Origin of the sequence: Clostridium sp. FS41 (genome assembly GCF_000954015.1) — a bacterium.
Taxonomy (GTDB): domain Bacteria; phylum Bacillota; class Clostridia; order Lachnospirales; family Lachnospiraceae; genus Enterocloster; species Enterocloster citroniae.
The window spans coordinates 56,265-113,935 of the sequence record NZ_JYHN01000039.1 but is presented as its reverse complement, the minus strand read 5'-3'; the positions used below and the strand labels follow the sequence as shown (position 1 = coordinate 113,935).

53 protein-coding genes and 1 other RNA gene (2 of these 54 cut by a window edge) are annotated in these 57,671 nt (G+C 50.5%); 7 read left to right on the top strand and 47 right to left on the bottom strand.

What is annotated here, in order from left to right; translation table 11 throughout:
• The 4 genes from CLFS41_RS05635 to tadA form a co-directional block, all read right to left on the bottom strand.
• Window positions 1-13: the 5' portion of an ATP-dependent 6-phosphofructokinase gene (locus CLFS41_RS05635; RefSeq protein ID WP_007870398.1), read on the bottom strand. Its footprint begins 1,067 nt before the window's first position; the window shows 13 of its 1,080 coding nt (coding positions 1-13); it begins with the start codon at window positions 11-13; the stop codon falls past the left edge of the window.
• 218 nt (window positions 14-231) lie between these two features.
• Window positions 232-493, bottom strand: an RNA gene (ffs, locus tag CLFS41_RS29330) — signal recognition particle sRNA large type.
• Between the two features lie 252 nt (window positions 494-745).
• Entirely contained in the window at window positions 746-889 is a 144-nt protein-coding gene (locus CLFS41_RS30040) for a hypothetical protein (RefSeq protein WP_161797479.1), read from the bottom strand.
• Window positions 890-894: 5 nt separating this feature from the next.
• Window positions 895-1,377: a tRNA adenosine(34) deaminase TadA gene (gene tadA, locus CLFS41_RS05625; protein WP_045091718.1), complete on the bottom strand. Its 483-nt coding sequence runs from the start codon at window positions 1,375-1,377 to the stop codon at window positions 895-897.
• Window positions 1,378-1,732: 355 nt separating this feature from the next.
• Between tadA and CLFS41_RS05620 the strand changes: the two genes are divergently transcribed.
• Entirely contained in the window at window positions 1,733-2,431 is a 699-nt protein-coding gene (locus tag CLFS41_RS05620; RefSeq protein WP_045091702.1) for an anaerobic ribonucleoside-triphosphate reductase activating protein, read from the top strand.
• A 195-nt stretch (window positions 2,432-2,626) separates the two neighbouring features.
• Here the strand turns inward: CLFS41_RS05620 and CLFS41_RS29755 are convergent, their stop codons facing one another.
• A complete protein-coding gene (locus CLFS41_RS29755; RefSeq protein ID WP_045091701.1) occupies window positions 2,627-5,182 on the bottom strand; it encodes a DUF6128 domain-containing protein in 2,556 nt (851 codons plus the stop codon).
• Between the two features lie 209 nt (window positions 5,183-5,391).
• On the opposite strand from CLFS41_RS29755, the gene nagB reads away from it, so the two are divergent.
• Window positions 5,392-6,117, top strand: a complete 726-nt coding sequence (nagB, locus tag CLFS41_RS05610) for a glucosamine-6-phosphate deaminase (protein ID WP_007870455.1) — start codon at window positions 5,392-5,394, stop codon at window positions 6,115-6,117.
• A gap of 341 nt (window positions 6,118-6,458) precedes the next feature.
• On the opposite strand, the gene CLFS41_RS05605 is transcribed toward nagB, so the two are convergent.
• The 10 genes from CLFS41_RS05605 to CLFS41_RS05560 all read right to left on the bottom strand — a co-directional run bounded on the left by CLFS41_RS05605 (window position 6,459) and on the right by CLFS41_RS05560 (window position 15,864).
• Window positions 6,459-7,028: a GerMN domain-containing protein gene (locus CLFS41_RS05605; protein ID WP_007870458.1), complete on the bottom strand. Its 570-nt coding sequence runs from the start codon at window positions 7,026-7,028 to the stop codon at window positions 6,459-6,461.
• Window positions 7,029-7,045: 17 nt separating this feature from the next.
• The gene (locus CLFS41_RS05600) at window positions 7,046-7,504 is read right to left on the bottom strand and encodes a MarR family transcriptional regulator (protein ID WP_045091717.1); all 459 of its coding nucleotides are present in this window, start codon (window positions 7,502-7,504) and stop codon (window positions 7,046-7,048) included.
• Between the two features lie 127 nt (window positions 7,505-7,631).
• Complete coding sequence (gene murD / locus CLFS41_RS05595; RefSeq protein ID WP_007870462.1) at window positions 7,632-8,981, bottom strand: UDP-N-acetylmuramoyl-L-alanine--D-glutamate ligase; 1,350 nt, start codon at window positions 8,979-8,981, stop codon at window positions 7,632-7,634.
• An 11-nt stretch (window positions 8,982-8,992) separates the two neighbouring features.
• Window positions 8,993-10,426 (bottom strand): hypothetical protein, encoded by a 1,434-nt coding sequence (locus CLFS41_RS05590; protein ID WP_007870464.1) that lies wholly within the window; start codon window positions 10,424-10,426, stop codon window positions 8,993-8,995.
• A 143-nt stretch (window positions 10,427-10,569) separates the two neighbouring features.
• Window positions 10,570-11,100, bottom strand: coding sequence for a nucleoside recognition domain-containing protein (locus tag CLFS41_RS05585; protein ID WP_007870466.1), 531 nt, complete (start codon window positions 11,098-11,100; stop codon window positions 10,570-10,572).
• 81 nt (window positions 11,101-11,181) lie between these two features.
• The gene (locus tag CLFS41_RS05580) at window positions 11,182-11,847 is read right to left on the bottom strand and encodes a 4'-phosphopantetheinyl transferase superfamily protein (RefSeq protein ID WP_045091700.1); all 666 of its coding nucleotides are present in this window, start codon (window positions 11,845-11,847) and stop codon (window positions 11,182-11,184) included.
• Between the two features lie 7 nt (window positions 11,848-11,854).
• Window positions 11,855-12,787: a cysteine synthase A gene (gene cysK, locus CLFS41_RS05575; protein ID WP_045091699.1), complete on the bottom strand. Its 933-nt coding sequence runs from the start codon at window positions 12,785-12,787 to the stop codon at window positions 11,855-11,857.
• Between the two features lie 176 nt (window positions 12,788-12,963).
• Window positions 12,964-13,908, bottom strand: coding sequence for a glycoside hydrolase family 25 protein (locus tag CLFS41_RS05570; RefSeq protein ID WP_045091698.1), 945 nt, complete (start codon window positions 13,906-13,908; stop codon window positions 12,964-12,966).
• A gap of 13 nt (window positions 13,909-13,921) precedes the next feature.
• Window positions 13,922-15,142: a gephyrin-like molybdotransferase Glp gene (gene glp / locus CLFS41_RS05565; protein ID WP_045091697.1), complete on the bottom strand. Its 1,221-nt coding sequence runs from the start codon at window positions 15,140-15,142 to the stop codon at window positions 13,922-13,924.
• A gap of 125 nt (window positions 15,143-15,267) precedes the next feature.
• Complete coding sequence (locus tag CLFS41_RS05560) at window positions 15,268-15,864, bottom strand: hypothetical protein (RefSeq protein WP_007870477.1); 597 nt, start codon at window positions 15,862-15,864, stop codon at window positions 15,268-15,270.
• A 320-nt stretch (window positions 15,865-16,184) separates the two neighbouring features.
• On the opposite strand from CLFS41_RS05560, the gene CLFS41_RS05555 reads away from it, so the two are divergent.
• Together CLFS41_RS05555 and CLFS41_RS05550 are read left to right on the top strand one after the other, a co-directional pair.
• The gene (locus CLFS41_RS05555) at window positions 16,185-17,612 is read left to right on the top strand and encodes a cell wall-binding protein (RefSeq protein ID WP_040417605.1); all 1,428 of its coding nucleotides are present in this window, start codon (window positions 16,185-16,187) and stop codon (window positions 17,610-17,612) included.
• Window positions 17,613-17,804: 192 nt separating this feature from the next.
• The gene (locus CLFS41_RS05550) at window positions 17,805-18,485 is read left to right on the top strand and encodes a YitT family protein (protein ID WP_007870483.1); all 681 of its coding nucleotides are present in this window, start codon (window positions 17,805-17,807) and stop codon (window positions 18,483-18,485) included.
• Between the two features lie 111 nt (window positions 18,486-18,596).
• On the opposite strand, the gene CLFS41_RS05545 is transcribed toward CLFS41_RS05550, so the two are convergent.
• From CLFS41_RS05545 to CLFS41_RS05490, 12 genes are all read right to left on the bottom strand, one after another.
• The gene (locus tag CLFS41_RS05545) at window positions 18,597-19,448 is read right to left on the bottom strand and encodes a MerR family transcriptional regulator (RefSeq protein WP_007870486.1); all 852 of its coding nucleotides are present in this window, start codon (window positions 19,446-19,448) and stop codon (window positions 18,597-18,599) included.
• Window positions 19,449-19,661: 213 nt separating this feature from the next.
• On the bottom strand, window positions 19,662-20,816 hold the full coding sequence (locus CLFS41_RS05540; protein ID WP_045091696.1) for a nitronate monooxygenase family protein: 1,155 nt from the start codon (window positions 20,814-20,816) through the stop codon (window positions 19,662-19,664).
• Window positions 20,816-22,534: an acetyl-CoA carboxylase carboxyl transferase subunit gene (locus CLFS41_RS05535; protein WP_007870491.1), complete on the bottom strand. Its 1,719-nt coding sequence runs from the start codon at window positions 22,532-22,534 to the stop codon at window positions 20,816-20,818. Before CLFS41_RS05535 ends, CLFS41_RS05540 begins: the two co-directional genes overlap by 1 nt.
• A gap of 44 nt (window positions 22,535-22,578) precedes the next feature.
• Complete coding sequence (locus CLFS41_RS05530; protein ID WP_007870493.1) at window positions 22,579-23,931, bottom strand: acetyl-CoA carboxylase biotin carboxylase subunit; 1,353 nt, start codon at window positions 23,929-23,931, stop codon at window positions 22,579-22,581.
• 35 nt (window positions 23,932-23,966) lie between these two features.
• On the bottom strand, window positions 23,967-24,395 hold the full coding sequence (gene fabZ / locus CLFS41_RS05525) for a 3-hydroxyacyl-ACP dehydratase FabZ (protein WP_007870495.1): 429 nt from the start codon (window positions 24,393-24,395) through the stop codon (window positions 23,967-23,969).
• A gap of 16 nt (window positions 24,396-24,411) precedes the next feature.
• Window positions 24,412-24,903 (bottom strand): acetyl-CoA carboxylase biotin carboxyl carrier protein, encoded by a 492-nt coding sequence (gene accB, locus CLFS41_RS05520; RefSeq protein WP_045091695.1) that lies wholly within the window; start codon window positions 24,901-24,903, stop codon window positions 24,412-24,414.
• Window positions 24,904-24,919: 16 nt separating this feature from the next.
• A complete protein-coding gene (gene fabF / locus CLFS41_RS05515) occupies window positions 24,920-26,158 on the bottom strand; it encodes a beta-ketoacyl-ACP synthase II (protein ID WP_045091694.1) in 1,239 nt (412 codons plus the stop codon).
• Window positions 26,159-26,180: 22 nt separating this feature from the next.
• Window positions 26,181-26,921 carry a 3-oxoacyl-[acyl-carrier-protein] reductase gene (fabG, locus tag CLFS41_RS05510; RefSeq protein WP_045091693.1) on the bottom strand — a complete coding sequence of 247 codons (741 nt, stop codon included), beginning with the start codon at window positions 26,919-26,921 and terminating at the stop codon, window positions 26,181-26,183.
• 49 nt (window positions 26,922-26,970) lie between these two features.
• A complete protein-coding gene (fabD, locus tag CLFS41_RS05505) occupies window positions 26,971-27,891 on the bottom strand; it encodes an ACP S-malonyltransferase (RefSeq protein WP_045091692.1) in 921 nt (306 codons plus the stop codon).
• A gap of 37 nt (window positions 27,892-27,928) precedes the next feature.
• The gene (gene fabK / locus CLFS41_RS05500) at window positions 27,929-28,891 is read right to left on the bottom strand and encodes an enoyl-[acyl-carrier-protein] reductase FabK (RefSeq protein WP_082082504.1); all 963 of its coding nucleotides are present in this window, start codon (window positions 28,889-28,891) and stop codon (window positions 27,929-27,931) included.
• Window positions 28,892-28,957: 66 nt separating this feature from the next.
• Window positions 28,958-29,191, bottom strand: coding sequence for an acyl carrier protein (acpP, locus tag CLFS41_RS05495; RefSeq protein WP_007870511.1), 234 nt, complete (start codon window positions 29,189-29,191; stop codon window positions 28,958-28,960).
• An 80-nt stretch (window positions 29,192-29,271) separates the two neighbouring features.
• Entirely contained in the window at window positions 29,272-30,234 is a 963-nt protein-coding gene (locus CLFS41_RS05490; RefSeq protein ID WP_007870513.1) for a beta-ketoacyl-ACP synthase III, read from the bottom strand.
• A 270-nt stretch (window positions 30,235-30,504) separates the two neighbouring features.
• Here CLFS41_RS05490 and CLFS41_RS05485 point away from each other — a divergent pair, with 270 nt between their 5' ends.
• Complete coding sequence (locus CLFS41_RS05485; RefSeq protein WP_007870516.1) at window positions 30,505-30,768, top strand: AbrB/MazE/SpoVT family DNA-binding domain-containing protein; 264 nt, start codon at window positions 30,505-30,507, stop codon at window positions 30,766-30,768.
• Between the two features lie 97 nt (window positions 30,769-30,865).
• On the opposite strand, the gene rsmI is transcribed toward CLFS41_RS05485, so the two are convergent.
• The 14 genes from rsmI to CLFS41_RS05415 all read right to left on the bottom strand — a co-directional run bounded on the left by rsmI (window position 30,866) and on the right by CLFS41_RS05415 (window position 48,975).
• Window positions 30,866-31,723, bottom strand: coding sequence for a 16S rRNA (cytidine(1402)-2'-O)-methyltransferase (gene rsmI / locus CLFS41_RS05480; RefSeq protein ID WP_045091690.1), 858 nt, complete (start codon window positions 31,721-31,723; stop codon window positions 30,866-30,868).
• Between the two features lie 42 nt (window positions 31,724-31,765).
• The gene (locus CLFS41_RS05475; protein WP_045091716.1) at window positions 31,766-32,494 is read right to left on the bottom strand and encodes a tRNA1(Val) (adenine(37)-N6)-methyltransferase; all 729 of its coding nucleotides are present in this window, start codon (window positions 32,492-32,494) and stop codon (window positions 31,766-31,768) included.
• A gap of 54 nt (window positions 32,495-32,548) precedes the next feature.
• The gene (locus CLFS41_RS05470) at window positions 32,549-33,478 is read right to left on the bottom strand and encodes a stage 0 sporulation family protein (RefSeq protein ID WP_007870544.1); all 930 of its coding nucleotides are present in this window, start codon (window positions 33,476-33,478) and stop codon (window positions 32,549-32,551) included.
• 154 nt (window positions 33,479-33,632) lie between these two features.
• Window positions 33,633-34,622, bottom strand: a complete 990-nt coding sequence (gene holB, locus CLFS41_RS05465) for a DNA polymerase III subunit delta' (RefSeq protein WP_007870546.1) — start codon at window positions 34,620-34,622, stop codon at window positions 33,633-33,635.
• Between the two features lie 80 nt (window positions 34,623-34,702).
• Window positions 34,703-36,622 (bottom strand): sigma-54-dependent Fis family transcriptional regulator, encoded by a 1,920-nt coding sequence (locus CLFS41_RS05460; protein WP_007870548.1) that lies wholly within the window; start codon window positions 36,620-36,622, stop codon window positions 34,703-34,705.
• A 26-nt stretch (window positions 36,623-36,648) separates the two neighbouring features.
• On the bottom strand, window positions 36,649-39,660 hold the full coding sequence (locus CLFS41_RS28920) for a glycosyl hydrolase (RefSeq protein ID WP_048931056.1): 3,012 nt from the start codon (window positions 39,658-39,660) through the stop codon (window positions 36,649-36,651).
• Between the two features lie 51 nt (window positions 39,661-39,711).
• Window positions 39,712-40,848 (bottom strand): mandelate racemase/muconate lactonizing enzyme family protein, encoded by a 1,137-nt coding sequence (locus tag CLFS41_RS05450; RefSeq protein ID WP_048931057.1) that lies wholly within the window; start codon window positions 40,846-40,848, stop codon window positions 39,712-39,714.
• Window positions 40,849-40,852: 4 nt separating this feature from the next.
• Window positions 40,853-41,989, bottom strand: a complete 1,137-nt coding sequence (locus tag CLFS41_RS05445; protein WP_007870555.1) for a mandelate racemase/muconate lactonizing enzyme family protein — start codon at window positions 41,987-41,989, stop codon at window positions 40,853-40,855.
• Window positions 41,990-42,073: 84 nt separating this feature from the next.
• The gene (locus CLFS41_RS05440) at window positions 42,074-43,441 is read right to left on the bottom strand and encodes a sugar ABC transporter substrate-binding protein (RefSeq protein WP_007870558.1); all 1,368 of its coding nucleotides are present in this window, start codon (window positions 43,439-43,441) and stop codon (window positions 42,074-42,076) included.
• Between the two features lie 136 nt (window positions 43,442-43,577).
• The gene (locus CLFS41_RS05435) at window positions 43,578-44,432 is read right to left on the bottom strand and encodes a carbohydrate ABC transporter permease (protein WP_045091689.1); all 855 of its coding nucleotides are present in this window, start codon (window positions 44,430-44,432) and stop codon (window positions 43,578-43,580) included.
• Complete coding sequence (locus tag CLFS41_RS05430) at window positions 44,432-45,310, bottom strand: sugar ABC transporter permease (protein WP_048931058.1); 879 nt, start codon at window positions 45,308-45,310, stop codon at window positions 44,432-44,434. The genes CLFS41_RS05435 and CLFS41_RS05430 overlap by 1 nt, the downstream gene beginning before the upstream one ends.
• 72 nt (window positions 45,311-45,382) lie before the next feature.
• Complete coding sequence (locus CLFS41_RS05425) at window positions 45,383-46,516, bottom strand: enolase C-terminal domain-like protein (protein ID WP_045091687.1); 1,134 nt, start codon at window positions 46,514-46,516, stop codon at window positions 45,383-45,385.
• 323 nt (window positions 46,517-46,839) lie between these two features.
• A complete protein-coding gene (locus CLFS41_RS05420) occupies window positions 46,840-48,120 on the bottom strand; it encodes an SLC13 family permease (protein ID WP_045091686.1) in 1,281 nt (426 codons plus the stop codon).
• 18 nt (window positions 48,121-48,138) lie between these two features.
• The gene (locus tag CLFS41_RS05415) at window positions 48,139-48,975 is read right to left on the bottom strand and encodes an MBL fold metallo-hydrolase (RefSeq protein WP_045091685.1); all 837 of its coding nucleotides are present in this window, start codon (window positions 48,973-48,975) and stop codon (window positions 48,139-48,141) included.
• A gap of 198 nt (window positions 48,976-49,173) precedes the next feature.
• On the opposite strand from CLFS41_RS05415, the gene CLFS41_RS05410 reads away from it, so the two are divergent.
• Window positions 49,174-50,094 carry a LysR family transcriptional regulator gene (locus CLFS41_RS05410; RefSeq protein WP_045091684.1) on the top strand — a complete coding sequence of 307 codons (921 nt, stop codon included), beginning with the start codon at window positions 49,174-49,176 and terminating at the stop codon, window positions 50,092-50,094.
• Between the two features lie 126 nt (window positions 50,095-50,220).
• Here the strand turns inward: CLFS41_RS05410 and CLFS41_RS05405 are convergent, their stop codons facing one another.
• The 5 genes from CLFS41_RS05405 to CLFS41_RS05385 are packed head-to-tail and all read right to left on the bottom strand — an operon-like array spanning window position 50,221 to window position 56,412.
• Window positions 50,221-51,990, bottom strand: a complete 1,770-nt coding sequence (locus tag CLFS41_RS05405; protein ID WP_007870576.1) for a glycoside hydrolase family 2 — start codon at window positions 51,988-51,990, stop codon at window positions 50,221-50,223.
• 54 nt (window positions 51,991-52,044) lie between these two features.
• Complete coding sequence (locus CLFS41_RS05400) at window positions 52,045-52,896, bottom strand: carbohydrate ABC transporter permease (RefSeq protein ID WP_007870579.1); 852 nt, start codon at window positions 52,894-52,896, stop codon at window positions 52,045-52,047.
• A complete protein-coding gene (locus tag CLFS41_RS05395; RefSeq protein WP_045091683.1) occupies window positions 52,883-53,800 on the bottom strand; it encodes a sugar ABC transporter permease in 918 nt (305 codons plus the stop codon). Before CLFS41_RS05395 ends, CLFS41_RS05400 begins: the two co-directional genes overlap by 14 nt.
• Before the next feature lie 9 nt (window positions 53,801-53,809).
• A complete protein-coding gene (locus CLFS41_RS05390) occupies window positions 53,810-55,213 on the bottom strand; it encodes an extracellular solute-binding protein (RefSeq protein WP_045091682.1) in 1,404 nt (467 codons plus the stop codon).
• A gap of 14 nt (window positions 55,214-55,227) precedes the next feature.
• Entirely contained in the window at window positions 55,228-56,412 is a 1,185-nt protein-coding gene (locus CLFS41_RS05385; RefSeq protein WP_045091681.1) for a hypothetical protein, read from the bottom strand.
• A gap of 277 nt (window positions 56,413-56,689) precedes the next feature.
• On the opposite strand from CLFS41_RS05385, the gene CLFS41_RS05380 reads away from it, so the two are divergent.
• Window positions 56,690-57,496, top strand: a complete 807-nt coding sequence (locus CLFS41_RS05380) for a helix-turn-helix domain-containing protein (RefSeq protein ID WP_007870589.1) — start codon at window positions 56,690-56,692, stop codon at window positions 57,494-57,496.
• Window positions 57,497-57,662: 166 nt separating this feature from the next.
• Here the strand turns inward: CLFS41_RS05380 and CLFS41_RS05375 are convergent, their stop codons facing one another.
• Window positions 57,663-57,671 carry the final stretch of a guanylate kinase gene (locus CLFS41_RS05375; RefSeq protein WP_045091680.1) on the bottom strand. The gene runs 588 nt beyond the window's last position, so 9 of the gene's 597 nt are visible here — the last part of the coding sequence; its start codon lies off the right edge, out of view — the gene reads right to left on this strand; its stop codon occupies window positions 57,663-57,665.

Here is a 57,671-nt window from a genome sequence, read left to right as displayed (position 1 = left end):
CTATTCTTCTCATACTGCACTTCCTCCATATCAGACTTTTTCCTACTTGTCAATGGTTCTATTATACCCATTTTGTAATTATAACGCAAAGGGTATCTATGGGCAAGTATAAATATTCCTACGATTTTCTTGAGTTTATTTCATAAATGATCTTATTTTTTTTAAAATAAATGGGATATAAATCTGCCGGCAACAATTGTCATCTCCAGATTTATATCCCATTTTTAAATTCCACGCACCTTGCTTTGTGCAATCGCCACGGACGTTACTCATGCAGTTAACTCGGTCCAGGCTGCCTCACGGCACACGGGAGGTTCCGCTTAGTGCTGCTGCATTCCTGCCCTGACACGGTTCACAGATTCCCGTTGCGTAAGACCCAAACGTCAACGCCACTTACACAAGGCAGCTCCGCAACGGGTTGCCCGAGGCAAGGTATCACCCCTGCTGGAGCGGATTGCAGGTACAGGGCACCGCTATCTCCCCGGCTGCGTGGAAACTTTATGACTTGGTTGGGTGTTACACGCTGATTCTACACACTGCGTGTAACCGCTTGTTAAGTATAACTTGCGGGCGTGGTTTTGTCAAGGGGCGCTTGTTTGCCCGCCCTTGCATGCTTTTACTGTTCGCAGGAATGGCGGGAATATGATGTTGCAATGTAAACCAGATCATCTCTCCGGTCTGAAACCACTTCTTTACAGGAACCGCAGGCTGTATTCCGTATCTCCTCGCAAACTCCCGTACCCTGTCATGAAACACCATCTGCAAATATGACAATATCCTCCACATTGTAAACTGTCCACACCATTTCTACTGCAGCATTTCCCAGCCCTATGATTTCTATTTTTAGCTTATTACTCCTCAAATATAAATATGCATTTTTAATTTTCAATAATTCTATTTCCTAAGTTTCCTAAAAAAATCCTTCAAGAGCCTGGAACATTCTTCTTCCAAAATCCCAATCTCCGTGTCTACCTGGTGGTTAAACCCAGTCTCGTGGAGCATGTCAAGGACAGAACCCGCGCACCCGGCCTTGGGATTCATACAGCCTATTACTACCCTTGGGATACGGGCCTGCACAATTGCGCCGGCACACATGGGGCAGGGCTCAAGGGTAACATACATGGTACAGTCCTCAAGGCGCCAGTCACCCATCTGTTTACATGCCTTTCTAATGGAGGTTATCTCGGCATGGGACAAGACACTTTTGTCCGCATTACGCCGGTTATATCCTCTGGCTATAATCTTTCCCTCGCGGACTATGACGCATCCGATCGGCACATCCCCCAAATTTCCTGCCCTGTGCGCCTGCCTTATGGCCTCTTTCATAAACTTTTCATCCGCCTCACGCCTCTGTCTGTTCCCTTCCTCCTCAGCCATGGATGCAAGACGTTTTTGCTCCATCCTCTTTTCCCATTTTCTTCGCCTGGTCTCCTCCCCCTTCTGCTTCTGGGTCAGGGCATCCGATCCGGGATCCATGGGGCAGTCCGGCATTGTATTCCGGCATTCTTCCGTCTGCGTATTTTTCTGTATGGCCATTTGCATGTCCTTCTGTGTATCTCTTTGTATATCCTGTGCGGTTTCCCGGATAATAACTGCGGCTCCCTCAGGCCTACTTCCTGGAGTTCTGGTCTTCATATAATTGCTTCCTCTTTTTTTTACACTCTGGTTGTGCTATACTTTTCTCATTATATATAATAAATCAAAAATTGAAAAGGCACAGGTTGAATGAATCATGAAAATAAGCGGACTGCAAAAAACCACATTGCTGGATTTTCCCGGACATGTGGCTTGTACCATATTTACAGGGGGATGTAATTTCCGCTGCCCCTTCTGCCATAACAGCGACTTGCTGGATAACGGGGCGGATGACGATTATACAGAGGAAGAGGTTTTTGAATTTTTACATAAACGCAAGAGGGTATTGGAAGGGGTCTGTATCACCGGCGGGGAGCCTACCCTGCAGCCGGACCTGGAAGATTTTATCAGAAAAGTCCGCGAATTGGGTCTGGCCGTGAAGCTGGACACCAACGGATATAAACCGGAACTGCTGAAAGATTTATGCCAAAAGGGGCTTTTAGATTATGTTGCCATGGATATCAAGGCTTCCCGGGACCATTACGGGGAGGTCGCAGGTGCGCCCGGACTTAATATGGAATTAGTTGACGAGAGTATCGCTTTTCTTCTGTCCGGCAATACTCCATACGAGTTCAGGACAACCGTGGTCCGCGGCCTTCACACAGCGGAAGATTTCCGCAAGATCGGGCCGTGGATCAAAGGGTGTCCCGGGTACTACCTGCAGTGCTTTACTGAATCCGGCCAGGTTCTTGTTCCTGGCATATATTCTGACTTTACAAAAGAAGAAATGCTGGGCTTTGCGGATTTGGTCCGTCCCTATGTGGGCCAGGTATCCCTGCGCGGGATTGACTATTAGCGCGTGTTTGAACATTGCTTTCTGACATCTGTGCGTCACTCTTTGCGTGAGACTCAGCTCCATTGAGGAAGGCGCAGCGGACTATGCCGGCTGAAGCGGGACCAAATCCGTGCAACATGGAGCGCTGCTTTATCCTAATGATACCTCTGTCGGATTCCTTAGGGCAGATGGCGGGAATGAATTTTCAAACACACATTAGTCCTGATTCTGCATTCTCACATCCGTATACCAGTAGCCAAAGCGGCCGTCCTGTGACGGCTGTTTTTTTGACAGCACGAAGTGGGGGAACCCAAACATGGATGCCATATATTTTTCATTGCTGTAATAATGGCCGGGCACGCCCAGGATATACCGTGTACGGCCCTGGGATTCATCTCCAATGCGGGCCAGTATCAGGTAACGGTAATTGTAATAACCGTGGAGCAGGAAGCTGTTATTGCCATAATTCCAGTTTTCCCTGGGCAAAAGCCCGATATCCTGGGGCTTGATGGTGAGGATTTCGCATCCATTCATACTGTCAAATGCCTGTATTTTAGGATACCGCTTGCGGAAATCTTCCCATAGCTGGCGCGGTCCAAGGTTCTCCTGCTCTTCCTGTTCCAGACGCTCCAGTTCCTGTGGATTTCCTAACAGCATTTCCTCCCTGGCGGAGTCGATCACAAGTGGCTTTTCCTCCGTCACATCCCCCTCTGATGAGACGGGATCTGTCTTTGGAGCTGGTCTGGGACGGGTAAACGCTCTGTTGTGGGCAGCCGGACGGGATCTCATGTCCGTCTGGGCCTGGGCAGATGGCTGAGTCTGGGCAGGCTGCCGGGTCTGATCAGCTGGCTGAGCCTGCGAAGACGGACGGGTCTGGGCAGGCTGCCGGGTCTGATCAGTTGGCTGAGCCTGTAAAGACGGACGGGTCTGGTCAGACTGCTGGGTCTGATCGGCCGGCTGCGGCTGGATAAGCCGCTGGGTCTGATCAGTCGGCTGCGCGGTCGGCTGTGCCTGGACAGATGTGTCTGTACGCATACCCATTCCAGGGAATCCGCCTCTCTGATACCTTGGATTATTCCTGTAGGGCATAGGCCTTCTGGGCTGCGGGTTTGCTGCCGCCGGGATATCTGTCCCGGGTACAGTATCCAGACCGGAGGGCATATTGATATGATCCGGCATATTTGTGCCGGCTGGTGTATTTGCGCCGGCCGGTATGTCGGTTCCATTGGGCATATTGGCACGGGGATAACGGTTCAATCCATTCCGCATCTCTCTTTGCTGCCGCATGATGGCATCTGGTAAGACAACAGGATGGGGACGGTTTCCCATAAAAGGCGAATTTGAATCAGGGCCAAACTGGCGGACCGGCTGTCTCCCCATATCCGGCATCGTCTTCCCATCAGGATACTCCTCTGATTCTGCGCATTCCCCATTGTCTGTATCTGCACGCAATGCCTCTGTGGAATGCAGCATGGCCTGGGAATTATTTGTACGGTTCATCTGGTTTTCATACTCTGACCGCGGATGATCTTCCTGTTGGGAACCACACCGGCATGGGGCGGATTCTTCCGGCTGCATCTCGTATTCAGATGTCTGTTCTGACCCGGGCTGCATTTCATATTCCGGCTGCATTTCCGGCTCCGGCCCCATCCCATATCCAGGTTGCGCCTCTGCCGCCGGCTGTTCCCCGTACTCACACGGCATTTCTGGCCCCGGCTGCATCCCATATTCCGGCTGCATCTCCCCTTCCGGCTGCATACCGTAGTCGGACGTCATCTGATTCCCATTCCATTCTCCGTCCTGAGGGCAGGCTGGTCCACCGGCCTCCGGCTGCATTTCCTCCGGCTGCATGTTTTCAGCCTGCCATGAATCTCCAGACTGATATTCTGCGTCCATCTGCCCTGAACCCTCTGGCTGATATTCTATCTCCGTGTGCTCTGAATCCCCGGACACATATTCCATATCCGGCCGCCCATTCATTTCACCGGCTAAGGTTGCATCTGTGCCTGTTCCTGTGCCTGTTCCTGTGCCTGTTCCTGTGCCTGTTCCTGCGGATGCTTCTGCGCTTGGCTGGGCACTGTTTTCCAAACAAGCATCCAGCTCCGGCTGAGCCTCATTTTCCCGGGTTTTGCTCTCAGACGCTGCTTCTCCCCAGACAGGCAGGGTTCCCCTATCAGAAACCGGTTCCCCATCAGGCAGTCTTGTTCCGTTAGAAGCATTTTCTCCCTGAACCTTTACGGTTTCCTGGTCCATGTCCTGAAGGGGGACAGTATTTGGCAGAGCCGGTTCGCCTGAGGATGACAGTACCTTGTCATTGATCTCCTTTTCCAGCTCCTCCACTTTTTTATGTATCTGCGTCTCAGAATTCCCCAGTTTTCCTGATGTTACATCAGCCAGCTCCACCTCAGCGGCATGGGCTACGGCATCCTCCCATATGGTAGTGTACGCCCGCCACGAGTCATTCTTTTCGTGGATGGTCAGCCCGTAGCACTGGTCCAGGCTGCATCCCGAATCCGCGGCATTTTCCACTGAGACCACGGCACGGAATTCCCCTGAACCGCCCCTGATAAAAATACTTCCCAGCGGGATCTCCCTGCCTGAAGCCAGCAGATATACACTCAGGTCACTGCTTCCCACGTAGACCTTTTTTACATTTACGCTGAGCTTGCACTGTCCGTTCCGTGACTCAAGTTTGGCAAATCCTATATTTTTGCCTTTGACATCGCCTTCGTAGGCATAGATATAAGATATCAATCTTCGATAATTGGTCATATTTTCACTCCTCGCACCCATAGTCTGCAGCTGCCCTGAACACGGCCTATCTGCTTTTATAAATATTTTATGCAATTACCCCTTGAAAGTATGTTAGGAAAATGTTATCCTATGTTTAAAGTTTTATAAAAATTTTTTTCAGAATAGATGGTTCGGCTGTAACGACACATCTGCAACTACTATTAGTGTATGGAAAGGTGGCAATTATTATGAGAATCTACAAAGCAAAGGATTACAATGATTTAAGCCGCAAGGCTGCCAACATTATCTCCGCCCAGGTTATCTTAAAGCCTGACTGCGTGCTGGGACTGGCAACCGGTTCTACCCCTATCGGCACCTATAAGCAGCTGATTGAGTGGTATAACAGAGGCGATCTGGATTTCTCCGAGACAAAGAGCGTGAACCTGGATGAGTACAGGGGTCTGACAAAGGATAATGACCAGAGCTATTACTATTTCATGTACAACAACCTTTTCAAGCACATCAACATCAATATGGACAACACCAATGTTCCGGACGGAACTGAGCCGGACAGCGAGAAGGAATGTGCCCGCTATGAGAAAGTGATCGAAGCTTACGGTGGTATTGATCTGCAGCTGCTGGGCCTGGGGCATAACGGCCATATCGGATTTAATGAACCGGCCGGGGATTTTGCAAAGACCACCCACTGCGTGGATCTGACCGAGAGCACCATCGAGGCCAACAAGCGTTTCTTTGCATCTGTGGATGATGTTCCCAAGCAGGCATACACCATGGGCATTGGAACCATTATGAAGGCAAAGAAGATCCTTCTTGTGGTAAGCGGCGCTGATAAGGCTCAGATCCTTCATGATGTTCTCTGCGGACCGGTTACACCTGATGTTCCGGCTTCTGTCCTTCAGTTACATAATGATGTAATTGTTGTTGCGGATGAGGCTGCCATGGCCAAATTATAAGCATAAAATAAAGGGCTGTCCTTTCTTACAAGGGCTGTCCTTTTTTGTACTTTATCTTGAGATACGGTTCTGATGACGCATCAGGATCAAGGGGTAAGAATCTTTCTCATATGCTTTAGTCTTTTGGAGGCATGGACCATTCCGTCTCCATGGCGGTCCCCTTAATCCCATATGTTTTAACATAATATTTAATCTCAGCCAAAGCTCCGTCAACATCTGGGGGTCTGCTGCGGGAAATGGCAGGAACCGGATGGTTTAAATTTCACCAAAGCTTTTTTTTAAATAATAAGACCGCTCCACGGCACCCTCTGCCATGAAGCAGTCTCATACACCACTTTTATCTATTCAACTGAATCATAATCCGTGCGATAGCTCAGGAAGTCGTTGTCCCCCTGCTTAATGCTGCTGCCCTGGTAATTTCCGCCGTTTACCTTAAGCTTCAGCTTTCCCAGTTCAAAGTTCTCAGTAAAGGTATTGCCGATCTCGGTGAGGAACATCTCATCCGATACGCCCTCGGCGCTCTCCGCCTGATTTAGGTCCAGGGTTCCCACTGAATCCTCTTCTTTGCCCTGGATATCAAAGCTCAGAACCTTGGTACCCTGTGTGAGTACGCCGTATTCTATCAGCTTGTCTACCAAAAGCTGGGCATCCAGCCCCTCTGTGTCAAGGGAATCCATATCCTGTACCAGGCTGTCAGAGTCCCCTCCATGGTATATGGAAACAACTGCTACCGGCATCACATTGGGATCCGGCACCTTATCGCTTGCCCCGCCGGTGGACTGGGGAACGATCTCCTGAGTATCCTTTGCCGCCTGTGTGGTCTGTTTCTTCTGTTTTTCAGTAGTAGGCGTGCAGGCTGCCAGGGATACTGCCATCATCACTGCCATTGCACCTATTAACCATCTTTTCATAAATGTAATTGCCTCCTTTAGTCCTTTTCAAAGCTTCTAAACCAGGAGTTCAGCTTTGTCAGCGCCTTTACAAGGGCTTCCAGTTCTTCTTCCGTCAGTTCTTTCACAACTCCATCTATCATCTGTTCATGAAACTTCTTGTGATGATAGTATGCCTTAACTCCTTTTTCTGATAGGGAAATATATACGACCCTCCGGTCTTCACTACTGCGCTGTCTGACCACATAGCCCTTTTTTACCAAACTGTTCATGGATATGGTCAGTGTGCCCACTGTCACAGATAATACTCTGGCAATGCTGGACATGTTTTTAGGCGCGTCAATGCCAATAGCCTCTATCACATGCATATCGTTATTGGTAATATCCTCAAATTCCGAGGTGATAATTGCCTTCTGCTCTATATCATTGACATCGCGGAACAGGCTCACCAAAACTTCATTCAGCGTCTCGTAAGTTCCCACGTTTCTCCCTTTCACTTTCTGCTTCAAAAGCTTCTTACTGATTGTACAGTATTTTAAGTGTTAAAACAACCCCCTAAATCCTTATAAAATTCTTAACAGGTTGTGATTTTTCTGTGTCCTTTGTAATTCAAATACGATTAAATTATGATCTAAATACAAGACGGGCAAATGTTTCTCCCCTCTCCTCAAAATTCTTGAATATCCCATAGCTGGCGGCGGCCGGCGAAAGCACACAGCTACAGCCCGGCCTTGTTATCTCCCTGGCCCGTCTGACTCCGTCCTCCAGATGCTCAGCCAGGATCAGCCTGGACCTGTTTTCAAAATCAGGGTAATATCTGTATATCTCCTGGTAGATCCTCTTGCCGGTCGCCTCCATCAGGATAATATGCCTCACCTGACACTGGGACAGGTACTCGATCAGCTCCCGGTAATCAATCCCCCGGTCCATTCCTCCGATCAATACCGTATCCGTATCCTTCAGGGTCTTTAACGCCTGGATCGTAGTATCACAGATGGTGGAAATGGAATCGTCATAATATTTGACCCCATCCCGCTCTCCCAAATACTGAAGCCTGTGGGGCAGCGGCTCATAGGTTTTAAGGCCCTGGGTAAACAGTTCCTCATCCATGCCCAGGATCCGGCACACGGCATAGACCACCCCGATATCAAAATAGTTGTGCTGTCCCAGAAGCTTGATCTGGTCCACGGGTATCCTGTAAGACTGGGCATCGTACCTGATCCAGGTCTCGCCTTTTTCTTCTGAAACACATAGCTGGGCATCCGGTGCATCCACCCCGGCCCTAATCAGCCTGGAGGGACAGGTTCCTTCCTGCGGAAGGCACTGTACATTACAGATCAGCATATCCGATCCTGTCTGGTTCTTAAAAATGCGGTGTTTGCTCTCCACGTATTTTTCCATGGTGCCGTAGTGGTCCAGGTGCTCCTCGTGGATATTTACCAGAATCCCAATATGCGGGGACACGGTCATATACTCCAGCTGATGGCAGGACAGTTCAAACACGATCCTGGTATCCTTTGTCACTTCCTCCATGTGGTCCAGGGCAGGTATGCCTATATTGCCCAGGATCATGGTATCCATGCCTGCATTTTTTAATATGTGATACAGCAGTGTGGTAACCGTACTCTTTCCTTTGGTGCCTGTAATTCCTATGATCTGGTCACGGAAAAGCTGGAAAAACACCTCTGTCTGGGAGAGGATCCTGCACTTGTATTCCTCCGCCGGCTTTTCCAGCACAATACCCGGGCTTTTAAACACCACGTCATAGTTATCCAGGCATTTCTGGTAATCCGGTCCTGTTATCCACAATCCATCCTCATCCGGCCTGGATGCAGGGGATGACACATCCGCAATATCCAGCTTCTCATAGCCCCGGACCTGTCTGAGAACGTGGTACGTGGACTGTCCTTCCCTTCCAAATCCCAGAAGCAGTACGCGCTTCCCCTGAATCCATGGTTTTATCTTCTCTATCATGTCCATTCTCCTTACGCGGTTACAGGTCCTGATACGCATTGTTCCTTTACCAGGCTGAGCCAGGGTTCAGGCACCAGGTTTTCCCCGTCATAATAGGAGGAATACTGGTCTCCCTCCTCCTTATACCGGTCATACAGGCCGGTCCCTTTATAATAGGAAAGGAGCAGCGGAAGGTCTTCCCCGTCCCTTTCCATCCTGTCAATGGTCATCACAATGGCCGTATTGATCTCCGCCCGGCTGCCCACACACTCAAAGGGCTTCTCCTCCTGAATGCCAACCAGCTGCTCCAGGGTGGTCTTCATGGATCCATCCTCCAACATATCTTTTCCAAATATCTCCCTTACCTCCTGAGAGGATAGGAAGGGTGAAAGGATCAGATATACGAACAGGCACTTGGGGCAGCGGCCACACCAGCTGTCCGTCCTGCTTCCCGCATTGCAGCTCCTGAATATACCATGATACTGCTTCTGCCCTGCAAAATACCTTGCGATCTGGAATTCGCTTAACGGGCGCAGCATACTGAAATAATAGGCGCTGCCCGGCAGATACCTCATCTCATATCTGTGGAAATCCTCTTCAAACTTAAAACTTTTGGAGTACTGGTGGTTTACCGTGCTCCCCTGGACCGTACTCTCATTGGCACTGGATTCATTGGAAAGCGCCACCCAGTCCAGGCCGTACATCCTGGCTGCCAGAATGCTGGAAAATGCCACCAGCGCGGAGAAGGGCGTATGGCCATTGAGATATCCCTGCCTGTTAAGCTCCAGCATACCGGGATCCAGGGTGCGCCTGACACTGATGATGCGATCCTCCTCAAGTCCGGCCGACCGGGTGGTGTGGATGGTGGCTCCTCTGGGATTGATAATGTACCCATAAAGAGGTTCTCCCGCACTGCGCAGAAGTTCCAGGGTCACAGCCGAATCCTTCCCGCCTCCGATGGGAACCAGCACCCCCTTCCTCCGGTGGGACCGGGCCTGTTCCCGGAAATCCCGGGGCAATTCCCCATGAACCTGCGCTGATTTCAGCGATGCCTCTTCCTGCACATTGGATACAATATCCATAAAGGTGTCAGGATCCGCTTCTGTGATCTGATTTACATAAAAGAACTCGCCCAGTCCGTTATAATAAAGGTCCTTCCACCAACTTACCTGATCCTGGTTTAATACACCTGCCTCCACCATCACCTGAGGCGGGCAGGCAATCTTCCAATAACTGATAAGCTCTACCATACCCAGTGAAAACACCATATCCCGTATAAGCCCGTCCTGCGCCCATACAGCAGTATCCCCATTCCTTTTGGGAAATCTCCAGGTGGGTGCAAAGGAGGACAGCCCCTCGATCTCAAACCTGTATGTGATCCTTAACTCACAGCTATCTTCCTCTATATCATATCCTTTGTAAATAAACCGCGGATACTGCCCGCGCAGTCTCTGATACTGTTCCATCTATGGTCCCTTTCCTGAACAACACAAACCCGCTGTACATAATCCCCCTGGCTCTTACCATGCCTATACAGGGCGCATATACAGCGGATTCCCTCTTTTCTATGGCTATTATAGTCAATAACCCTTGATTTTGCAATGTTTTTTTAGCCGGAGACGGCTCCTGCCAGGACCACGCTCACCGCTACCCCGGCCGCGGTGGCTATGAGGCCGCCTGCCAGCGTATATCTGGTCTTTCTGATCCCCACGGAACCGAAATACACACTCATGCAATAGAGGACGGTCTCCGTACTGCTCATAAGAATGGAAGCAATCAGGCCAATACTGGAATCCGTACCGAATTCCTTAAAAATATCCAGCACCAATCCTGTTGCCGCGGAGTTGGAAACCAGGCGCACCAGTATGACAGGTACGATCTGCGGAGGAAGATGGATCAGGGCCGCAGGGGCCATAAGCATTTTCCCAAGGAAATCCAGAAAACCGGATGCCCTCAGCACACCTACGGAAACCATAAGCCCCACCAGGGTGGGCAGTATGCCCGCCACTGTCTTCATGCCGTCTTTTGCACCGTCTATGAAATCGTCCAGCACCGGACGCCCTGACAGCAGTCCGAACCCCACAATGTAAAATATCATCAGCGGCACCATGGCCTCGGACAGGAAAATAATGAACCTCATACAGGTATCTCCGGTTCGTTTCTTTAATATAATGGTATTCCCTGCCGGAAGGTTTCATGACCGTTTCATGACCTGCTATTTTTACAAAAGGGGAATCCAGGCCGGCTCCCAGGATGCCGGGGAGAGGTCCGCGCTGCACACTGCCATCCGGTTGTTTTCCAGGGCAAACTCCTTAAAATAATAATGCCTGTCATCCACAGTCTGGTCCACCTCTATCTCCCTGCCGTCCAGGCGGATCTCAAAGGCATTTAAGGGCAGCCTCATCCCCAGCCCGGTTACCTTCATAAAGCTTTCCTTTAGGACCCATAAGCGAAAAAATGCCTCCCGCCGGGACTCCTCATCCTCTATCTTCTCCAGATAGCGGTACTCCCCTCCATGAAAAAAACGCCGCGCCGTCTTCTCCTTCATGACTCCCACGGTCTCCACATCGATCCCCACCGGACCCACACCGCAGACCCCGGCCGCAAAGTCCCCTGAATGGGTCAGGTTAAAATGGATATCCGGCCGGCCGGTCACGGATGCCTTTCCATTGTCCCCATATTCCAGCTGTGTTTTCACCGGATCAAGGCCGTACTGCTTTAAGATGGCCCCCAGCACAATGCCTGCGCCCAGGGAGCGCAGCCGGTCGCCCTCCATCTTGTGGCTGACGATTTTATTCCGGCGCTCCTTTGACATCTGATCAAACCAGGTCTGGTATATGGATCCGTCTCTCAGTCCATTGATGTTAACTATAAATATATGTTCCATTTTATCGTCACTCCACAAACAGGGGCGTGGAATAATACCTGTCACCGCTGTCCGGAAGCAGGGCCACAATGGTCTTTCCCTCATTCTCCGGCCGCTTGGCGGCCTGGATGGCAGCATATAAGACAGCGCCTGAGGATATGCCTGTGAGCAGCCCCTCTGTGCGCGCCAGCATCTTGGATGTTGCAAAGGGCACATCATTGTCAACTGTGATAATCTCATCATAAATGCCGGTGTCCAGGACCTCAGGCACAAATCCGGCGCCAATGCCTTGGATCTTGTGAGGGCCGGCCGCCTTTCCTGAAAGTACTGCTGAAGCAGCCGGCTCCACTGCAATCACTTTCAGATCCGGATTCTTTCGTTTCAGATAAGTTCCTGTTCCGGTGACGGTGCCGCCTGTGCCCACACTGGCCACAAACAGGTCCACCTTCCCCTGGGTATCTCTCCAGATCTCAGGTCCGGTTGTCTCCATATGGGCCTTGGGATTCACGGGATTCACAAACTGTCCGGGGATAAAGCTGCCCGGAATCTCCTTTGCCAGCTCCTCCGCTTTCTCAATCGCTCCTGTCATACCCAGTTCTCCGGGAGTCAGCACGATCTCCGCCCCGTAGGCTTTCAGGATATTGCGGCGCTCAATGCTCATGGTATCGGGCATGGTCAGTATCATCCTGTACCCCTTTGCCGCTGCAATGGATGCAAGACCGATCCCCGTATTACCGGACGTGGGCTCAATGATCACGGAACCAGGCTTTAAGATTCCCCTCTGCTCCGCATCCTCGATCATGGCCTTTCCCACCCGGTCCTTGACACTGCCCGCCGGGTTCAGATATTCCAGCTTTACAAGCAGGGTTGCCTTCAGCTTTTCCTGCTGTTCAATGTTTACAACCTCCACCAATGGGGTATTGCCTACCAGTTCCATGACACCTTTGTAGATCTTGGACATACATTCCCACCATCCCCTTCGGAGCATTTTTATTACGCTCAGATATATAAGGGCCTTTCTTTTATATTCATACTTAAACGCTAGGTTTAGTAGGATTATATGACCGGACCCTGGTTTTGTCAAGTATTATTCTGGAAGGGCGCCGCAAAATAACCTGACGCACCATGGCTTATAACCTACCGCACCATGGCTCCATTCCCGTCAAAGGTATAAGATACACCGTCAATATCCATGGTGGTGTCATGGATCATACAGCCGTTGGGGTCCAGATAATACCACAGACCGTCCACCTGCACCCACCCTGTCTGTTTTCTGTAATCCTTCATATAATACCACCTGCCGTCCACATGCTTCCATCCGTCAGCCGGTATCATGGCATTGTAGTCGGCAAAAGCCAGCTCTATGGTCACATTTCCATTGATCCCGTCCACGGACCCCGTATCCGTACACTGCCATATGGTTCGGTTGGGATAGCTGTTAACGGTTCCGTACCTGGCATACCAGATATCATAGGGGATTTGGCTGGTGTCCATGTTTTTTGTCAGCCACTCATTGTTGGCATAGACCACCGGGTGGTAACCTGCGTCCGCAATCGTTTTACAGAACGCATTTACATTGTCCGTGATCTGCTGTCTTGACAGATTGTTGTCCAGAAGATGCTGTGATTCCACGTCATAGGCAATAGGATAGGAGATAGGAAAATCCTTTATCACCTTGAGGACAAAATTTGCCTCATCCTCGGCAGTCTGCACATCCAGCGCCTGTGTATAGAAAAACACCCCTGCCTTGACCCCATTGGCCGCTGCCTCCATCACATTCCTGTCAAAATACGGGTCCTTATCCTTATAATACCCCACGCGGATCATTGCAAAGGAAACTCCGTCCGCAGCCACCTTCTCCCAGTCGATCCCATCTTCCCCATTGGCCCTGTTCTGATACTTTATCACCGTGATCCCTTTTGCCAGGGCGCCTGCCACGGGCGCTCCGGACGCATCCACGTACTGCCCGTTCTCCAGGCTCCATGCCTGTGCTGCCATGACATTTACGGGCAGACCCGCTGCCAGTATGCCTGCCAGTACAACTGCCGCTTTGGCAGCTGTCATCCTGCTCCATCTTTTCATCTTTCCACCTCTTTCAGAATAACCAGACCGTAACCACATCCCCCTCTGAGAGAGGGCCGCTGCACCCCGGGACATCAATCATACAGTTGCACCCCGACAGGCTGCCGATCCCGCCGGACGAATGCCCCTTTTCAGGTATTGATACGTATCCGCCTTCTATTCTAGCACGTATGAACCTTCGTGTATTTGAGGATTTCTTAAAGTTTCCTTTCATCTTGGCCCGTACCTTTACGGCCCTCCACCGTATATCCCCCGAAAGGCGCGCAAGAGCAGGAAGGGCCAGAAGTTCAAAGGTTGCCAGACTGGCAAAGGGATTTCCCGATAATGCCAGAAGCACGCTGTCCCCTCTCACCGCTCCCAGCACAGGGCTGCCGGGCTTTGCATCAATCCCCTGAAAAAGCAGGCGGGTACAGACCATCTCTGCCACGCCGGGCATAAAATCCTTTTTCCCCACCGACACCCCGCCTGTTGTGATGACCAGGGAGTATCGGGAGAGCAGCTGGTCCACCCGGTCTGCCAGGACCTGGGGATCATCCGCCGCCGCAGGATATATGTCGGCCCGGATCCCCAGTTCCATCAGACGGGCGGCCAGCATCATGCTGTTGGAATCATAGATCTTCCCCGGTCCCAGGGGAATTCCCGGCGCAGACAGCTCGTCCCCCGTGGACATCACCGCCACCCTGGGCTTTTCATATACCTCTACCCATTCCATTCCCTGTCCTGACATGACCCCGATGTGGGCAAAGGCTATCCTTGTCCCGGCCTCGATGAGGCAATCCCCAGCGGAAATATCCTCCCCTTCATAACAGAGGTTGCTTCCCCGGTCCACACATGCATAAAAACACACCTCCTCATCGCCCTGGTCCGTATCCTCCTGGCGGACGACACAGTCCGCTCCTTCCGGCACCGGGGCGCCTGTCATGATCCGGTCTGCCATACCGGCTGGCAGGGGCCGCACCCGGCCGCTTCCCGCCGGCAGGTACTGGCTCACGGGAAGCTTTACCGGACGCTCTCCGGACGCTCCCCGTATGTCGGAAGCCCTCAGGGCATAGCCGTCAAGAGGGCTTCTGGTAAAGGGCGGCTGGGGGATCCGGGCTTTCACCGGGACTGCCAGAACACGTCCCAGTCCCTGAAGCAGCGAAACCGTCTCCGTCCCCTTCGGATATGGCAGGGACTGCACAATAAGGGATATTGCCTCTTCCACAGGTGTTTCCCCTCTGACATACTGTTTCATCGCCTATCTCCTTTTCGGGCTGCTTTTATATGTGCCCACATTATAGCACACCTTGTTCCGGCTTTGCAAGGCAGCCCTCCGGGAAGGTAGGGGGCACGGGAGGAATAGGATGATACATTCAGTTGTCACGGACTGCGCTTTCTGTCCATCACCTTGCAGAATATCACTGCCACTACTGTGGATAAAAACGTGGCCACAAGCGCCGGCCCCACAATGGCGGTGGGATTCACGCTGCCGTACTGGCTTCTGTAGGCGATCATATTCATAGGGATCAGCTGCAGGGATGAAATGTTTATGATCAGGAATGTGCACATCTCGTTGCTGGCAGTCCCGCCCCCGTACTCTCCCCGATCTTCCTCCACCTTTTTCAGTTCCTCCATGGCCTTGATCCCGGCCGGAGTGGCTGCCCATCCTAATCCCAGTATGTTGGCGATCATGTTGACCGCGATCTGTTTCCTGGCCTCACCCTGGGGGGAAAGGCGGGGAAACAGGAAGGTGAGTAACGGGGACATCCTCCCGGCCAGCTGGTCAACAAGGCCGGAGCGGTGTCCGATCTCCAGAACTCCGGTCCAAAGGGACATGACCCCCAGCATAGTGATGCAAAGGGTCACCGCCTCCTTTGAAGACTGCAGGGCGCCTTCGGTCACTGCCGGAAGCTGGCCGTGGAACGCCCCCCAGAGGATACCGATGATCATCATACCTGCCCAAAGATAATTAAGCATTTTATAAAATACCTGCCTGACACATTTTATTACATTCTATTTCCATCTTTCTATCCATATTCTTCCTAAATTCCAGATCCCAGCCCTTATTCTGCGGTCATTATCCTAAATATCCAAAATCTGTATTTTTTGTAAGAAAGTTTACGTGATCTTACAGCAAATATTACGGTTCATTACGGTTACCTGACATCTATTGACCTTGGAGCGGCTCCATAGTATATTCTAGCCCATGTCAGATATGACGCAGGTGCAGCAGGGTTTTACGGCCAACGGCCAGGCCCTGCGCACCACCCCCTGAATGACCGAAAGGAGAAATGATGATGAGAAAATGTACAAAATGGTTTATTATACCCTGCGCAGCTTTAGGACTTACACTGGGAAGCGCTCTTGTATCCTTTGCAGCCACCGGATGGGCTGAGGAAAACGGAGAGTGGGTCTACTATCGCTCAGATGGAAGCAAGGCAACGGATGTATTTGCAAAATCAGGCAACAACTGGTTCTATCTGGATTCCGATGGCGTTATGGCCAAAAGCCAGCTGGTGGAAAAGGACGACAATTATTACTATGTGAATTCGGCCGGGGCCATGGTCTCCAGCCAGTGGCGCTCCATTGAAAATGAGGATGGGGGCGGGGATGAACCTGACTCCTACTGGTATTATTTCCAGTCCAACGGCAAAGCGGTGAAGAAATCAGGCAGCAGCGACAGTGTAAAATTTGTCACCCTGCCCAATGCCTCGGGACAGGGCAGGTACGCCTTTGACGACCAGGGCCGAATGCTCTTTGGGTGGATCGATGAGAACGGAGAAATGCTCACGGATGAGGACGCATGGAAAAGCGGCCTGTACTACTGTTCTGACAACGGCGATGGCCGTATGGCCACGGGATGGAAGTACATCACGGCTGAAAACGATGAGGATACAGAGCGTGAAGGCGATGGATACTGGTTCTACTTTGCAACCAACGGAAAGAAGACAAGGGACACGGATTCCAAAAAGATCAACGGGCGCAAATACCGTTTTGATGAGAACGGCGCGGCCCACTTTGAATGGTACAATGATCCCGGAACCGCTTCCGGCTCCTCTGCCGTAAGCAAGTTCTACAACACAGAGGAACAGTGCTGGATGTCCACCGGATGGTTCAAGGCAATCCCTGATGAGGATGTTGACCCCGAGGGCTATGAGGAAGGCGAGATGCAGTGGTATTACGCGGATTCCAGCGGCGACCTGGTGACTGCCCAGATCAAAAAGATCAACGGCCAGTCCTATGGCTTTGACCAGTACGGAAAAATGCTCCACGGGCTTTACAGGATCGAGTTTGAGGAAAACGGAAAAACCATCCGGTCAGCGGAGGAAATAGAAAGCGTGGACCAGCTTCCGGACGAGGATGAGGAAGGCGTATACGTATACTACTTTGGTGACTCACCCAAGGAGGGCGCTGTAAAGACCGGCACTGCCACCATTGAGATTGACGGGGACAAATATTACTACAGCTTTTCAAAGGCAGGCAGCAAGAAGGGCGCAGGTGTTGACGGCGTTGACGGCGACTCCATCTTTATTAAGGGCAGAAGGATCGAGGCCGAGGAAGGCAGCAAATACCAGCCCGTGACCTATAAGGATGAGACTTACCTGGTGAGCACCGCAGGCAAGCTGATGAAGAACAAAAAGAACATCAAGGACTCCGATGACGTGTACTACAAAACCGACAGCAAGGGAAGGATCGTGGACTCCGGAGACGAAAAACTGGATTAAAAAAGTATTAAGAGTATATAAAGATAAGGAATTCCCTTGACTTACCCCGGGGTACATAAGGTATAATATGAAACAGGGCGGCTTCGGAGGCCATATGGCTTCCGAAACCGCCTGTCGTAGTACTACAGTAACTGATATTATTTTATAACCGTTCTGAACAGTTACATTATTTTTAAGAAAGGAAGTTTTATTATGAAGCAGCTGAAGAAGCTGGCTTGCCGTACTGTCCGCGATATCCGGGTAACATTTCCCCCAAGGACTGTGTTAGCCATTGTTCTCGGAACAGCCATTACCACCTTCGGAATCTACAATGTTCACCGACAGGCAGATATTACGGAGGGAGGTATCCTGGGATTGATCCTGTTGTTCAATTTCTGGCTGGGCATGTCATCTTCCATACTGTCCCCCCTATTGGATACCTTAAGCTACGCCCTGGGATTTAAGTACCTGGGAAAGGAATTCCTTAAGACATCCATTTTCGCAACCATTTGTATGGCCGGATTCTTCCGGCTGTGGGAACTATTTCCCCCTGTCCTTCCAAGCCTGGCTGAATATCCGCTGACCGCGGCCCTGGTGGGAGGATGTTTTATCGGAACAGGCTGCGGCCTTGTGGTCCGTCAGGGCGCCTCCTGTGCAGGTGATGATGCCTTGGCCCTGGTTATCTCCAAGATCACCGGCTGCCGCATATCAAGGGCTTATCTGCTTACGGATGTAACGGTACTGGTTTTTTCCTTATCCTATATTCCGGCAAAGCGCATTGTGTATTCCCTGATCACCGTAACTGTGTCCTCCTTTTTAATCGACTTTATCCAAAACTTCGGAGTGGAAAAGGATGATGGAAAAGACAAGAAAGAATACGGTACAGCAGTTTGATCATAAATAAAACCGCCGCCCCAGTCAGCGGATCCGGATCATATCCGGTCCCTGGCTGGGGCGGCGGTTTTTATACGCTGGGTCAGTCTCTTCAGGTCATCACATAATCATCTATATCTGGGACAGGATCCTTCTTGCCGGCATATACACCTCCAGGCAATAGACCGCCCCTTCTTCGGCAAAAAACGAGGTCATGTCATTGGCATACACCAGGCCTTCTGTCTCAATCCCGTGCTTATGACCCCACTGCACCATGCGCTGTATCATCTCAAAGCTGGGAAGGGGCGTGCCAGACTCCAGCACCGTGTACAAGCACAGTTTTTCCTCTGTCATGGGATATCTCCCAGCGTTAAACCCTTCACCCAGGTCCGGCTCCAGCCCTTTGTAGAGAAGAAGCCGGGTTCCCTGTACGGCCAGCCCTCTGCCCGTATAGGTAAGCATATTATAAAAATATGTCATGTCCAGACCTGCAACGGTGGAGGAGAGACGGAACCATTCCTTAAGCCCCTCCTGAAGGTTTTCACAGTTTCCCATAATATAGGCGGACGGAAACTTCCTCAGGGAATACCGGTTTAGGCATTCCTCGATACGTGTCATGTCCTTTTCCACCAATTTCAGCCTGGTGATGATCTGCTGGTGCATCCGAACATTGCGCTCCTCCTCGGCCATCCGCTCCCGCAAATGGCTTCTTCTGGATTCCATGGAGCGCCTGCCGCTCATAAGCCCCTCGATCTCTTCCAGGCTGGTATTCATCTTTCTCTGGTACAGGATATACATCAGCTTATATATGTCCTCTTCCGAGTAATATCTGTATCCGTTATCCTTTTTTCTGGCATTGATAACACCCTTCTTTTCATAGAAGCGCAGGGCATCTCTGCTAAGGCCCACCATCTGAGCCACGTCTCCGATCAGATATTCCGTCTTCTTTTTGACTTGCGCGCCTTCTATCATTTTTACTTCCATTATTACCACCCTTTGCGTCTTTCATATTCCCCCTACTAGATTAAAATATTCCAGTCCAATGGTCAATGGGTTGAAGGAAAGTGCAAGAGAACCGTAATAAAAATGACAGATTCATTTCCGCTGTTCAGCGGGTATTATTCAAGTGAATTGTGGATAATGTGGATAACTTGGGGATAACTTTGTGAATAGCTTGGGGATACTGCGTGGACAACCCTATGGTTCCCCTGCCTGGCCCTCCACCAGGTCTCTCATCACGTTTTCCACCGTATCAATGGTTTCCGCCCTGTAGGCATTGCTGCCGCAGAACAGCAGGGCATGTTCCGTGTCCCCCTCAGCTGCATTTACAAGGGCCATGGTGATACAGTATGGAATGGTCCTGATATCACAGTGCTCCAGACACTGGAAGCAGGATTTGATGGCCGGGCGGTCTCCGTCCTTGATCCGTCTCAGGAAGGGGTTCATAATCGCCCTTCCCGGCATTCCCACCGGGCTCTTGGTAATGACAATATCTTCCTTCTTTGCCTGGATATACGCCTGTTTGTAGGCATCTGAGGCATCACATTCCTCAGTGGTCACAAACCTGGTGCCCACCTGGACTCCTTCGGCGCCCAGCTCAAACTGGTGCATCACATCCTCATGGGTATAGATACCCCCTGCCGTCACCACAGGAATATGGCGGTTGTATTTGGCCTCATACTCCCTTACCACCTTGATCACTGCCTTTACTTCCTCATCATAGGCATCCCTGTCATAGGTGGCTGGTACATCGGCGGTGTCCGCCCCATATCCGGTAAGCTGGTCCAGGGAAAAGCCCAGATGACCGCCTGCCAGAGGTCCTTCCACCACCACCAGGTCCGGAGCCGCATGGCATTTCCTGTCCCACATCTTACAGATGACCATGGCCGACTTGGCGGACGAGACAATGGGGGCCAGTTTGATGCGGCGCTCCGGCATAGGCCGGCCGCTTTGTTCCATCTCAGCATAAGCCGACTCCACGTGTTCCGGAAGGGATACCGGAAGTCCCGCTCCGGAGATAATGATATCAGCCCCTGCCTTCACAGCCTCCTTGACCCACATGTCATAATGTTTGGTTGCAACCATGATATTAAAGCCAATGACACCCTGGGGCGCGATCTCCCTTGCCAGCTTCATCTCCCGGCGGATTGCCCTTACATTGGCTTCCACAAAATTAGTAGTAAAATCAGGTTCCCTAAATCCAATCTGGGCTGAGGAAATGATCCCCACACCCCCGGCTTTTGCAACTGCTCCTGCCAGGTTGTGCAGACTGATCCCTACTCCCATTCCCCCCTGAATAACAGGCTTTGGGGCTACTAAATCCCCGATTACCAACGGCTTTAATTCACTCATTACATTCTCCTAAATCTCTGATACCTGTGTTCTGCTAACTCTTCCCCCGACATGGCAAGGTAACTTTCAAAGAACTCTGCCATGGCGCTGTCCATAAACTCGGCAACACGGTAAAGATTATCTGCACAGACAGGCTCTTCCTCTGGTACGATCCTCTCAATCAGCCCCAGTTTCTTAAGATCCTGGGCAGTCACCTTCATGACCTTGGCTGCATCCGGCGCCTTCTTGCTGTCCTTATAAAGGATGGAGGCAAAACCTTCCGGTGAAAGGATGGAATAAATGGCATTTTCCAGCATCCACACCTCATCGGCCACGGCCATTGCAAGCGCTCCGCCGCTTCCCCCCTCTCCAATGACAACAGAGAGGACCGGCACCTTCAGATCCGACATCTCAAACAGGTTCCGGGCAATGGCCTCGCCCTGTCCCCGCTCCTCTGCTTCCAGTCCGCAAAATGCTCCTGGCGTATCCACAAAACAGATAATGGGGCGTCCGAAGGTCTCCGCCTGTTTCATCAGACGCAGCGCTTTCCGGTACCCGTCCGGAGACGGCATGCCGAAATTCCGCTTCAGATTCTCCTTGGTGTTCTTGCCCTTCTGCTGACCGATCACCGTTACAGGCATACCGTGGAACATGGCGATCCCGCCCATGACCGCACCGTCATCGCCAAAATAGCGGTCACCGTGGAATTCTATAAACTCGTCAAATATGGCATTGATATAATCCGCTGCCACTGGACGGTCCGACTTTCTTGAAAGCAGAACTGTATCCCAGGCTGTTTTTCCACTGTCGCCACTGTTTTCCATGGACTTATCCACGCCAACATGGTTCCGGTCCACAGGAATCTGGATATTCATCTTGTGGCTGCGGTGCATGTAGAGGATCTGTCCGATCACCCTCTTCTGGTCCTCCCGCTCCACGATCTTATCAACAAATCCATGGTCTAACAAAAACTCAGAGCGCTGGAACCCTTCGGGAAGCTTCTGTCCAATGGTCTGCTCAATTACCCTTGGCCCGGCAAATCCAATCAGAGCATGAGGCTCTGCCAGGATGATGTCGCCCAGCATGGCAAAGCTGGCAGTCACCCCGCCCGTGGTGGGATCCGTAAGCACGCTGATAAAGAGCTGTCCCGCATCGTGATGCCGCTTTAAGGCAGCCGAAGTCTTGGCCATCTGCATCAGGGACACAATCCCTTCCTGCATCCTGGCTCCGCCTGAACATGCAAAGATGATAACAGGCAGCTTCTCTTTGGTTGCGCGCTCCACCGCATCGGTTATTTTCTCACCCACCACATGGCCCATGCTGCTCATGATAAAGCGTGCGTCACACACACCGATCACAGCCGGATTTCCATCGATCAGGCCTTTTCCGGTAACAATGGCTTCATTCAGCCTGCTCTTTTCCCTGGCTGCCAGAACCTTCTTCTCGTACCCCGGGAACTCCAGGGGATTGGAAAAGGGCATCTCCTTGTTCCACTCCTCAAACGTCCCTTCGTCCACAAGCATCTCAATCCTGCGGTATGCATGGACACGGAAATAGCCGCTGCACTTGGGACATACGTAATAATTATTCTTTACATCCTCCACGTAAATCGGCTGACCGCATTTATTGCACTTGCGCCACAAACCCTCAGGGATCACCGGCTCCTCGCCGGGACCGCCTGTCTGCTTGTATTTCGTATCTATCTTTGTATATGTCTTTTTAAACATATTCCGCAACATAGGCATTTCCTTTCTGATTGCGCTCAGATCTTAGAGTTCCTTCATTATTTCACATAGTCCGGGAAGTGCTTTTCAATAAAGCTTGTATCCGTATCCCCTTCCTGGAATGCTTCATTTTCCAGAATCTCATACTGGAAATTAATATTTGTCTCTATGCCTTCAATGACCACCTCGCCCAGGGCGCTGCGCATCTTGGCAATGGCGGACTCCCGGTCTTTATCATATACGATCAGCTTCATCAGCATGGAATCGTAATTGGCCGGAACCTTGTAGTCACTGTAGATATGGGTATCCACCCTGACACCGTTACCGCCCGGTATATGGACATTGGTGATCAGGCCGGGACAGGGCATAAAATTCTTAGACGGATTCTCAGCATTGATACGGCACTCAATGGCATGGCCTGTGATGGTCACATCCTTCTGGCTCACACTTAAGAGCTCACCTGCCGCCACACGGATCTGCTCCTTGATCAGGTCCATGCCTGTGACCATCTCAGTCACAGGATGCTCCACCTGGATCCTGGTGTTCATTTCCATAAAATAAAAATTCCTGTCCTTATCCAGGAGAAATTCAATGGTGCCGGCATTTTCATATCCAACCGCCTTGGCGGCGCGGACAGCGGTCTCCCCCATCCGGCCTCTCAGATCTGCTGAGATGACATCGCAGGGAGCTTCCTCCAGCACCTTCTGATGGCGCCTTTGGATGGAGCAGTCACGCTCTCCCAGATGGACCACATTGCCGTGTTTATCCGCCATGATCTGGAACTCCACATGCCTTGGCTTTTCAATGTATTTCTCAATATACATGGTGTCATCGGAAAACCCCTTAACAGACTCCATCTGGGCCGCGTTAAAAAGCTCTGTGAAATCCTCTGCGCTGCGGGAAATACGCATGCCTTTTCCACCCCCGCCCGAGGATGCCTTGATCATAACCGGGAAGCCGATGTCCTTTGCCATGGCAAGGCCGTCCTCTGCTGCGTGTACCGGCTCTTTGCTGCCAGGCACCACCGGAACCCCCGCCTCCATCATGGTTTTACGGGCTTCCGACTTGTTTCCCATCTTGCTTATGATTTCAGCCGAGGGTCCGATAAAGGTGATGTTGCACTCAGCGCACAGCTTGGCAAACCTGGCATTCTCCGAAAGAAAGCCAAACCCCGGATGAATGGCATCCGCTTTCATGGCCACGGTTGCTGCCAGGATCCTCTCCATGTTCAGATAGCTCTGGCCTGAGACAGCCGGTCCGATACAGATGGCCTCATCTGCCAGCAATGTATGGAGACAGTCCCTGTCCGCCTCAGAATATACCGCCACGGTCCGGATCCCCATCTCACGGCAGGCCCGGATGATGCGCACTGCGATCTCACCTCTATTGGCGATCAAAATCTTATTAAACATCGGTATTCTCCCTCGATTCCCAAACTTTTTAATCTTTACTGTCCAACCATAAAGGTAAGTTCTGCGCTTACAGCCAGCTTGCCGTCCACAGTCGCAGTGGCTTTTCCTATGCCTACAGGACCCTTCTGCTTAATGATCTCGCACTCCAGCTTCACCTTGTCCCCAGGCACCACCTTGCGCTTAAACTTGGCCTTGTCAATGCCGCCAAAGTAAGCCACCTTTCCCTTAAATCCTTCCTGGGACAGGATCGCCACCGCGCCGGTCTGAGCCAGGGCCTCCACCAGCAGCACCCCCGGCATGACCGGTTCCTGGGGAAAATGGCCCTTAAAAAATGACTCGTCATAGGTCACACATTTATATCCAACCGCGCGTACGCCCGGTTCCAGTTCCTCAATACAGTCGATCAAAAGAAACGGATGTCTGTGAGGTATGATCTCCTGGATTTCTTTTACTCCCATTAACATAACTGTTTCCTCCTGATCATTTAATCCTGAACAGCGGCTGGCCGTACTCCACCACTTCCTCGTTGTTTGCAAGGATGGCTTCCACCACGCCGTCATACTCGCTTTCAATTTCGTTCATCAGCTTCATGGCCTCTATAATACCAAGAACCTGGCCTTTCTTCACCGTATCGCCCACTTTTACAAACGCGTCCGCATCCGGTGAGGAGGAGGCATAAAAGGTTCCCACAAGAGGAGAAGTGATCACCTTATCAGAGCCGATGTCCACCCCAGCCGCCAGGGCGGGCGCTTCCTGAGCCGGCACCGGGCAAACGCCGGTTCCTGCTGCCATTGCCGTGTTGATCATCTGGACTGACGCCTGATCCATGGAGGGAGCAGAAACCGTAAGGATCTGCGGCTGCTCCTTTTTACATTTCAGGGAAAGCTTCATATTGCCTTCTTCCAGCTCAAAGCTGGTCAGCTTATTCTCAGATACCGCCTGGATCAGCTGAATGATTTCATCTATATTCATAGCATTTCTCCTCCTATTATTCGCTGAATTTCCTGACGATCAGGCTGGCATTGTGTCCGCCAAAGCCCAGGGAATTGCTGATGGCAACATCCACATTCATGGCAACGCCGTCTCCCGCCGTATAATCCAGGTCGCACCCTTCTCCCGGTTTTTCCAGGCCAACGGTTGCATGTACGTATCCGTCCTCGATGGACTTGACGCAGGTAATGAATTCCACGCCGCCTGCTGCGCCCAGAAGATGGCCCACCATGGATTTTGTGGAGTTTATCTTTACTTTTCCGGCATGGTCTCCCAGTGCCAGCTTGATAGCCTTTGTCTCAAACAGGTCATTGTGATGAGTGCTGGTTCCATGGGCGTTGACATAGTCAATATCTTCAGGCTGAATTCCTGCGTCCTTAATGGCATTCTCCATGGCGCGGGCCGCACCGCTTCCGTCCTCTGCCGGGGAGGTGATGTGGTATGCGTCACAGGTTGCACCGTAACCCACTACCTCGGCCAGGATATTGGCCCCCCGGGCCTTTGCGTGGTCTAAGGATTCCAGAACTACAACACCTGCGCCCTCGCCCATAACAAAACCGTTGCGGTCCTCGTCAAACGGGATGGACGCGCGCTTTGGATCATCCGTTGTATTGAGAGCGGTCAGAGAGGTGAATCCGGCAATACCAATGGGGGTAATGCTGGCCTCGGCGCCGCCTGCCACCATCACATCGGCCTCGCCGTACTGGATGGAGCGGAATGCCTCGCCGATGGAATGGGTGCCTGTGGCACAGGCTGTGACCACGTTAAAGCACTTTCCCTTTAATCCAAACTGGATGGCAACATTGCCGGCCGCCATATTGCTGATCATAAGAGGCACCAGAAGAGGGTTCACACGGCTGGGTCCCTTTTCCAGCAGCTTCTGTACATCCTTTTCCATGGCCTGGAGGGATCCGATCCCGGAACCCACACACACGCCCACGCGGTATGGATCTTCCTTTTCCATATCAATTCCGGAATGCTCCAGGGCTTCCTTGGAAGCGGCCACCGCAAACTGGGAAAATGCCTCCATACGGCGCGCGGCCTTGGCGTCCATGTAATCCTTGGCATTAAATCCCTTTACTTCAGCCGCCAGCTTACATTTATAATCGGTTGTGTCAAAATATGTGATAGGGGCAATTCCCACGGTCTTATCCTTCAGTCCCTGCCAAAAACTTTCCACGTCATTGCCAATGGGGGTAATGGCGCCCATACCGGTAACTACTACTCTTGTTTTCATACGCTCACACTCCTGTTCTGCTCTACATTGCCATGCCGCCGTCTACACAGAGAACCTGGCCGGTTATATACTTTGCCTCATCGGAAGCCAGGAATGCTACTGCATTAGCAATATCCTGTGTCTCCCCAAATTTCTTCATGGGGATCTTCTCAGTGGCTGCTTCCTTTACACTGTCACTTAACACATCCGTCATCTCGGTGACGATAAAACCGGGAGCCACGGCATTCACCGTGATTCCCCTGCTTGCAAGCTCCCTTGCAGCGGATTTGGTGATGCCGATCACCCCTGCCTTAGCCGCACAGTAATTGGCCTGGCCCGCGTTGCCCAGAACACCGGAAACAGAAGACATATTGATGATCCTTCCGGACTTCTGTTTTAACATCTGGCGGACAATATGCTTGATGCAGTTGAACACACCCTTTAAATTGGTGTTGACGACCGCGTCAAAATCCTCCTCGGACATCTTCATCAGCAGGTTATCCCTGGTGATCCCGGCATTGTTTACCAGGATATCCAGACGTCCGTGCCTGGACACAATGTCCGCCAGCATCTGTCCGCAGGCCTCAAAGTCGGAAACATTACACTGCAGCGCCTCTGCCTTGCCTCCTGCGGCCTCAATCTCTTTTACCACTTCCTCCGCCTTTGCGGCAGAGCCATTATAATTTACAATTACCGTAGCACCCTTTGCTCCCAGGGTCAGGGCTACCTGGCGTCCTATGCCGCGGCTGGCGCCTGTTACAAGTGCAATCTTTCCTTCCAGCATCTTGGTCCTCCTTTTATTGTAATGCTTTCGCTTATTGTAAAGCTTCCGTTTATTGCAATGCTTCCACTACCTTGTCTATATCTTCCAGCTTTTCCACGTTCAGGGTTCTTACTTCCCTGCTGATCTTTTTCATGAATCCGGCCAGCGTTCTGCCCGGTCCGATCTCGATAAATGTATCCACCCCGTCAGCGATCATGGCTTCCACGCTCTGCTGCCATCTGACAGAGGATGATACCTGCCTGGTGAGCAGTTCCTTTACCGGCTCTGCCGTTGTCACAAACTCTGCGTTTACATTTGCTACATAAGGGATCCGGGGTGTATGGATCTCCACTCCCTCCAGTACCTTAGCCAGCTTCCCGCCGGCCTCCGCCAGCATACCCGAATGGAAGGGGCCGCTGACATTCAGCATAAGGGCACGCTTTGCTCCCGCTGCTTTCAGCTCTTCACATGCCTCCTCCACGGCTGCCTTTTTGCCGGAGATCACGATCTGGCCCGGGCAGTTGTAATTGGCGATCCACACGCCCTCCATGGCTCCTGTGACCGCCTCAATAGTGGACGCGTCCAGTGCCAGGACCGCTGCCATGGCGCCTTCCCCCACGGGAACGGCTTCCTGCATCAGGATCCCTCTCTGGCGCACGGTGCGGATGGCGTCTTCCGCGCTCATCACACCGGAGGCGGCCAGCGCACAATATTCTCCCAGGCTCAGTCCGGCAGCAACATCCGGCTTGATCCCTCTTTCCTCCAGCACTTCCATCATGGCAATGCTGGTGGTAACCATGGCCGCCTGGGTATATTCCGTGATATCCAGTCTGTCATTCTGTTCAAAACACAGCTGCGGCATGGAAAAGCCCAGAAGCTCCGATGCTTTGTCAAACACCCTTTTGCCAGTCTCTGTCTGCTCATAAAAATCCTTGCCCATGCCGCAGGTCTGTGCTCCCTGTCCCGGGAAAATAAATGCGATTCTGCTCATCCTCTTACTCCTTTATTGTAAACGCTGCTGTTATTGACTAATCCCTTTGCAGAAGCTTGGCTGCCTCCGCCATCATCTCATCGATCATTTCCTTGCAGGTCTGCTCCTTGGAGATCATACCCGCGATCTGTCCTGCCATCACGGTTCCGTTTATAACGTCACCTTCCTGTACTGCCTCCCTAAGCTTGCCCAGTGTCAGGTACTCCAGCTCCTCAAAGGACTTGCCTTCCTGCTCCAGCTTGATGTACTCCCTTGTCATCTGGTTTCTCAGTCCCCTTACAGGATGTCCATGGCTGCGCCCCGTAACGGTTGAGTCAATGTCCTTTGCCTTGATGATGCGCTGCTTGTAATTCTCATGTACAATGGATTCCTTGGCAACCACAAACCTGGTGCCCATCTGCACAGCCTCTGCGCCCAGCATAAAGGCTGCCGCGATCCCTCTTCCGTCTCCAATTCCGCCTGCCGCAATCACGGGAATGGATACCGCGTCCACCACTTGGGGAACCAGGGTCATGGTGGTCTGCTCACCTATGTGTCCGCCGGACTCCATGCCCTCTGCAACCACTGCCACTGCTCCGTATTTCTCCATACGGCGTGCCTGGGCAACGGACGCGACCACGGTGATCACCTTGATCCCGGCTTCCTTCCACATTTCCATATATTTTTCAGGATTTCCGGCTCCGGTGACAACCACCTTGATGCCTTCCTCCACAACAACCCTTGCCACATCATCCGCATGAGGGCTTAAGAGCATTACATTGACCCCAAATGGCTTTTTGGTCAGTTCCCTTGCCTTGCAGATCTCATCACGAACCACCTCTCCCGGTGCATTGGCTCCGCCGATCAGCCCAAAACCGCCTGCTTCCGATACGGCTGCCGCCAGATTATGTTCTGCTACCCAGGCCATGCCGCCCTGAATAATAGGATATTCAACTCCTAACATTTCTGTAATTCTCGTCTTCATTGTTCTACCTCCAGTTCTACATTCCTGAGCTTCCATTATGAATGAAACAGCGTGCTTCAGTAGTATCCACACGCCGTTGTCTTCTTTCATATCTATCTGTTTTTATGCCTCTACGCCTTTAGCCTTTAAGTAGTTCATAACCTCGCCCACTGTTGTCAGCTGCTCTAAGTCCTCAGCAGGGATCTCTACAGAATACTCATCCTCCAAGGCCATAACAAGCTCAAACAGGTCAAGGGAGTCGGCTCCTAAGTCCTCTTTAAAGGAAGATGCCTCTGTTACAGTTTCTGCCTCCACGCTCAACTGTTCTGCAATGATCTCTTTCATTTTCTCTAACATGGTTGTTGTTCTCCTTTTACATTTTCATATTTTTATATTTTATTATTATATTTTTACCATTTTTTGCTAACACTAGTACCCTACCACTCTAAAAGTGTAGCTCCCCAGGTAAGACCTGCTCCAAAGCCTGAGAATACGATCTTATCCCCGGCCTCCAGCATGCCCTTCCTGTTTATCTCATCCAAAAGAAGGGGTACGGATGCGCCCGAGGTGTTGCCGTAGTGCTCCATATTCACAGGGAAACGGTCCACGCTGACTTTTAAGCGCTTGGCAATGGACTCTATGATCCGGTAGTTGGCCTGATGGATCACAAAATATTTCACCTGTTCCGCTGCCACACCGCTGTCATCCAGCACCTGCCTGATGCACTCCGGTACTTTCTTTACAGCAAACTTAAATACTTCCTGGCCGTCCATGGTCATATATCCCAGCTCCGGCTTTTTTCCCATAAGGAAATTTCCGTTGGTCCTGGATCCACAGGTGAGCACTCCGCCCTTGGTACCGTCTGAATGCATATTCATTCCCAGTATCCCGGTGCTGTCTGCCTTTACCACCACAGCTCCTGCGCCATCTCCAAACAGCACGCATGTGTTCCTGTCTGTCCAGTCGGTCAGTTTGCTGAGTACATCCGATCCAATCACCAGCGCTGTTTTAGAAAGGCCGCTGCTGATAAATGCATGGGCGGTATTCAGTGCAAACACAAATCCGGTGCAGGCCGCGCTGATATCATAGCAGGCTGCATTAACCGCCCCGATCATGCCCTGAACCTCGCAGGCCCCATTGGGGAAACAGTAATCCGGTGAGGAGGTTCCCAGAAGAATCAGGTCTATCTCCTCCGGCTTTACGCCAGACTGCTTTAATGCTTCCTGTGCCGCGCAGGCCGCCATATGGGAGGTACTATCGGCTGTTGCAATCCTTCTTGCACCGATACCCGTGCGGCTGCGGATCCATTCATCACTGGTCTCCACAATCTTTGCAAGGTCGCCGTTGGTCACTATCTGCTCCGGTACATATGAACCGGTTCCTATGATTCTTGTTGTCATTCTTCTTACCCGTCCCGAATCCTTCCAGCAATAAGCGGACTCTCGCCTTCCTTTTTTGTCTCCATAACGGAAATACTTTGAACATCAAAGTAATACTACAGGAAAGATATCTATTTGTCAAGAAATATTTTTTGTCGCTTTTTGCAAAGTTTACTGCACTTTGCCATTTCTTACCATTTCTAACATTTACATATATTGACTTTCATTACTAAATTTGGTAAGTTTAATTTGTAAAAGGGGATAAATCTTTATATAAGGGGGTTGAAAATCATGAAGACTACAGGTGTTATTCGTAAACTGGATGAGCTTGGCAGAATCACGCTTCCCATTGAATTAAGAAGAAGTCTGGATCTGGACGTTAAGGATGGCCTGGAAATTACGGTCCAGGACGACTGTATCATCCTCAAGAAAGCGGAATGTGCCGATATCTTTACCGGCAGTACCGATGAACTGCTTGAATACGAAGGTAAGAAGGTTTCTAAACAGTCCGTTATCGCCCTGGCTAAGCTGGCCGGCCTGAATGTGGCTGAGTAAAACAAATCTACATAGAAAGAACCCACGGCATCCCTTAAAAGGGAGGATAGCCATGGGTTCTTTCTTATATTTATTAATGTGTTTTATGAATGGATCTTCAGGCAGGGCCCTGCAAAAGCTGCTGGTACACATCCCTCTTACTGATCCCCCGGTCCCCGGCCACTGACTTCATGGCCTCCTTCTTATCCTGTCCCATGGATATATAATGGTCCATATGTTCCTCTATGGACATTTCCTCCCAAGTCCTGATCCGTTCCTGCTTAAGCTCCTGAGGGGATTTTCCTTCTATTACGATCACACATTCCCCCTTTGGCTCCTCCTGTCCGTAGACTGACAGGGCCTCCTCAAAGGTAGTTCTGAAGGCAGTCTCAAATTTCTTGGTCAGCTCCCTGAGAATGGTTATCCTCCTGTTCCCCAACGTCCCATATAGGTCATCCAGTGTTTTCACCAGATGATGGGGCGCTTCATATATAATGATGGTCCGGGTCTCATCCTTTAGCTCCTTAAGAATCCTGAGCCGTTCCTTCTTATCACTCTTCTCAGCGGGCAGGAATGCCTCAAAACAAAACCGCCTTGTGGACAGACCCGACATGGTAAGGGCTGTGACACAGGCCGCAGGCCCTGGAAGGGATGTGACCTCAACCCCCGCCTCATAGCACTGGCGCACCAGCTCCTCCCCGGGATCCGATATGCCGGGGGTTCCTGCATCGGTGATCAGTGCAATGTTCACCCCTGACTGCAGCTGTTCCACCAGATACCTGGCTTTATCCACCTTGTTATACTCATGATAACTGGTCATAGGTGTCCTAATCTCAAAATGGTTCAGAAGCTTGATGCTGTGGCGGGTATCCTCTGCCGCGATCAGATCCACTTCCTTTAATGTTCTGAGTACCCTGAAGGTAATGTCCTCCAGGTTGCCGATGGGCGTTGCACACAGATATAACTTGCCTGCCATAAGCCGCTCCCTTCTATTACTATAGTGTTATAATGTCCGGCCTCAATATCCATAAGTGGTGCGTATCTCCCGGGAGTACTCCCCCTCCCGGTCAAACACGATCACCGGCGGCTCCACCTTTAAAAGAGCTCCGCCGCCCCTCACCGCCTCAATGAGCACCATATTGGCCTCCCGGTCCACATACGGGTGGACCATCTTCATCCGCTTTGGCTCCAGCCCATGCCGCTTCATGGTCTGGATGATCTCGATCAGGCGCCTGGGCCTGTGGACCATATAGAACCGTCCTCCCGGCTTCAAAAGCCTGGTCCCCTCCCGCACCACGTCATCCAGGGTGCACTTGACCTCATGCCGCGCAATGGCCTTGGCATCCCCGGGATTCTTAAGCCCATGGGCATCATTCATATAGGGCGGGTTGGATGTGACCACATCAAAAGAGGCCAGGGCAAATAGACCGCCGGCCTCCACAATGTCTCCCGTGACAATCTCCACCTTATCCTCCAGATGGTTGTATCGAACGCTGCGCCTGGCCATATCCGCAGATTCTTCCTGAATCTCCAGCCCTGTAAAATGCTCTCCCTCTGTCTTTGCAGTTAAAAGGATGGGGATGATGCCTGTCCCTGTTCCCAGGTCCAGCACCCGCTCCCCCTTTTTTACCACTGCAAATCCTGATAAAAGCACTGCATCCATACCAAAACAAAAAGCGCCTTTTCTCTGGATAATACCATAATGATTCCTCTGCAGGTCATCGATGCGCTCATCATCCCGAAGCATCACCGGGCCTGCCTGGGTCCATGTATGTTCCACTCGATCATCCTCCCGGCAGCCTTAATTATTATCCAGCTTTGACTTGCCTTCCCTTTTCTCAAGGGCTTCCAGCTGCTTCAGCTCCGCGTCCGGCCCATCGGCCGCCTGCTTCTCCCCGCCTTTGCCCTTTTTCTTTCTGGGCTTGAACTTCAGCTGGTCTACCTTATACTCTCGGATCTCTTTTTCATCCTTGTCAACGGTGACGATCACCTTTACCTGCTGGCGCAGCACATTGACGCTCTGGACCTCACCTTTTAAACCGTCATTGGTGGTCACATAATCACCCTGGTTGGGCAGCCTGCTGTTTAAGACTTCATATGTCTCCTCCTCATTCTTAAGGCAGCACATCAGCCTTCCGCACACGCCGGATATCTTGGTGGGGTTCAGGGACAGGTTCTGCTCCTTTGCCATCTTAATGGACACAGGTATGAACTCGGACAGATAGGAATGGCAGCACAGGGCCCTGCCGCAGATGCCGATCCCACCCATGATCTTTGTCTCATCCCTTACGCCCACCTGGCGCAGCTCGATCCTGGTCTTAAACACACTGGCCAGGTCCTTTACCAGTTCCCTGAAGTCGATCCTTCCGTCAGCCGTAAAATAAAACAGCACCTTATTATTGTCAAATGTATATTCAGCATCGATCAGCTTCATCTCCAGGTTATGCTTCTTGATCTTCTCCTGGCAGATCCTGAACGCTTCTTTTTCCTTTGTCTTATTCCTGCTCTCCGCAGCCTCATCCTCTGCGGTCGCCATACGGATCACAGGCTTTAACGGCGGTACCACCTTGGACTCATCCACCTCACGGTTGCCCAGCACCACATATCCATATTCAATTCCCCTGGCAGTCTCCACGATCACGTGGTCCCCAGTCTTAACTTCCCGGCCTGCCGGGTCAAAATAATAAATCTTTCCCGCTGTGCGAAAACGCACTCCGATCACTGTTATCATTCCGTGTTCTCCTTCTCTTGCCGGCCCTTTGCCGACCCGCTCAGGTCGCGCTCCCAGGCCATCTATCCATCTCAATCCGCATCTATCCTAAAAACCGTCTGTCCTAATATCATCTGTCCTAATATCGTCTGTCCTAATACTGTCTGTCCTAATACTAGTTCTCCTTCATGGTCAAAAGCATCAGCTCCATCACAAGCTCTGTGTTAACATTGGCATCCAGGCGTATCCTGGCCTTGTCAATGGCTTCCAGTATGCGCTCCAGTCCCTCATATCCGCTGACCGTACTCATGGACTTAATGGTTGAAAACTCATCCTTGAATATCAGCAGATTAATATCCTTTGTGGTCTTATACATGAGAACATCCCGGTACCACATCTGCATGAAATCCAGACAGCTGTAGATATCCAGGTTCTCCTCCCGAAGCTTATGGATATAATCTAAAAGCTCCGATATATCCGCCTCCTTCAAGTGCTTCAGCATATGAAGGATCTCATCATACATCCGTTTAAAATCCTCTGACTCCGCCAGATGAATGGCCTTGCCCAGGTTTCCCCTGGCAAAAGCAGCGTAGATCTCAGCCTGGCTCTCCTCCACCCCAAGGGACTGGATCAGATATTCCTTTACCACCACATCCTTAAGGGGCTTCAGCTTCAGCTGCACACACCGTGAAAGGATGGTTGGAAGAAATGCGTCCGGATTCGTGGTCAGAAGCAGGATCACCGCATAGGAGGGCGGCTCCTCAATGGTCTTTAAAAGGGCGTTCTGGGCCTGGACCGTCATCTTTTCCGCTTCATCCACAATATAAATTTTATAGTAACTGCTGTAGGGTCTTACCAGAATAGTGTCATTGATCTGTTCCCTGATATCATCCACGCCAATACTGGCCGGCTTTTCATGGGTCACATAGATCAGGTCCGGATGGCTTCCCGCCAGCACCTGCTTACATGCGTGGCACTGCATACATGGATCCGGCAGCCCCTTCTCACACAGCAGGTTCAGCGCAAACGCATTGGCCAGGGATTTCCTCCCCATGCCGGCCTCTCCGCTTAATATATAAGCATGGGAAACCTTCCCTGTCTGAACCGCGTTCCGGAAATGATCCTTTATCTGTTCATGACCTAATATATCGTTAAAACCCAGCATTCTGATGGTCCCCCTTGGCGCAAAAATATACTAAATTAGTATAACATAAGATATTTTTAATGTATACCCTTAAGTTTTTCCTAATCGATCCCATATTTTTTCAGCCTTCTCCACAATGTGGTGGTACTGATATCCAGAGCCTTGGCAGTCAATGTCTTGTTGCCGTTATATTTTTGTAATGTCAGGTACAGGAGTTCCCGGTCCGCCTCCTCCATGTTCCTGTTTCCGGCTTCCAATCCGGGAACCTGTTCCTCCCTCCCGTATAACTCCTCCAGAAGCTCCATAACATACCTGTCCGTCATGATCCGCCTCCCTGAGGTCAGAACGCATCTCTCGCAGAAATGCTTCAGCTGCACCAGATTTCCTTTCCATGAATATTCAATGAGGATCCTCTTGGCATTGTCCGTGAGTACATGGAAGGTGGAATATTTTTCCACATAATGGGAGATGTAAATCGTAACAAGCCGTTCAATATCCTGCTTTCTCTCCCTCAGAGGCGGAATCCGCAGCGCCATGGAACAGAACGCATAATACAGATCATCCCTGAACAGCCCCATTTCCAGGAGTTTCCTCATGTCCTTGGTGGTGGTGCCAATCAGACGGGTATTTACATTCTGGATCCGGTCCAGATCATTGTAGAGAAGGGTATTGTTCTGGATAATATTATTAAGGAAGTACTGGGTTCTGGTCCCCATTTTATCCAGCGCATTGATGCACAGGGTACCGTTCTCCGCAGCCAAAAGCGCTCCTTTGGTCTGTTCCCTGGAATCCGGGTTCAGAAAACGCTTCCCAAACAGCAGGTCGATCTGGGCCTCATCGGAAAGCCCCGCAATATTTACAGAGATATAGGCGCCTGACTTTCGCAGGCTGTGGTTGTGGATCGCCTGGGCCATCTCTTCCCTCTCATCCCCAGGGTTTCCCCAGATGATCACAGGGCTGTCGGATATGGCATAACATTTTGCCAGCTGGACGGTTTTTGGCATTCCCTGGCTGAGATACTCAATATCTGAAAAAGAATGTTTGGCAATATATCCGCACAGGTACTGGTCCTTCATCCGCTTTGTCTCATCAGCACTGACCGGGCGTTTAATCTTATTACAGGAAATGATCGCCCCGTCCGCCTGATCCGCAATGACAATGGGCGTCATCATGATCATCACCCGTTCCCGGCCGATACAGGCAATGGAGCAGTAAGTTTCCTTCGTGCTTCCCAGGACCTTTTCCACCTCTTTCTTATCCATATCACCCAGGACAGCCGTGACGGCTTTTCCCTTTACATCAGTGATGGACTGGCGCAGCATCAGCTCCATGGCATGGTTCATTACAGTGATAGCGCCCTTTTTATCAACCTGCAGCATACCGTTTACCGCCCCCTCCATGGCGGCGGCAAACCGGACGCTGTTGCTCTTCTCCTTCTGAATGGCCTGGTACAAAGCCTCCGCCTGGATAATTGCATTCCTCACTGATTCCATTGTGGAGTAAAAATATCCCGATGCAATGTTATCATTGCGGAAATTCTTTGTATAAGCCAGCACATCCGCTCCGCCTATGATCCCGTCCAGTTCCTCAAAGATCCCATCTGTCAGCACCTTTTGGAAATTGTACCCCTCATCCAGATAATATCGGAACAGCTGTACTCCGAACAGCTGATCAAAGCATGTGGTATCGCAGAACATATTGGGATCCCCCACCAGCCCGATGCGTGGATGTTCTTTTCCTATCTTCTCCTTCAGATCCATGACTAAAAGTCCCATCTCCTGGGCTGTCAGGACAATATGGATCACCGTGATATTGGTATACTGCTCGATCAGCCTGGCTTGGCGGCCCCTGGCAATAATGATGGTGATACCATCCGACACCGCCTTTCTCGCCTCCGCCACCGCATCTGGTCCTCCTTCAATCTTCTTTAGAAGGGAAATGTTTCCCGGGTTTTCTGCCAGAACCTCCTTTGCCATATCATATACGCCCTGATCCGGTGCAAAAAATGCAATTCCTGCCATCCTATCCCTACTTTCTGTTATCGCCCCTATTTATAGATTACCGCCTCATAAGCCTGGATCTCCTCCTCTTCCCCTTGGTAATTCACGTATCGATGGCTCTTTGGGCAAAAGCGCTGCCCCTCGTTCAGGCCCAGCAGTGTACCGGCTATCACCAGCCTGACTGTAACCGGTCCGTCCGTGGAAAGTGTTCCCGGAATCCTCCAGCCATACTCCGACCAGGCCCGCGTTCCCAGGCATACGCCATTTACCCACAGTTCCACGCTGTCCTGAAGCCAGGAATCCCTTATGGCAAGAGTGAACGGTTCCCCCGCAGCAGCCCCTTCCATTATGATATCCTTTTCATATTCAGCCACTCCACCGTAAAAGGGGATCCCCCCGGCCTCCGGATCCTTTAATGGCACGGACTTCTTAAGTGCCCCGATCCCCCAGCCAAGACCTTTGATCCTTACGGAAAATGCACCGGCCAGGTACAGCGGACAGCGCAGCCCGTCAAAGTTTTCCTTGCAACGGACCACAAGCCGCAGTTTGTTTTCCCCCATCTGCAGCCGTTTGCCGCACTCCACCGCCAGATTATTAGGAAGCCACAGCTCCTTTGTCTCAAACATCTCATCCAAAGGCCGGTCATTCAGCCATATCCGAAAGGAACCCCTGACAGCCTCCGGCTCCATGGCCAAATAGACCGGCTCTGTCAGCACGGAGGGATCATCTACTGAAAATGATGTTTGGTACTCATAGTCATCCTCTGAAAGTTCCAGCTCTTTTGGACAGCCGAACTGCCGTTTCAGCGCAACCGGAATCAGCATCTTTCCTTTTTCCAGCTGATCCACCACCGGCATGGGCTCCACGTCCGGTGCCTTCTGTCCGGTGCCCTCCGCCCGCAGAGACCATCTTCCAAGGCGCAGTACATTGGGCCTTTTTAATGCCAGGCGCCATTCCCCGTCCAGGGAAAGCTCCACGGTCCGCTCCTCTGTTCCCATCCCTCCCCGGATCATTCCATTTCCATCCGCGGTAAAGATACCTGATCCAAAGGGTGCCAGGCGCAGGGATCCATCCACTATATTACCACTAATCCACCGCTCCGCCGGGCCTGCATTTACCAGAAAATAGACCCTTCTTCCATCCGCTCTGCCGTATTCCGCGGAGAACACGTCCTCCATTCCCCGGCCATCGGCTGCCTCAAGCTTGTATCCACCCAGGCGTTCCTTAAGGCAGCGGCACAGTGTCTCCCCCTCCCTCACATAAAAACCATTGCCTCTGCCCATTTCCAGCCACTCCTTCATCCACGGTCCGGGATCCAGTGTCTGGATCTGTTTCTCCGGCAGGCTTCCCACTGCCGCTGTAATCCCACCTGCCTCAGTGAACTCTTCCACCTTCCGGAAACATGCATCCTCCAGATTATCCAGATAGGGGAGCACCACTGCTGAAAACCGCTCCCCATTGATGCGGATCCCCACCCCCTCCTCATCCCGGCAGACCTCTCCCGCTGCAAGAAGCCCCGGATCGATCACATAGTAGTCCAGCCTGTATTTTAAAAACAGTTCCTGAAGCCGGCCAAACTGCTTCTTCTTTTCATCCTGCCCCTTCCCTGCCGTCCACAAGGAGGTGACCGGATCCACAAGGAGCAGGGGAACGATGCGGCGGAGCGTGCGGTTTGGTTCTGTAATGTAGCCGGCATACGCACTCAACTCCTTCATATCCTTCCACCAGGGCATCTGATAAAAAGCGGAGGGAGGGGCATCATATTTTTTCAGGCCGTTGGATGTATAGTAAAAGGCGTGGATCACAAACCATTGGATTCCCTGAACGGCCAGCCAGTCAAATGTCCACTTCATATCCTGTAATGTCATTCCCCAGCCAATACTGTGAAAAGCCTCGCACAGAGCCGCCCTGCCTCCATAAAAATGTCTTGCTGATGCAGCAAATTTGGCGTTGGCCCTGTATTTGCCAGGAGCGATCAGAGGATGCACCCCCGCTTTCTGATGCCCGGCATCCACGCCCGGGCAGTGCATATAGCGGAGAGAGCTGCTTCTCATAATAGGCTTTTCTCCTATGAACAGCAGTCCATGGTCCTCACACCAGCGGGATACCTGCCTGTCATAGCTCTCTGTAAAAGCCTCTGTGCAGGTATCCCAATATGCATACAGGACCCGGTCCGTCATGTCCCCCATGGAAATCCCAAAAAGCACCGGAAGGTACGAAAGGATCTCTATGCCTGTCCGCTTTATTATAAGGTCAGGCAGCAGAGTTGACCAGGGCCTGTCCGGAGGAAAAGCCGTGATCTCATCGGTAAAGATCCCCTTGATCACCGTTTTAAAATACCTCCCAAGCCTCTTGGCATACCGCTCATGGGTAGTATCCAGGTAAGCGCGCACAGCGTTGGGATTCAGGGTATCCACATACGTTCCAAAATACTTAAATCCTGTCATTACCACCTCTGTGAACACATAAATCTGCCAGCTTCCCTCCGGCGCCTCCCACTGAAGCTGTTTCTTTTGTCCCCCTGTAAAATACCGCTTCCTGTTATAATCTGTCAGGCCGCTGAACTGGAAGATCTCCTGGCTGTAGGAGATTCCCGTATATTCCAAAAGCCCGATCCCCTTTTTCCATTCAATTTTCCCTTCCTTAGAAGGATAGGCCATGGCCGACAGCACCTGGCCCCAGGGCAGGTCAAGGACAACACGCTCTTTGCCCTCTGCCGTACACGACCTCATCTCCAGCTTCTTACACTGGTACTCCGGATGGTCTAAAAGCACCTGGCCCGCTGTCACGCCGCTGGGATAAGGATACTCGTCATAGAGCCATACCTCCATTCCCCTCTCCCCGGCCGCCTGGACGGCAATTTCCACCTTTTCCATAAAAAGTTCCGATAAATACGGAACATCCATCCCCTGGCGGGGATGGATGATAAAGCCCTGGATCTCCTGCTTATGCATCTCTTCAATTTGCCGCAGGATCTCCTCCGTTTCCATCCCTCCGTTCCAAAACCAGAAGGGCTGGATTCCTAATCTAAGATCCTCATATCCTGTCTCAAGTCCCATATCTTCTCCCAAATTCCAACACCGGCCGCCGCTGTCTATGTAATACCAGGACTATTTCCCGGGATAAAAATACTCCTTTTTCGCAATCAGGCAATGCCTTCTCATGGATGTCAGGTCTACCACAAAAGGAACCCCGGGAATGTCCGGCAGATAGAATCTTCCATTCTTAATCTCCCACTTCACCGACAGATACTCCCTCTGAAGGCTTTCAATGGGCGCCAGATACTCCTGCCTGGCCTCATCATCCGCCGTAGCGATCAACGGGGATGCCATATACGGAAGGCCGCCGGAAGTCAGCTTAATTTTGTTTTCCCGGGCCATATCCCTGATAGCCATCCACTCCCTGATCCCCGCCATATTAGAAGGACATGGCTGAAAATGCTTCACTCCTCTGTTTAAGTACTCCCGGAACATATAGTGGTTTCTCATGGACTCTCCCATGGCGATATCCACAGGGGAACGCTTTGTCAACCAGGACAGGCCTTCAAAATCACAGCAATGGACCGGTTCCTCATACCACTCAATGTTATACTCATTGGCCCTCTTTATAAATTCCAGGGCTGTCTCCGGCTTAAAATACTGGTTTCCATCAATTGCCAGTCCAATGCTGTCCCCTATGGTCTTTCTGGCCAGGGCAATGCGCCGGATATCATTGTCCAGATCCGCGCCGAAATTTGAGGCAATTTTCATCTTCACTGTCTTGTATCCGGCCTTTAGGAAATCCTCCAGTTCCTGTACCATCTGACAATCTGTCAGGTTAGTACCGCAGCCGCTCCCATAGGCCGCCAGGCTGTCCTTTTCCGCCCCCAGATAACGATGCAGGGGCTTTCCATCCATTTTGGCCAATATATCATAGATCAGAAATTCAAATCTTCCGTATTCGTAAGCGCTCTCTGCGTTAAATCCATTGTTCCGGTTCTGCCAGTACACCCGGTCAAGCCACTGTTCTGCCGTCTTCGTCTCTCCGGTCAGGATGTGGGGCAGTATTACCTTCTCCATACGCTCAGTACAGATCATGGTTCCCGTGATCCCGCCGGCTTCATACAGTTCCACAAGATGTGTCATATTCCAGTAGTGAAAAGGCCCTCCCGTGGAATCCCAGAAATCCACCGGAAGCTCCTTGGGAACAAAGGTATACACCGCCGCCCCATCGAATTTCAGCATTACATCTAATCCCTTATCAAACATATCCTTATGCCCCTATTATTTTTTTAGATTTTAAAAATCCTTCTTTGTCAAGCCTGCCCATATCAAAATGGCAGGGCAGCCCGGCCGCATCCGGGAAGTAGAACCTGCCGTCTTTTCTTTCCACCCGGATATCCATATAATCAAGCAGGGGCTGGTTGCAGGGCTCTAAAAATTCTACCATTGCGTTTTCCCCGGCATTTGCGATCATCACTGCGGAAAGCATGGGCAGGCCGCCGGATGATATCACGGCGCCGCATTCCTTGGCCATGGCATTTACCTCAAACCAATCCTCAATCCCATCAAAACTTGCTGCCACCGGCTGAAAATGCCTCACCTTTGTTTCCAGCAGCGGCTGGAACATATAGTGGTTATAAAAACTCTCCCCTGAGGATACAGGGATGGGGCATTGCTCTGCCAGGTCACGATAGCCAAAGTAATCCAGACTGTGCAGGGGTTCTTCATACCACGCAATGTCATACTCCTCCACCCGCTTGGCAAACTCCAGCGCCTGCCCCACGGTAAACACCTGGTTGGCGTCCAGGGCCAGGCCCACATCCGGTCCTATGACACCGCGGGCCAGCTTTACCCGCTCCACATCCCGGTCAAGCCTTGTCCCGAAATCCGTACCCACCTTCATCTTTACGATCCGATGTCCATGTGAAAGGAATCCTTCCATCTCCTTTGCCAGGGAAAGCCCCTCTAAGTGGGTGCTGCCGCCGCTTCCATAGACGGGTACCCAATCCTTGTCCGATCCCAGAAACCGATGGGCCGGCAGTCCCGCCCGCTTCGATATAAGATCCAGAAGGGCGAATTCAAAACGGCCTATCTCCCGGACGGTTTCTCCCGCCAATCCATTGTTGCGGTATTTCCAATACAGAAACCGGCTCCACTCCTCAAACGTCCTTTCCTCACCTGTAAGCACCAAGGGGAGAAGGCGCTCCTCCATAAGGGATGTGCAGGGTATCACCCCTGCAATCCCTTCCTTGTCATAGAGTTCCATTAAAAACTCCACCTTTGTGTGAGTAAAGGGGCCTCCTGTGGCATCATAGAATACTTCCTTCTGTGGAATCGGACTCAGTCCATATATAACTGCCCTTGAAAAGCTCAGTTTTGTCTGCCTGTATTCCGTTGTTCTTTTCATATACACCCTCTATAGCCGTCCGCCTCCGGGCAATACGCGGAGGCAGTCCCTTTTATCTGTCATATAAGCGGCCCTGCAGTCAGGTTAATCCGCCATCCACTCCTGCTGCAGCCTGGTCAGATCCGCGGCCCACTTATCGCAGGCCTCCTGTGCTGTCTTATCCCCCATCATCACAGCCTGAAGATCCGCTACAATATCATTTGACGCATACTCTGCATACCCATCCAGATAGATGGGAAACTGTGCAAATACCAGGTTCGGATCGTTTTCAAATTCCGCATAGATCTGGAAGTAGGGATTTTCCTTATACCAATCCTGGTCATAGATGCCTGTGTTTACAGGTACACGGCCCTCATTCCTGTCCACATAGCCTGCTCCTTCTGCGGAAGCCAGGTATTCAGCAAAAAGAACGGCCTCCTCCGGATGCTCAGTGTTCTTGAACACAACAGATCCCATAAATGTAGGAGCCTTGCAGACAGCGATCCCATCCTCACCTTCCAGAGGCCGGATCGGAAGGAAATTTCCCTCGCCCAGGTTCTTTGTATGCTCTGATACAGAGGAAGAGTTATGCATGATATACTGTGCTGTTCCGGCGCCAAACTCCGCCACCATCTCACGGTAACCGTTGGAGATCGCATCGTGGGATACCAGGCCGTCCTTATACAGGTTGGCGTAAAAATCCAGCCCCTCCACTACCTTCGGGTTATTCAGCGTGCTGGTCCCATCCTCGTTAAAGAAAGCCTTCTCCCCGCCGTAGGACAGAATAAACATAAACAGGTTTTCCGCAGATCCGGAACCGCCCCGCAGAGAGAAATAGTACGTTCCATCCTCCGCGTACTCCTCGCAATACGTTCTCAAGTCCGCAATGGATCCGGCAGGCTCAATGCCCTTTTCCTCATGCCACTTTGTGTTGTACCAGGAGGTTTCCTGGGTCTTGCCATAGCCTAAAAGGTAGAGATTTCCATCCTGTGCATAGAACCTGGCCTGCTCTACGATATTGGGGAGCAGGTTATCCCTTTCCTCCCAGGCATTAAAGGCATCATCCAACTGCATAAGGGCGTCCTGGGCCACCAGGGCGTAGAGGTCTTTATCGCTGATCGTACCCACATCCGGCGTGCTTTCCGTCACCACCGCGGTGTTAAATTTCTGGGTATAGGAATCAGAGGCCAGGCCCGTGTATTCCACTGTGATCCATGGATATTTCTCCTGAAAGTTTTTGATCACCTCCGCATAAATAGGATTTGAGGTGGTATTGCCGTCCCTGTGCCAGAATGTAATGGTTACAGGCTCCTTCCCTGTCTCTGGTGCTGTGGTCTCAGCCATCTCATTTCCATTCCCCTGAGCTGCCGCGGCCGGCGCCGCGGATGATGCAGGTTCGCCTTTACTCCCGCCGCATCCTGTCATACCTGCGAGCACCGCCGCTGCCAGTGTTACCGCCAATAATTTCTTCATAAATTATTCTCCCTTCTTTCAGTCATCTGCTGCCGGCCCTTTGGGGCCTTTTATCAGCATGCCTTTGTAGTAACATTTCTCTATGATAAAAGGCATCCCGGCCGGAAGCCCGTTATCTATTAAATCCAACCGGAGCCTATCCCTTCACAGCCCCTGAGGACAATCCCGATACCAGATATTTTTGAATATATGCAAACAGGATCAGCACAGGCACCAGGGCCATCACACATCCTGCCGCCAGGCTTCCGTAGGCCACGGTAAATTCCCCCTGCATCAGTTTTAAACCAATGGGAAGGGTAAAATACTTTTCACTGCTTAAAAAGGTAAATGCATAAACATATTCATTCCAGGAACTTACAAAGGAAAAGGCGCCTGCAGCCACGATCCCCGGCGCGATCGTAGGAACCACGATCCGGAAAACCGACTGCATTATAGTACAGCCGTCAATCTGCGCCGCCTCCTCCAATGCAGGGGATACACCGGATACAAATCCGCTGATCATAATCATACAAAAAGGGATCCGCACCGTTGTATAGGTGATCATCAGTGAATAGGGGGAGTTTACGATCCCCAGGTTTTTAAAAATAACAAACAGGGGGATCATTAACACCACACCAGGAAACATCTGGGATACCAGAAGCACCCCATAGGATAGGCCTTTCCCCTTAAACCGGTACCGGGAAATAGCATATCCGCCAAACACCGATATAACAGTGCTTGCAATGGTGCTGACTCCGGTCACAAGTACACTGTTGAAAAAATAGTGATCAAACCCCATATTCTCCCAGATATATTTATAATTGCTGAATGTGACAGGGCTTGGGAAATACTTAATGGGAATATCCAATATGGTAGATTCATCCTTTAATGAAGTAACTACGGTCCAATATACCGGGAACACGATGACCACAAACAATAGGATCAACGGTATATTGACGGTCAGGATCCTAAGCAGTCTCTTTTTCAGCCGTTTCTTTTGTCCATAGGTCATCACAGATCTCCCTCCTTCCCAAATCCTCCCACCAGGGAGTAGCCGATTGCAAATATCGCCAGGATCAACGCCATAACAGCAGCCATACAGCTGGAATATCCGATATCCATGCCCTCGTTAAACTTGGACATCAGATACATAGGCAGGGTCATGGTAGCGTTGTTGGGCCCTCCAGCCGTCATACCCGCAATGATATCCACAATATTAAATGTCCATATGGTACGCAGCATAGTGGTAAGGATCACTGTATTCCGGATCAGGGGCATGGTTATATGCAGAAACTGGTATATTACCCCTGCCCCATCCACATCCGCCGCCTCATAATAATCATGAGGAATGGACTGCAGTGCGGCCAAAAAGGATACTGCAAAGAAGGGGATGCCCCTCCAGGTGGTGGTAAAGATCAGCACCCCCATGGCCCGCGTCCCTGTGGCAAACCAGGGGATACGGTCCTTTATGATCCCGGCCCGCATCAATATATCATTGATGACTCCAGTCTGACCTGTAAACATGTAACTGAACACCAGCGCCACGATCATGCCTCCAAAGGCCCACGGTGAAAATACTACCATGCGGTACAGCTTACGCCCCTTAAAATCAGTATTCATCAGGATAGCCACCATAAGGCCAAAGCCTGCCTGAAGCACCACATTCCATATAGTCCACACCACGGTGTTCTTAAGCGCCTTAAAGAATACGGGATCCTCAAAAAGCTTTACATAATTGTCAAGCCCGTTAAACCCATAATCCTTTGGCCGCGTCAGAATATAATTGTGGAAGCTGTTAAAAAATGTCATAAAGATCGGATAAAACATAAACAGCGCGATCATTGCCATAGACGGCAGAATCATCAGGTACGGCGCGCTTTTCCGGTTCATAATACGTCTCCTGTTTCCCATTCCGTTTCCAGTCCCCTTTCTTCTATGTTTGCTATGTACGGTTCCTGTTTGTCACATTGGACGGTAGATCTCATATCCCTGTAGCAGCCCGTCCTTCTCCAGCTTTTCCACGTTCATCCTCTGGGCAATTCCAGGCGCGTCTTTTGATACATAAAACCTCCCGTTCCGTTCCTCAGGACAAAACATGGTATACTCGCCTACCGGCACAGTAGGAGGCTCATGGAACTCAATATACTCTTCCGGCCCATAGAGGCATCCAAAACTGGCATTCATGTAAACTCTCCCCCCGGAGGAGAACCGGATCCCCTTTTCCCTGGCCATATCCCGGATACGCAGCAGATCGTCCATCCTGGTCATCCGCCCAAAGGAAGGCTGCAAATGGCCCACACCCTTTTCCGCATATGTTTCATACGCATAAGAGATCCTCATGGACTCCCCAAACGCCAGCTGTATATCCGGCAGCAGCTCATGCAGCCTCCTGATACCGTTCATATCATGGGCATGTATCGGTTCCTCAAACCAGGCCGGATCATACTCCTCTATCATTTTTCCAAATTGGCAGGCCTCCTCCACGCTCCATCTCTGGTTTGCGTCCACAGCAATCGCAACTTCTTCTCCCAGAGCATCCCTCACCTTTTTAAAGCGTCTTACGTCACGCCCCATATCGGTTCCCTCATCGCTTCCTACCTTGAACTTTACGGTACGGTATCCCTCCTCCACATACCTCTGCATATCCTCAACCAGTTCCTCATCGGAAAGCAGCAGGGAACCGCCTCCCTTATAGGCAGCCGCCCAATCCTTCTCAGCACCCATGAACCGGTGTAAAGGCAATCCTGCTCTTTGGGCCAGGATATCCATCATCATGATCTCCAACTGCCCCACCTCCACTGCCGGTCCGCTTTGGAAACCCTCATTGCGGAATTTCCAATACAGGCTCTGCTTCCACTCCTTAAAAGATTTTGTCTCATTGTTTAATATCAAAGGCAGGATCATTTCAACAAAACGGCCTGTACAGGCCAAATGGGCGCATGCCCCTTCACTGTCATATAATTCGATACATCCCCGCTCTGGTGCAAAATTACCAAATCCTCCCGTACCATCTTTAAAGGGCTTGGGAAGAGGGATCGGACGAAAACTATAATATTTTGCATGAGAAAACCGAATCCTATGGGTAAATTCAAACATTTTTATCCCCCTTTTTATCTGTTTTTTATCAAAAATATATATAAATTGTAATGGTTTTTGATTTAGGGGGCAATTGTTAAACATTTGGTATTTTTCCTTTATTTTTGTGCATGATCTACATTCATTGCAGAATTTCCTCTAATCCATTTCATTTCCTTTTCAAATATATATTTGCAATGAAATGAATGCACGGAAGTTTTACGATCCCTATAAAATAAAATTAAAAGACAGAAAAACGGCACAGCCCGTTGGCTGCACCGTTCTTCATAAAATCCGTTTATTATATTTTTAAGTCGGCATAGATTCCCTTTTTACAGTACACATCAATAAATAGGATACATGACATTTGCCGTGAATGCGCATGTCAGAATGGCCACTATCATAAATGGGAATGTGAATTTTAACACCTTTACCGGATTATATCCACCTGCGGCAAAACAGACGGCCGCCTCCCCTGAACCTGAGGGAAATCCCAGTGCAAAGTAATTGCAGGTACCTATGATCAATACGATCCCTCTTGGATCCCATCCTCCTGCCAGAGCCACCGATGCGGCAATGGGGATCAGGACCGTCTGCGTTGCCATATTGGATAAAAATGTGGTCATTACAACGGTTGCTGCAGAGAACATCAACATTACGGTCAGGGAACTGGGATTGCTGCCAAGGGCTCTGAGGATCAGATTTCCCACCGCATTACCTGCCCCGGATTTTCCCAGGGCGTCCGCAACCACCAATACACCGGCTATCATCCACACCATGTCGGAGGTCATGCCTTTTACAGCCTCATCCACCCTGAGGATCTTGGCGTAGATCAGGATCAGGACACCCAGTCCCGGCGCCAGATACAGCATGTTACCGGTCCATTTATTCAGCATCATCAGGAGCATGACCACTGCAAACACAGCGTATACCAGTACTTCCTGCCCGTGGGACAGCATTTCCGCCTTTTTGGTTTCCTTTAATTTTGACTGGTCGATATCCTCCTCACTTCTTGGCATCAGCTTCCAGAAAAAAAGGCAGTACAGGGTGAGTAAGATCATGGCTGGAATGGAGAAGATAAATGGATCCAGCATGGTCAGCTGAAACTCGGGATTGGGTATGATCCCCTCATACATGCCGTTGACCGTGGCAAAGGTTGATGCACCCAGGCCAATGGGAAAACGGAACTTCCAGGCAACCATGACGCCTAACAGCGGAAGCAGGACCCGCTTGGCCGTAATATCCCCTGTGTTATCCAGGGTTGATAAAAACACCACCAAAATCGTGATCGCTGCTGTGGTCGGTATAAACTGGGCAAATATGGCGCCGATCAGGAAAAATGACGCCACCAGCAGCATACCCCGCCTTCCTTTAATGGTATTCATGACCGAACTGATCCTGGCAACCAGGCTGGTCTTTGTTAGTACGGAACTCAGGGCCAGCATGGGTGCGATCAGCACCACGATCTTATTTCCAAAACCACTGAACGCTGACTGGACATCCATGATCCCCGTCATTGCAAGGATCAGACAGCATGCCATGGTGGTAACTCCAAAGGGTACCTTGTGCAGTATAAATGATATCATCATAAACAGCGTTACCGCCAATACTATGTACATTTCCATTGTTTTTCTCCCCTGTGTTTATTTCATCAGTTCCCTTACCTGGCGTGTTCTCTCCTCAACAAACTCTGCCCACACCGTGTCATCCAGATACGGCTGGGCCTCATGGGTATACTGTCCTGCCCTGTCCACAATCTCAATCTGGTTGGGATGGCTTGGAAGGGCGATATCCACATGGATCCCCTTTAATTTTTCTGCATCCCTCAGGAACCTGGTCCTCAGATCCGGGGTCAGATAGGTACTGGAGGCATAATAGTCGTCATTCATTGTGTTGGCCCCCACGCCCCCATGCATGGCAACCACATACGTTTCCCCGTTCACAGGGTTTTTCTCCTCCCAGAAAAAGCTGGTGCATCCGATGGTATGCCCTGGGGTAAGCATGGTCCGGATGGATATGTCCCCTAATGTAACCGGCTCTTCATCTGAGTAAAAGGCATCCACTGTAAAATCCTGGGGATGAGAATCAGGATCCAGTACCAAGGTTTCCTTGGGACATTTCCGGTAAAATTCATAATCTTCAGAGGAGAGGTACACCGAAGCTCCCGTCAGTTCTTTCATGGCCCTGGCCGCCCCGCAGTGATCAAAATGAGCGTGGCTGAGAAGGATTTTCTTAATGTCCTCTGGTTTATATCCCAGCCGGTAGATGGAATCCACCAGCAGATACATGCTTTCCGGAATGGCTGTGTCAATCAGGATCAGTCCGCTGCCGGTATCGATCAAATAGCAGCCCACCCAGGTCTGTCCTGCTACATACCAGGTCCTGGGGGATACCTGAAACGGTTTGACGGTCAGGGCCCAGGGCTCATATGCCAGGGTCTTTACAGGATGGGGCGTTGGTTTTGTGCATCGAAATGCCATTTGTTATTCCTCCTATCTAGGTATGGGTAAATACGGATCACATTTCTCAACCGGCTTGAGTTATCTGTCTGTTTTGATTATAATGGAGACGTAAACTTATTTCAACTTATGCATTTTTATTATCAGACTTAATTAAATTAAGTTATACGCCTGCCTCTATTGCACCGTCCCTATCACAAATGATAAAAAGGAGATACCATGGACATTCATCAGATTGAAAACATCATCGCCATTGAGCGGGAACAGAGCATATTAAAAGCATCCCAAAAACTGTTCCTCACCCAGTCCGCCTTGAACCAGCAGCTTCTCCGCCTGGAAAAAGAGCTTGGCACCCGGCTTTTTGAGCGGAGGAAGACCGGCATGATCCCCACCTTTGCGGGCAGGATCTATCTGGCAACTGCCCATCAGATGGTGGATATGAAAAAAGAAACGTACAAGATCATCCACGATATTTCGGAGGAAAATACCGGAGAGATCTCCCTGGCATACACCCCTGAGCGTGGCTCCCTTATGTTCTCCTACGTCTACCCCGTATTTCATCAAAAATATCCCAATGTCACATTCCGCATCCAGGAAGCGCGGGTCAAGAAGATGGAGCAGCTGCTCCTGAAAAAGGAAGTGACCCTGGCCGGACTGACCTATTCAGGCAGCTTTAAAAACCCGGATCTGGAATACTTGGATATGGCGGAGGAACTGATGGTTCTGGGACTGCCCAAAAGCCACCCACTAGCATATCTGGCAGGGGAGAGGAGCTGGGAAACATTTCCCCAACTGGACTTAAAGCTTCTCAGAAACGAATGCTTTACCCTGATCTCCAAGGAGACCAGAATGCGCGACATGATCAACCTGGCCTTTGAGCAGGCTGGCTTTCATCCCAAGATCCTGTTTGAATCCACCAGCACCCTGACCGTTGTAAACATGGTAAAAAACCAGGTCTGTCCCGCATTCTTTCCTCAATCCTACGTGGAGGCCAATGCCCCTATTGTCTACTTCTCAGTCTCTCCCAGACAGAGCTGGATGCGGTGCATGGCGTATCTGAAAGGTACCTATCTTACAAGGCCGGAAAAGGCCTTTCTTAGGTTGTGTACTTTGTATACACAGGGAAAGCCGCTTGTGTAGGAAGGAGAGGGGGCAGGCATGGTTTGCCCAGACATGACTTGTCTTTCTCTCTGCCGGAACGTAAAAAATTCCCGGGCGCTGCCTGACAGCTGCAGCGCCCGGGAATCTTCCGTGTCCTCTGTTCTTTTACTTATTCCTATAATACTCCTGCATTACATAAAAGGCTTTTTTGCGTGTCGCCTTGTCCATGGCAACCAGACCTTTGCTGTTTTTTCCTCCCTGCATGGGATGCTTGCGTATGGGGGAAATAAAATCAAACAGTACCCATGGGAACATACCCTGTATTCTTCCGTCCGTGTACCGGATCTGGTTTTCATATACCCGTTCCTGGTGTTCTTCCGTGAACAATTCCTCCGCTCCTCCGTGGTGGCCTGCTTTTGCACCTGCACCGGTCTCAGTAATGACCATGGGCTTGTCAATGGACGTGTTGTCAAGAATCACCTTCACACCTTCATAATCCCTGTAATACCAGCCGTAATATTCATTAAACGCAACCACATCCACAAATTCCGCCAGCCGGTCCTTTACACACATGGTATTCACATCTACCAGGCAGGCGGCGCTGGTCAGCCTTGTGGGATCATAATTCCTGCAAGTCTCTAAAAGCCCTTTCATAAAATCAAGGCGTGACTGGATATCCGGATTCTCATTGCCCACGCTCCAGATCACTACGCTGGCCCTGTTTTTGTCCCGGAACATAAGCTCTCTCATCTGATTTTCTGCATTGCTGTAAGTCTCTGGATTCTCAAAATCCAAGGCCCAGTATACGGGGATCTCTTCCCACAGCATCATTCCGGCCTGATCTGCAAGCACAGCCATCCTCTCACTGTGGGGATAATGGGTAAGCCGCAGTATATTGCAGCCCATGTCCTTGGCCGTGTTCAGGATCTCAAGGCGCTCCTCATCAGTCTGTATCCTGCCCCTGTTCCTGCTCTCCTCGTGGCAGCATACCCCCTTTAGATAGATCTTCCTGCCGTTTAGAAGAATATCCTTTCCATCACACCTGATCTCCCTGAACCCCACCCGGTCCTTGACTTGGTCTTCTAAACACCGCGCCTGAACCTCATACAGCTTTGGATGTTCGCAGTCCCATAATTGGGGGTTAGCCTGGACTACACATCTCGCCTCTCCCCGTTCATCAGTCAGAACTTCCCGGGATATTCCAAGCTCTTCGATCTTAAAATGACAGCAGGCTCCCTGCACCGGGGCATCCAGTTTTATTTTCAGTTCAATCCTCCCGTATGTACCGTCAGGTACAAGGGATGCTGTAAAATCTTTAATATACACGGCAGGAAGCCGGAACAGTTCCACCGACCGGGTAATTCCCCCATAATTGAACCAGTCATAATTCATGGACGGTACCTGGTCCGGTTCCCTCCTGTTATTAACAGTGATCACAATGTGGTTTATTTCCTTAAGATCCTGGGTCAGTTCCGTATAAAAAGGCGTAAATCCTCCCTGATGCCTGGACAGGAGTGTTCCATTCAGCCAGATCCTGCACTCATAGTTGGCTGCCCCGACCCGAAGTATGATCCGTTCCCCTTCCTTTTCCTTTGAATAGACAAAGGTCCTGGAATAAACCGCCTCCCCCTCATACAGCCAATACCTGTCATCCAGACAGTTCCAGCATCCGGGGACCTGTATCTTTTCCATGGATGAAAAATCCAGGTCCATGGGAACCTCCCTGCCCTGCTCATCTTTTCCAGAGGCAGAAAACAGGTTCTTTCTTGTTACGCTGCGAAACACATCCGGCGTAAACCCCCATACGCCGTCCAGGCTTTCCGGTTTCCGGTGATCTGTGTACACACAGGACTGGACTGTGGTAAATGCGATCTGATTTTTTTTGTCAAACTGAAAATCCAATATATCTTTGTAATCATCCTTCATCCGATCCATTTTCTTATCTCCTTTTTCTCATTGCCTTCTGCTGGTGGCCGCCGGAATAAAGTACTATCCCTTTACACTGCCCGCAGCAATTCCTTCCATTACTTTTCTTTGGGTAATTAAAAATATCAATACAACCGGCAGCGATATGGCGGTCGACAGTGCCGCGGTCATGGACAAATCAACTCCCAGATCCGAATTCAGGTTTACCAGCATGGCTGCCAGATTATAAGTGCTCATATCTTTTGACAGCATCAGTACCGGAAGCCACAGACCCCAGCTGGACAAAAACGATATAAGGGTGGCTGTGGTAAAAACAGGATACATGACCGGTGTGACAATTTTAAAAAATATCTGGAATTCCGTGGCTCCGTCTATAGTGGCGGACTCAATCAGGTCATAGGGAAGGGACTGGAAAAAATTCTTAAACAGGAAAAAGGGAAGGGCCGCTCCCCATGCGCCTGTGGAAGACGCCAATATGATCCCCCAGAAATTGTTGGTTCCATACAGCCCCAGCTGAACCACGATCACATACAGGGGTATGAGCAGCAGCACGGCCGGATACATCATGCTTACCGAAAAAGAGGTCTGGATCATGGAAAACCCCGGAAGGCTGCCCTTTCTGTACAGCGCATACCCGCCCAGGGATGTTGCCAGGACCACCAAAAGGGTGCTGCCTCCTGAAATAATGATGCTGTTTTTAAAGTAATGCCACAAGGAATTTCCGGATAATGTAAGGATTCCCTTCCATCCATTTAACACCCACTTTTGCGGGATCAGGGACAGCGGATACTGTATGATCTCCTGGTTGGTCTTAAATGAACCGAACAGCATCCAGAGAAATGGATACACCATAATAAAGGAAATTATGATCAGTACCCCATAAACTATCCATGTTATGAATCTATTTTGCTTCATTTAACCGTCTCCCTACTGCTGAACCAACCAGTGTCAAAAGTGCTATTAACAAAAATAGAAATGTGGCAATTGCCGTGGCTGATCCGAAATCCATTTTCTCATATTTACTGTACGCATAATACGACAAGAAATTGGTTGCATAATTAGGCCCGCCAAAAGTAATGATCCTAGACACCGTGTATGTCTTTAAAAACTGAATGATTGCATAGACTGCATTCAGCATAAACGCCGGTTTCAGGGAAGGAAGAGTAATGTAGGCGTACGTCTGCCATCCGTTCGCCCCATCCGTGGTGGCGGCTTCATACATGCTTCTGTCTATCAGTTGATAATTGGTCAGGAATATAATGGTGTACAGACCCACATGCTTCCACAACTCCACAAAAGCCAAGACCCCAATGGCAAGGTTAGCCTCTGTCAGCCATCCCAGGGGCGAAAGCCCCAATATTTCAAGAAGGCTGTTCATGGCGCCGTTACTGTTAAAAAAGTGTTTCCATACAACAGCGCTGACCACGTCCTGTGTAATAAATGGAATAAAGATCGCCAGCTTGAATATGAGCTGGGCCCCCCGGCAGATCCCCTTATAATCCAAAAGCTGAGCCAGCAAAAGTGCCGCAACCATGTTGAGAGGAACACTTAAGGCAGTAAAAAGCAGGGTTACCTTCAGGGAATCCCAAAAATAGGAATCCCTGAACAGCTTCATATAATTTCCCAGCCCCACAAATACAGGCTCTGTCAATATGGTGTTGGTCTTAAAAAAGGAATAGAATATACTGCATATCATAGGATACACGCCAAATACAATGGATACCACGGCAAATACGCCGATGCAGCAATATAACATCCAATACTTTTTAAGGATCACCCCGCACTTGCGGTGCGGGATAATCTTCCGGGTTCCTTTCATCCATTAACCTCACTTATTTTCCTGAATCACTGCGTTCACATCCCCGTGCAGCTTTTCAATAGCGCTTTGTATACCGGCCTCATCCTTTGCGCTGAATGCGTTCATTAGACCCTTTTCATATGTTTCCAGCATATCCGGATAGTATGGGAATACGCCTACATAAGAATCGCTGGGGTAAATGGGGATGGTTGAGTCAAAAAAGATCTTTTGGTTCTTGCTCAGCTGCTCTGTATCCACAACACTGTAATCCATGCAGGAACCCATGGTATCAAAACTGGCTTTCTGCGCTGCCTCTGACAGGCAATAGGTTAAGAATACTTTTGCAGCTTCCTTTTCAGGCGCATTTTTAGGCATTGCGATCCCTCTTACACCGCCCAGGAACAGGCCGCCCTTTCCGCTTCCGTCAAATGTGGGCCAGGTCGTAACCGAATATTCGCCCACGCCGCTGTCCGGCTGGTCCCATCCCGCTGCATTCCAGTTGCCCACACGGAACATCCCCACGCTGCCGCTCTGTATCTTTGTATACATGGCTGAGAAATCCTCGTTGACAGCATCTTTGTCCCAGATGGCATCAGGCCCCGCATACAGCTGGATGATCTTCTCAAACTGATCTTTATGGGCTTCAATCCGGCTCTCAGGCACATTGTTGATCCATACATCCGAGGTTCCATTTCCTCCGGTAAGGAACAGGTTGAACGCCTGTCCCGGATCGGTTCCCAGGTGAAGGGTCCAACCGGATATACCTGCATTCTTATACTCCTTTCCCAGGGCCAGGAATTTATCAAAGGTGGTCGGGATCTTATCCTCAGTTACTTCCACGCCTTCCACATCAGTTTTGTATCCCAGACCGTTTACAGAACGGTTAATGGGAAATGCGATCAGCTGTCCATCAGCTGATATGATCTTCATGTCGCTGTCCGTCACCACATCATGGTTCTCAGATGCTGCCAGTACATCATCCAGCGCCTCAAATCCGCCCCCTGACTGCTGATGGGTCACCAGAAGCCGGGATGCCTCATTAAATATCAGGTCCACACCGCCTGTTGTGGTAACTGCCTGCAATGCTTTTGTTGTCAGTGTAGCATTGTCAAAGGTAATGGCATCAATGGAGTAGTTGGGATAATCCTTCTGCATCTCCGCCTCTGCCGCCTTAAAGAAAGGAAGCCTGGAATCATTCCCCTCATACCAGATCGTGATCTTTACAGGCTGGTCCGACTGTCCCTGTGCGCCGGCTGCCTGGGTGCCATCGGCCCGGGTGCCTGCCTCCTGTCCCCCTGCTGCCTGGTCTCCTGCCGCCTGCGTTTTTTCTGTCTGAACGCCCTCTGTCTTTGCCGGCTCCGAAGCGCCCTTTGCACATGCGGACAATGACATGGCAACCGCAAGCATCATAACTGCCAATCTGTGTTTTCTCATAATGTATCCTCCCTTTATTTGTTTTTAATTACACTCATTGCTTCTATAAGATCCATCATATAAACCCTGCGTTTCCCCTCGTGGATGGAGTCAAAGGATACGCCTGTGCCGTTTGGATCCCACCTGCAGTGCAGGTCGCATCTTATATCCATAGAGGAAAGATGGGGGGAATAAAACCTGCCGACCACCATGCCCCTTTTGCTGTTTATATGGTACAAATACACAGGTCTGTATTGATCCCTGTCCTGATAACCATCTCCGATCAGCCACTGTCCATCCGGGGAATAACTGCAGTGAATGTCCTCATGGAATAACGCCCTGTCATAGACCGCATAATCCTGTGTCTCATCCTGCATTACATACAGTCCGTCCCCCTCTGCGCAGTCCCCGTAAAGCATCAGTTTCCCCTGTTTTCCCCAGTAGTAATGGGAAGCAAAGGTATAGGGACGGAGCTTGTAAATATTTCCGCCAAGATCGCTGGTCCCCAGCCCTGTCCGCCACATTCCGCCCGGCTCAGGGAAAAACCTTACCAAAAATAAAAAGCGGTCCGACTCCTGGTTAAAGGTAATGTGGTTGATAACGATCTTCCTGTCTATGTGATGTCCGTTCTCCCAGTTATAGATCCGGTCCAGCTGTGCATATGTAATAATCTGTTTTGCCTGCCCGCTCTCCATATCTACCAGGAATACCCCGTCTTCCTCAGGCGCATTTTGATCCTTCCAGGCATCCACTTCATTGCAGTATCCGTATCCGGCCCTGAAATCATATACGCGGTTCATATTAATGGACAAACCCCATTTCCCATCCGCAGATACATTGGCCAAGGGCCGTTGAAGCATGCGTTCCTTTTTGCTGTGGATATTCTTTACCACAGCCCGGTAGCCATGATCCGTATAAACATTATAGATAATCTCATCCGGATTCACCGGATTCCACTGAAGCATTGCGCCCTGCTGGAAATTCCAGGACCTGGTTAACGCCACTGGACTGAATACACCGGTATCCATGTCCAGGCTCCCCAGTTCACATTCGTCCTCTCCAGTGGGAAGACGGTCCATAAACGGGACCCGGTGACATAGATGAAGCTTCCCGTCAGGGTGGAATGCCCTGTTGTCATAGTAGCCAAAAAAATACTGCCCCCCATCATCCGGGGAAATCCTCCGGACTTTGATATGATTTGCATCTAATATACCATTCATTGTAAATTTCTCCTCTTTTTGGAGTTTTCAAATATTATACATTTCTCCCTTGACTTTCATATCTTTTTACCATAATATTAGTTTATACCATAAAACTCCCCCTACATTTTATACATATTTTCTATGGATATCCATGTATTCTTTATCTATATCACTACTATATAGTAAGCTCCTTTGTATTTCAATTCACAATATACCCATATAATTGTATATTCAGACCATTTAAATTTTACAATTACTAACCCAAATCAGGAGATTATGTAAACGGAGGTCTTATATGGATAATTTCAGCATTGTAACAGGAGCCATGATCCAGCTCTCAAGTCCTTTCCGGCTGATCCATGTGATCAAACGCTTGCCGGACTTTCAGCTCCGCCCCCACAGCCACAACTTTTTTCACATTATATTTGTCACATCCGGTACATTGGAAGTAGACATCAAGGGGAGTACCCACATTATACATGAGAACCATGCGGTCATACTCCCGCCCTATGTCCCGCATGCATTAAATTCCAAGAAGGGGTATTGCCAGATCGGCGTGGACATCTTTGACACGGAGGAAAACGATCTCTGCGCCCTTTTGAATCAGACCTTTCCCTCCGGTTTTTCCATTGTTAAGATGCATCTGCTCCCCACCCATTTTGAGGAGATGATCAAGTCCGTGCGTGACCTGACTAAATTAAACCTGCTGAAACTTCAGAACAATGCAGAAGCCCTGGTGCTGTCTTTTATTGAACAGGCATCTGATACAGCGGACAAAAGCTTCAGGGACCGGTTCCTGGATATGATCGCCCATGATGATGGACTGACCTTCACCCTGCCCCAGATGTGTTCCTATCTGAACATCAGTAAAACCCATCTGGAACGTTTGGTCCATGATGAGTTTGAGTGCAGCGCTGTTGAGTATTATAATAAGCTGAAGATCATGAAAGCCTGCTTTCTACTCCAAAATTCCGAAAGTTCCATCCGGGATATCAGTGAAAAGCTGGGTTTTTATGATGAAAGCCACTTTACCCGTTTTTTCAAAAAAAGCATGGGCATTACACCGTCTAATTACCGCAATACTTCCAGAACACCTTTGTAGGACTATTGTTAGACAGCATTTACCCCACCCGCGGCGTATCGCTTCAGAGATATCTTCCTTTCTGCCCAGTGCAATCTCTGCGGGGCATTTTTTCATAGGGCATTCCAGGGGGATTTTCAATGATAAAAAAATCCATACGGCACAGGATTCCCCATGCCGTATGGATCTATTTCCC

Excerpts from the sequence above, each read along its gene's own strand:
- CLFS41_RS28920 (WP_048931056.1), bottom strand. The coding sequence starts at position 39,660 with ATGGGACTTGAGACAGGATATGAGGATCTTAGATTAGGAATCCAGCCC.
- CLFS41_RS05460 (WP_007870548.1), bottom strand. The coding sequence starts at position 36,622 with ATGGCAGGAATTGCATTTTTTGCACCGGATCAGGGCGTATATGATATG.
- CLFS41_RS05585 (WP_007870466.1), bottom strand. The coding sequence starts at position 11,100 with ATGAGGTTCATTATTTTCCTGTCCGAGGCCATGGTGCCGCTGATGATA.
- CLFS41_RS05550 (WP_007870483.1), top strand. The coding sequence starts at position 17,805 with ATGAAGCAGCTGAAGAAGCTGGCTTGCCGTACTGTCCGCGATATCCGG.
- CLFS41_RS05570 (WP_045091698.1), bottom strand. The coding sequence starts at position 13,908 with ATGAAAAGATGGAGCAGGATGACAGCTGCCAAAGCGGCAGTTGTACTG.
- CLFS41_RS29755 (WP_045091701.1), bottom strand. The coding sequence starts at position 5,182 with ATGACCAATTATCGAAGATTGATATCTTATATCTATGCCTACGAAGGC.
- CLFS41_RS05430 (WP_048931058.1), bottom strand. The coding sequence starts at position 45,310 with ATGAACCGGAAAAGCGCGCCGTACCTGATGATTCTGCCGTCTATGGCA.
- CLFS41_RS05405 (WP_007870576.1), bottom strand. The coding sequence starts at position 51,990 with ATGGATCGGATGAAGGATGATTACAAAGATATATTGGATTTTCAGTTT.
- fabG (WP_045091693.1), bottom strand. The coding sequence starts at position 26,921 with ATGCTGGAAGGAAAGATTGCACTTGTAACAGGCGCCAGCCGCGGCATA.
- CLFS41_RS05450 (WP_048931057.1), bottom strand. The coding sequence starts at position 40,848 with ATGTTTGATAAGGGATTAGATGTAATGCTGAAATTCGATGGGGCGGCG.
- glp (WP_045091697.1), bottom strand. The coding sequence starts at position 15,142 with ATGAAACAGTATGTCAGAGGGGAAACACCTGTGGAAGAGGCAATATCC.
- CLFS41_RS05535 (WP_007870491.1), bottom strand. The coding sequence starts at position 22,534 with ATGTTGCGGAATATGTTTAAAAAGACATATACAAAGATAGATACGAAA.
- CLFS41_RS05395 (WP_045091683.1), bottom strand. The coding sequence starts at position 53,800 with ATGAAAGGAACCCGGAAGATTATCCCGCACCGCAAGTGCGGGGTGATC.
- CLFS41_RS05590 (WP_007870464.1), bottom strand. The coding sequence starts at position 10,426 with ATGGAACAGTATCAGAGACTGCGCGGGCAGTATCCGCGGTTTATTTAC.
- CLFS41_RS05435 (WP_045091689.1), bottom strand. The coding sequence starts at position 44,432 with ATGACCTATGGACAAAAGAAACGGCTGAAAAAGAGACTGCTTAGGATC.
- cysK (WP_045091699.1), bottom strand. The coding sequence starts at position 12,787 with ATGTCCAAGATCTACAAAGGTGTCATGGAACTGGTAGGCAATACCCCA.
- CLFS41_RS05385 (WP_045091681.1), bottom strand. The coding sequence starts at position 56,412 with ATGAATGGTATATTAGATGCAAATCATATCAAAGTCCGGAGGATTTCC.
- CLFS41_RS05560 (WP_007870477.1), bottom strand. The coding sequence starts at position 15,864 with ATGCTTAATTATCTTTGGGCAGGTATGATGATCATCGGTATCCTCTGG.
- CLFS41_RS05445 (WP_007870555.1), bottom strand. The coding sequence starts at position 41,989 with ATGAAAAGAACAACGGAATACAGGCAGACAAAACTGAGCTTTTCAAGG.
- CLFS41_RS05605 (WP_007870458.1), bottom strand. The coding sequence starts at position 7,028 with ATGAAAAGATGGTTAATAGGTGCAATGGCAGTGATGATGGCAGTATCC.
- fabK (WP_082082504.1), bottom strand. The coding sequence starts at position 28,891 with ATGGAAGCTCAGGAATGTAGAACTGGAGGTAGAACAATGAAGACGAGA.
- CLFS41_RS05400 (WP_007870579.1), bottom strand. The coding sequence starts at position 52,896 with ATGAAGCAAAATAGATTCATAACATGGATAGTTTATGGGGTACTGATC.
- rsmI (WP_045091690.1), bottom strand. The coding sequence starts at position 31,723 with ATGGCAGGCAAGTTATATCTGTGTGCAACGCCCATCGGCAACCTGGAG.
- fabD (WP_045091692.1), bottom strand. The coding sequence starts at position 27,891 with ATGAGCAGAATCGCATTTATTTTCCCGGGACAGGGAGCACAGACCTGC.
- CLFS41_RS05555 (WP_040417605.1), top strand. The coding sequence starts at position 16,185 with ATGAGAAAATGTACAAAATGGTTTATTATACCCTGCGCAGCTTTAGGA.
- CLFS41_RS05390 (WP_045091682.1), bottom strand. The coding sequence starts at position 55,213 with ATGAGAAAACACAGATTGGCAGTTATGATGCTTGCGGTTGCCATGTCA.
- CLFS41_RS05415 (WP_045091685.1), bottom strand. The coding sequence starts at position 48,975 with ATGGCATTTCGATGCACAAAACCAACGCCCCATCCTGTAAAGACCCTG.
- fabF (WP_045091694.1), bottom strand. The coding sequence starts at position 26,158 with ATGAAAACAAGAGTAGTAGTTACCGGTATGGGCGCCATTACCCCCATT.
- CLFS41_RS05470 (WP_007870544.1), bottom strand. The coding sequence starts at position 33,478 with ATGATAACAGTGATCGGAGTGCGTTTTCGCACAGCGGGAAAGATTTAT.
- CLFS41_RS05420 (WP_045091686.1), bottom strand. The coding sequence starts at position 48,120 with ATGGAAATGTACATAGTATTGGCGGTAACGCTGTTTATGATGATATCA.
- CLFS41_RS05620 (WP_045091702.1), top strand. The coding sequence starts at position 1,733 with ATGAAAATAAGCGGACTGCAAAAAACCACATTGCTGGATTTTCCCGGA.
- accB (WP_045091695.1), bottom strand. The coding sequence starts at position 24,903 with ATGAATATAGATGAAATCATTCAGCTGATCCAGGCGGTATCTGAGAAT.
- nagB (WP_007870455.1), top strand. The coding sequence starts at position 5,392 with ATGAGAATCTACAAAGCAAAGGATTACAATGATTTAAGCCGCAAGGCT.
- fabZ (WP_007870495.1), bottom strand. The coding sequence starts at position 24,395 with ATGTTAATGGGAGTAAAAGAAATCCAGGAGATCATACCTCACAGACAT.
- CLFS41_RS05485 (WP_007870516.1), top strand. The coding sequence starts at position 30,505 with ATGAAGACTACAGGTGTTATTCGTAAACTGGATGAGCTTGGCAGAATC.
- CLFS41_RS05380 (WP_007870589.1), top strand. The coding sequence starts at position 56,690 with ATGGATAATTTCAGCATTGTAACAGGAGCCATGATCCAGCTCTCAAGT.
- holB (WP_007870546.1), bottom strand. The coding sequence starts at position 34,622 with ATGCTGGGTTTTAACGATATATTAGGTCATGAACAGATAAAGGATCAT.
- CLFS41_RS05410 (WP_045091684.1), top strand. The coding sequence starts at position 49,174 with ATGGACATTCATCAGATTGAAAACATCATCGCCATTGAGCGGGAACAG.
- acpP (WP_007870511.1), bottom strand. The coding sequence starts at position 29,191 with ATGTTAGAGAAAATGAAAGAGATCATTGCAGAACAGTTGAGCGTGGAG.
- CLFS41_RS05580 (WP_045091700.1), bottom strand. The coding sequence starts at position 11,847 with ATGGAACATATATTTATAGTTAACATCAATGGACTGAGAGACGGATCC.
- CLFS41_RS05425 (WP_045091687.1), bottom strand. The coding sequence starts at position 46,516 with ATGTTTGAATTTACCCATAGGATTCGGTTTTCTCATGCAAAATATTAT.
- CLFS41_RS05475 (WP_045091716.1), bottom strand. The coding sequence starts at position 32,494 with ATGCTTCGGGATGATGAGCGCATCGATGACCTGCAGAGGAATCATTAT.
- CLFS41_RS05545 (WP_007870486.1), bottom strand. The coding sequence starts at position 19,448 with ATGGAAGTAAAAATGATAGAAGGCGCGCAAGTCAAAAAGAAGACGGAA.
- CLFS41_RS05530 (WP_007870493.1), bottom strand. The coding sequence starts at position 23,931 with ATGTTTAATAAGATTTTGATCGCCAATAGAGGTGAGATCGCAGTGCGC.
- CLFS41_RS05540 (WP_045091696.1), bottom strand. The coding sequence starts at position 20,816 with ATGAGTGAATTAAAGCCGTTGGTAATCGGGGATTTAGTAGCCCCAAAG.
- tadA (WP_045091718.1), bottom strand. The coding sequence starts at position 1,377 with ATGGCTGAGGAGGAAGGGAACAGACAGAGGCGTGAGGCGGATGAAAAG.
- CLFS41_RS05440 (WP_007870558.1), bottom strand. The coding sequence starts at position 43,441 with ATGAAGAAATTATTGGCGGTAACACTGGCAGCGGCGGTGCTCGCAGGT.
- murD (WP_007870462.1), bottom strand. The coding sequence starts at position 8,981 with ATGATAGAGAAGATAAAACCATGGATTCAGGGGAAGCGCGTACTGCTT.
- CLFS41_RS05490 (WP_007870513.1), bottom strand. The coding sequence starts at position 30,234 with ATGACAACAAGAATCATAGGAACCGGTTCATATGTACCGGAGCAGATA.